The organism is Pseudovibrio sp. M1P-2-3 (genome assembly GCF_031501865.1).
GTDB classification, from domain to species: domain Bacteria; phylum Pseudomonadota; class Alphaproteobacteria; order Rhizobiales; family Stappiaceae; genus Pseudovibrio; species Pseudovibrio corallicola.
This window is the reverse complement of the sequence record NZ_JARRCW010000001.1, coordinates 943,145-1,000,815: the sequence shown is the minus strand read 5'-3', so window position 1 is coordinate 1,000,815 and position 57,671 is coordinate 943,145. Positions and strand designations below refer to the sequence as shown.

The 57,671-nt window shown below is 48.2% G+C and carries 43 protein-coding genes, 1 tRNA gene and 1 pseudogene (2 of these 45 running past the window's edge); 19 read left to right on the top strand and 26 right to left on the bottom strand.

From position 1 onward, the window contains the following. Both P6574_RS04560 and P6574_RS04555 read left to right on the top strand, forming a co-directional pair. On the top strand, positions 1-3,468 hold the 3' end of the coding sequence (locus P6574_RS04560; RefSeq protein ID WP_310619202.1) for an apolipoprotein A-IV repeat region-like domain-containing protein. It extends 4,497 nt beyond the left edge of the window; the window shows 3,468 of its 7,965 coding nt (coding positions 4,498-7,965); its start codon lies beyond the left edge, outside the window; the stop codon is at positions 3,466-3,468. Between the two features lie 190 nt (positions 3,469-3,658). Further along, the gene (locus tag P6574_RS04555; RefSeq protein WP_310619201.1) at positions 3,659-4,411 is read left to right on the top strand and encodes a transporter substrate-binding domain-containing protein; all 753 of its coding nucleotides are present in this window, start codon (positions 3,659-3,661) and stop codon (positions 4,409-4,411) included. Positions 4,412-4,468: 57 nt separating this feature from the next. Here P6574_RS04555 and P6574_RS04550 read toward each other — a convergent pair whose 3' ends face one another. The 6 genes from P6574_RS04550 to P6574_RS04525 all read right to left on the bottom strand — a co-directional run bounded on the left by P6574_RS04550 (position 4,469) and on the right by P6574_RS04525 (position 10,458). Next, entirely contained in the window at positions 4,469-5,170 is a 702-nt protein-coding gene (locus P6574_RS04550) for a glutathione S-transferase family protein (protein WP_310619200.1), read from the bottom strand. A gap of 59 nt (positions 5,171-5,229) precedes the next feature. Then, positions 5,230-5,808: an RNA polymerase sigma factor SigZ gene (sigZ, locus tag P6574_RS04545; RefSeq protein ID WP_310619199.1), complete on the bottom strand. Its 579-nt coding sequence runs from the start codon at positions 5,806-5,808 to the stop codon at positions 5,230-5,232. 110 nt (positions 5,809-5,918) lie between these two features. Further along, on the bottom strand, positions 5,919-6,509 hold the full coding sequence (locus P6574_RS04540) for an ABC-type transport auxiliary lipoprotein family protein (RefSeq protein WP_310619198.1): 591 nt from the start codon (positions 6,507-6,509) through the stop codon (positions 5,919-5,921). A 77-nt stretch (positions 6,510-6,586) separates the two neighbouring features. Then, positions 6,587-8,527 (bottom strand): MlaD family protein, encoded by a 1,941-nt coding sequence (locus P6574_RS04535; RefSeq protein ID WP_310619197.1) that lies wholly within the window; start codon positions 8,525-8,527, stop codon positions 6,587-6,589. A gap of 12 nt (positions 8,528-8,539) precedes the next feature. After that, positions 8,540-9,307, bottom strand: coding sequence for an ABC transporter ATP-binding protein (locus tag P6574_RS04530; RefSeq protein ID WP_310619196.1), 768 nt, complete (start codon positions 9,305-9,307; stop codon positions 8,540-8,542). Between the two features lie 2 nt (positions 9,308-9,309). After that, on the bottom strand, positions 9,310-10,458 hold the full coding sequence (locus P6574_RS04525; RefSeq protein ID WP_310619195.1) for an ABC transporter permease: 1,149 nt from the start codon (positions 10,456-10,458) through the stop codon (positions 9,310-9,312). A gap of 112 nt (positions 10,459-10,570) precedes the next feature. On the opposite strand from P6574_RS04525, the gene dgcN reads away from it, so the two are divergent. Both dgcN and dgcA read left to right on the top strand, forming a co-directional pair. After that, positions 10,571-11,584 (top strand): N-acetyltransferase DgcN, encoded by a 1,014-nt coding sequence (gene dgcN / locus P6574_RS04520; protein WP_310619194.1) that lies wholly within the window; start codon positions 10,571-10,573, stop codon positions 11,582-11,584. Next, the gene (gene dgcA, locus P6574_RS04515; RefSeq protein WP_310619193.1) at positions 11,581-12,564 is read left to right on the top strand and encodes an N-acetyl-D-Glu racemase DgcA; all 984 of its coding nucleotides are present in this window, start codon (positions 11,581-11,583) and stop codon (positions 12,562-12,564) included. Before dgcN ends, dgcA begins: the two co-directional genes overlap by 4 nt. A 25-nt stretch (positions 12,565-12,589) precedes the next feature. Here the strand turns inward: dgcA and P6574_RS04510 are convergent, their stop codons facing one another. The 6 genes from P6574_RS04510 to thiD form a co-directional block, all read right to left on the bottom strand. Next, complete coding sequence (locus P6574_RS04510; RefSeq protein ID WP_310619192.1) at positions 12,590-13,771, bottom strand: MFS transporter; 1,182 nt, start codon at positions 13,769-13,771, stop codon at positions 12,590-12,592. Between the two features lie 100 nt (positions 13,772-13,871). Next, the gene (locus P6574_RS04505) at positions 13,872-14,873 is read right to left on the bottom strand and encodes a threonine ammonia-lyase (RefSeq protein ID WP_310619191.1); all 1,002 of its coding nucleotides are present in this window, start codon (positions 14,871-14,873) and stop codon (positions 13,872-13,874) included. Between the two features lie 87 nt (positions 14,874-14,960). Beyond that, positions 14,961-16,001, bottom strand: coding sequence for a glycosyltransferase family 4 protein (locus P6574_RS04500; RefSeq protein ID WP_310619190.1), 1,041 nt, complete (start codon positions 15,999-16,001; stop codon positions 14,961-14,963). Further along, entirely contained in the window at positions 15,998-16,786 is a 789-nt protein-coding gene (locus P6574_RS04495) for a UDP-2,3-diacylglucosamine diphosphatase (RefSeq protein WP_310619189.1), read from the bottom strand. Before P6574_RS04495 ends, P6574_RS04500 begins: the two co-directional genes overlap by 4 nt. Before the next feature lie 270 nt (positions 16,787-17,056). Further along, a complete protein-coding gene (locus P6574_RS04490; RefSeq protein WP_310619188.1) occupies positions 17,057-18,418 on the bottom strand; it encodes an OmpP1/FadL family transporter in 1,362 nt (453 codons plus the stop codon). A 239-nt stretch (positions 18,419-18,657) separates the two neighbouring features. Further along, complete coding sequence (thiD, locus tag P6574_RS04485) at positions 18,658-19,461, bottom strand: bifunctional hydroxymethylpyrimidine kinase/phosphomethylpyrimidine kinase (protein WP_310619187.1); 804 nt, start codon at positions 19,459-19,461, stop codon at positions 18,658-18,660. A 225-nt stretch (positions 19,462-19,686) separates the two neighbouring features. Here thiD and P6574_RS04480 point away from each other — a divergent pair, with 225 nt between their 5' ends. After that, positions 19,687-19,923, top strand: a complete 237-nt coding sequence (locus tag P6574_RS04480; protein WP_310619186.1) for an Lrp/AsnC ligand binding domain-containing protein — start codon at positions 19,687-19,689, stop codon at positions 19,921-19,923. A 29-nt stretch (positions 19,924-19,952) separates the two neighbouring features. Here the strand turns inward: P6574_RS04480 and P6574_RS04475 are convergent, their stop codons facing one another. The 4 genes from P6574_RS04475 to ade form a co-directional block, all read right to left on the bottom strand. Beyond that, positions 19,953-20,978: a DMT family transporter gene (locus tag P6574_RS04475; RefSeq protein WP_310619185.1), complete on the bottom strand. Its 1,026-nt coding sequence runs from the start codon at positions 20,976-20,978 to the stop codon at positions 19,953-19,955. A 224-nt stretch (positions 20,979-21,202) separates the two neighbouring features. Continuing rightward, a complete protein-coding gene (locus P6574_RS04470; protein WP_310619184.1) occupies positions 21,203-23,506 on the bottom strand; it encodes a xanthine dehydrogenase family protein molybdopterin-binding subunit in 2,304 nt (767 codons plus the stop codon). 170 nt (positions 23,507-23,676) lie between these two features. Beyond that, complete coding sequence (locus P6574_RS04465) at positions 23,677-25,353, bottom strand: long-chain-fatty-acid--CoA ligase (RefSeq protein WP_310619183.1); 1,677 nt, start codon at positions 25,351-25,353, stop codon at positions 23,677-23,679. Positions 25,354-25,570: 217 nt separating this feature from the next. After that, positions 25,571-27,283 carry an adenine deaminase gene (gene ade / locus P6574_RS04460; RefSeq protein ID WP_310622103.1) on the bottom strand — a complete coding sequence of 571 codons (1,713 nt, stop codon included), beginning with the start codon at positions 27,281-27,283 and terminating at the stop codon, positions 25,571-25,573. A 375-nt stretch (positions 27,284-27,658) separates the two neighbouring features. Here ade and zwf point away from each other — a divergent pair, with 375 nt between their 5' ends. The 6 genes from zwf to P6574_RS04430 all read left to right on the top strand — a co-directional run bounded on the left by zwf (position 27,659) and on the right by P6574_RS04430 (position 33,452). Beyond that, complete coding sequence (gene zwf / locus P6574_RS04455) at positions 27,659-29,125, top strand: glucose-6-phosphate dehydrogenase (RefSeq protein WP_310619182.1); 1,467 nt, start codon at positions 27,659-27,661, stop codon at positions 29,123-29,125. A 108-nt stretch (positions 29,126-29,233) separates the two neighbouring features. Beyond that, positions 29,234-29,875: a bifunctional 4-hydroxy-2-oxoglutarate aldolase/2-dehydro-3-deoxy-phosphogluconate aldolase gene (eda, locus tag P6574_RS04450; RefSeq protein WP_310619181.1), complete on the top strand. Its 642-nt coding sequence runs from the start codon at positions 29,234-29,236 to the stop codon at positions 29,873-29,875. Between the two features lie 139 nt (positions 29,876-30,014). Then, positions 30,015-31,655, top strand: coding sequence for a glucose-6-phosphate isomerase (pgi, locus tag P6574_RS04445; RefSeq protein ID WP_310619180.1), 1,641 nt, complete (start codon positions 30,015-30,017; stop codon positions 31,653-31,655). Positions 31,656-31,755: 100 nt separating this feature from the next. After that, positions 31,756-32,025: a glycine zipper domain-containing protein gene (locus tag P6574_RS04440; RefSeq protein WP_310619179.1), complete on the top strand. Its 270-nt coding sequence runs from the start codon at positions 31,756-31,758 to the stop codon at positions 32,023-32,025. A gap of 191 nt (positions 32,026-32,216) precedes the next feature. After that, positions 32,217-32,792 (top strand): OsmC family protein, encoded by a 576-nt coding sequence (locus P6574_RS04435; RefSeq protein WP_310619178.1) that lies wholly within the window; start codon positions 32,217-32,219, stop codon positions 32,790-32,792. 96 nt (positions 32,793-32,888) lie between these two features. Continuing rightward, on the top strand, positions 32,889-33,452 hold the full coding sequence (locus P6574_RS04430; RefSeq protein ID WP_310619177.1) for an OsmC family protein: 564 nt from the start codon (positions 32,889-32,891) through the stop codon (positions 33,450-33,452). Positions 33,453-33,497: 45 nt separating this feature from the next. Here P6574_RS04430 and P6574_RS04425 read toward each other — a convergent pair whose 3' ends face one another. After that, positions 33,498-34,160 carry a transglycosylase domain-containing protein gene (locus P6574_RS04425; RefSeq protein ID WP_310619176.1) on the bottom strand — a complete coding sequence of 221 codons (663 nt, stop codon included), beginning with the start codon at positions 34,158-34,160 and terminating at the stop codon, positions 33,498-33,500. A gap of 495 nt (positions 34,161-34,655) precedes the next feature. Here P6574_RS04425 and P6574_RS04420 point away from each other — a divergent pair, with 495 nt between their 5' ends. The 4 genes from P6574_RS04420 to P6574_RS04405 all read left to right on the top strand — a co-directional run bounded on the left by P6574_RS04420 (position 34,656) and on the right by P6574_RS04405 (position 39,521). Next, positions 34,656-35,933, top strand: coding sequence for an aromatic amino acid transport family protein (locus tag P6574_RS04420; RefSeq protein ID WP_310619175.1), 1,278 nt, complete (start codon positions 34,656-34,658; stop codon positions 35,931-35,933). Between the two features lie 296 nt (positions 35,934-36,229). After that, on the top strand, positions 36,230-37,678 hold the full coding sequence (locus P6574_RS04415) for a coniferyl aldehyde dehydrogenase (protein WP_310619174.1): 1,449 nt from the start codon (positions 36,230-36,232) through the stop codon (positions 37,676-37,678). A gap of 250 nt (positions 37,679-37,928) precedes the next feature. Beyond that, positions 37,929-38,288 (top strand): hypothetical protein, encoded by a 360-nt coding sequence (locus P6574_RS04410; protein WP_310619173.1) that lies wholly within the window; start codon positions 37,929-37,931, stop codon positions 38,286-38,288. Further along, positions 38,289-39,521: an HlyD family secretion protein gene (locus P6574_RS04405; protein ID WP_310619172.1), complete on the top strand. Its 1,233-nt coding sequence runs from the start codon at positions 38,289-38,291 to the stop codon at positions 39,519-39,521. 9 nt (positions 39,522-39,530) lie between these two features. Here the strand turns inward: P6574_RS04405 and P6574_RS04400 are convergent. Together P6574_RS04400 and P6574_RS04395 are read right to left on the bottom strand one after the other, a co-directional pair. Next, positions 39,531-40,283, bottom strand: a pseudogene (locus P6574_RS04400) (IS5 family transposase). Between the two features lie 874 nt (positions 40,284-41,157). After that, positions 41,158-41,247 (bottom strand) — tRNA-Ser (locus tag P6574_RS04395). A gap of 701 nt (positions 41,248-41,948) precedes the next feature. Between P6574_RS04395 and P6574_RS04390 the strand changes: the two genes are divergently transcribed. Genes P6574_RS04390 through P6574_RS04380 form a run of 3 tightly spaced genes read left to right on the top strand, consistent with a single transcriptional unit; the run spans position 41,949 to position 44,800 of the window. After that, positions 41,949-43,334, top strand: a complete 1,386-nt coding sequence (locus P6574_RS04390; RefSeq protein WP_310619171.1) for a lipopolysaccharide biosynthesis protein — start codon at positions 41,949-41,951, stop codon at positions 43,332-43,334. Between the two features lie 12 nt (positions 43,335-43,346). Further along, positions 43,347-44,117 (top strand): ABC transporter permease, encoded by a 771-nt coding sequence (locus tag P6574_RS04385; protein ID WP_310619170.1) that lies wholly within the window; start codon positions 43,347-43,349, stop codon positions 44,115-44,117. Then, the gene (locus P6574_RS04380) at positions 44,114-44,800 is read left to right on the top strand and encodes an ABC transporter ATP-binding protein (RefSeq protein WP_310619169.1); all 687 of its coding nucleotides are present in this window, start codon (positions 44,114-44,116) and stop codon (positions 44,798-44,800) included. Before P6574_RS04385 ends, P6574_RS04380 begins: the two co-directional genes overlap by 4 nt. A 246-nt stretch (positions 44,801-45,046) precedes the next feature. Here the strand turns inward: P6574_RS04380 and P6574_RS04375 are convergent, their stop codons facing one another. From P6574_RS04375 to P6574_RS04360, 4 genes are all read right to left on the bottom strand, one after another. After that, positions 45,047-46,363, bottom strand: a complete 1,317-nt coding sequence (locus tag P6574_RS04375; RefSeq protein ID WP_310619168.1) for an HlyD family type I secretion periplasmic adaptor subunit — start codon at positions 46,361-46,363, stop codon at positions 45,047-45,049. Next, positions 46,363-48,072 (bottom strand): type I secretion system permease/ATPase, encoded by a 1,710-nt coding sequence (locus P6574_RS04370; protein WP_310619167.1) that lies wholly within the window; start codon positions 48,070-48,072, stop codon positions 46,363-46,365. The genes P6574_RS04375 and P6574_RS04370 overlap by 1 nt, the downstream gene beginning before the upstream one ends. 100 nt (positions 48,073-48,172) lie before the next feature. After that, positions 48,173-52,774 (bottom strand): ExeM/NucH family extracellular endonuclease, encoded by a 4,602-nt coding sequence (locus P6574_RS04365; protein WP_310619166.1) that lies wholly within the window; start codon positions 52,772-52,774, stop codon positions 48,173-48,175. A gap of 487 nt (positions 52,775-53,261) precedes the next feature. Then, entirely contained in the window at positions 53,262-54,188 is a 927-nt protein-coding gene (locus P6574_RS04360) for a CehA/McbA family metallohydrolase (protein WP_310619165.1), read from the bottom strand. Positions 54,189-54,250: 62 nt separating this feature from the next. Here P6574_RS04360 and P6574_RS04355 point away from each other — a divergent pair, with 62 nt between their 5' ends. Further along, positions 54,251-54,799 (top strand): tetratricopeptide repeat protein, encoded by a 549-nt coding sequence (locus tag P6574_RS04355; protein WP_310619164.1) that lies wholly within the window; start codon positions 54,251-54,253, stop codon positions 54,797-54,799. A 10-nt stretch (positions 54,800-54,809) separates the two neighbouring features. Here the strand turns inward: P6574_RS04355 and P6574_RS04350 are convergent, their stop codons facing one another. The 3 genes in view from P6574_RS04350 to P6574_RS04340 are tightly spaced (each overlapping or abutting the next) and all read right to left on the bottom strand, a layout consistent with a single transcriptional unit that may run on beyond the window. Further along, the gene (locus tag P6574_RS04350; RefSeq protein ID WP_310619163.1) at positions 54,810-55,505 is read right to left on the bottom strand and encodes a hypothetical protein; all 696 of its coding nucleotides are present in this window, start codon (positions 55,503-55,505) and stop codon (positions 54,810-54,812) included. Next, positions 55,505-56,341 (bottom strand): ABC transporter permease, encoded by an 837-nt coding sequence (locus P6574_RS04345; protein ID WP_310619162.1) that lies wholly within the window; start codon positions 56,339-56,341, stop codon positions 55,505-55,507. Before P6574_RS04345 ends, P6574_RS04350 begins: the two co-directional genes overlap by 1 nt. Further along, positions 56,338-57,671 carry the 3' portion of an ABC transporter permease gene (locus tag P6574_RS04340; protein ID WP_310619161.1) on the bottom strand. Its footprint extends 94 nt past the window's final position, so the window shows 1,334 of its 1,428 coding nt (coding positions 95-1,428); its start codon lies beyond the right edge, outside the window — the gene reads right to left on this strand; its stop codon occupies positions 56,338-56,340. The genes P6574_RS04345 and P6574_RS04340 overlap by 4 nt, the downstream gene beginning before the upstream one ends.

Genomic DNA, 57,671 nt, shown 5'->3' with positions numbered 1-57,671 from the left:
TCTTTCGATACGCGCATCGAACAGCTCGATCACACTCTGGCCGATCGTACGACCACATTCGAGACAGCCTTTGACGGCCGTGCCACGGCCCTGACAGAAACCATTGAAAGCAAAACCGGAGCTCTATCCGCAGCTGTCGAGGACGGTACAAACCTTCTTGCGACAACTTTGGAAGAAAAGTCTCAATCCATCTCCAAAATTCTCGAGGACAGAACGGACATAATTGCCGTAAACCTCACAGAACGCGTGGAGGAAGTTGGAGAAAGACTGACTGGCCGCGCAGAGAAGATCGGCGACGTTCTTGTGGAACGCAGTGAGGCAATTGAGAAGACAATTGCCGGTAGTCTTTCCAGCTTTGACGAGACCGTTGGCGAGAAAGTGGATGCTGCCGCGACTGTCATTACTGACCGCGCCGACCACCTTGCAACCTCCATTTCCACCGGAACCGAGCGCATTGACCAGGCCCTGGATGCCCGCGCCCGCCAGATCAGTGAAACCCTCGTTGCCCGTACTCGCGAAATCGCGAAAGCCTTCAACGAGGGGCAAAGCGAAATGGCTGAAGCTCTCGATGGCCGCCTTGGCGAAGCCGGTAATGTGTTGGTCAAACAGTCCAAAGAGCTTACAGACGCCCTGTCGGAGCGTGTCGCGGAAATTAATGTGTCGTTGGGCGCTAGAGTGTTCGAAGTTGCAGAAACTCTGGATACCCGCGCTGTCACACTTGAAAACCTTCTCAATGAACGTCTTGAGGCCATTTCCTCTAAACTGACCGGTGAAGGCGAAAAAGCAACACAGGCCCTCGTAGGTGCCATGTCCGATGCGACAGCAACTCTGGGCGATGAAAGCCTGCGTATTCGCGAACTGATTATTGACGTTGTTGGACAGGCTGCCTCTCGCCTTGCGGAAGAGCGCATGCGTACCGAGGAAACTGTAACAGACGGTATGGCGCAGCTGACAGGAGCCTTGACGAAAGAAGGTGAGCGTCTGCAGGAGATTGTTACGAGCTCCGTATCTGAGGCCCGCGAGAGTTTGCAAGGTGAAGGTACTGAAGCTGCGAAAGCTGTCACTGAAGCGCTGTCTTCAATTCGCGGCAGTTTGACGGAAGAAAGCGAAAGCGTACGTGAAATGGTTCTGGGCACAGTTGCTCAGGCTGCGCAAACATTGGCCGTTGAAAGCGAAAATGCCCGCACCCTGTATGCGGCAACACTTGCGGAAATGTCCGGTCAGCTCACAGGTGAAAGCAATAAGGTTCGCGAAGATCTCAACAATACTGTTGCTGAAATCTCCGGAAAGCTGACAGCCGAAAGCTCCCGCGCCAAACGCGTTCTTGCTGACTCCGTAGAGGATGTACGCAACCTTCTGGCAGGCGAGACCGACGATGTTCGCAACCGCGTTTCTGCTGTTATCGAGGAAGCTGCAGGTATGCTATCAGAGCGGGGCCGCGCGGTTGCCGATGAGCTGCTACAAAAGGCTGATAACCTTAATGAAGCCTTCGGAGCACGTTCTGCAGAACTTTCCAATATCATCGGAAGCGATGGCACAGAGCTTATCAATGCTATCGAAATGCGGGCAAATGATCTGACAGGTCGCGTGAACGAAGTTCAAAATGCGATCCTTCAGGCTGTGACCGTAAAGGGAACAGAAGTTGCGGAAGCCTTTGCTCGCAATGGTCTGGAAGCCACCCGCTCCATTATCGAAGCTGGAACACGCATAACGGATGCTATTGACGAGCGCAGCAGTAGTGCGTCCTCCCAGATCGAAGGTTCTCTCGCACGTATTGAAAGCGACCTGACCGGCCTACTTGAAGTGATTACCCTCAAAGGTCAGGAGGCTGCTGAAGTCTTTACCCAGCAAGGAAGCGAAGCCAGCCGTAATCTGGCCATGACGATTGATAGTATTGGAAATACCATTGAGGACCGCTCCAGTCTGGCGGTCACCGTACTACACGGCACCAAAGAGCGGATGGAGAAAGATATCTCCGAAGTTCTCATGCGCCTGAATACAGCCAATGGAACACTGCGCGATGTGCTTTCCACGTCCAATGAAAATCTGAGTGAGGTTGAAACCAACCTTTCTGCTCGTGCTGTTGAGTTCAAAGGGGCTATTGAAAGAGCCGTTTCTGAAACAGCTGCTGCCAGCAACGCAATTGAGAGTCAGGTTGGGGTCCTCAAGGACACAACCAGCAACATCCTTGCAGATGCGGCCCATATTACAAACCGCATGGACGACCAGAGCCGCATGCTAGTGGGGGCTGTCCAGTCGCTTGAAGACGCCAATAACTCTGTGGATACCCGTCTTGGTGAACGGCGCATGGCAATCGAACTGATTGCCGATACTCTCATCAAGAAGACAGAGTCTGTTGAAACTCTCATGTCCAACTACACAGTTACTCTGGGCGATACGCTTGAAGTTGCCGATGACAAGGCCCGCGAAGTTTCCGCGATGCTCAAGGCTGCGGCTGAGGCTGCAACCAAATCTGTCACCGAGCAGTTTGAGAGCATGCGGATGACTGCCGGAATGGAAGGACAGAAGGCTCGCGACGCTGTACGTATGGCTCAAGATGACATCATGAGCGAAATGCAGCGCACTGTAACGGAGGCCACAAACCGCTTTACTGAGGCCACCACACGCATGCGTGAGGTAGCCCGTGATGTGCACCAAGAGCTTGAAGCAACACGCACAGAGTTGAGCGCAGGACTGTTGGCCCTGCCGGAAGAGGCAGAACAGTCCTCTGCAGCTCTTCGCAAAGTTGTCAATGAACAAGTGAAGGCACTGGGTGAGCTGTCCAATATTGTTGCAAAACAATCTGCAAGTCTGGACGTTTCAACTGCCAGCAACACTGGTACTCTGGCTCAGCCGACACCGGTTCCGGCACCTGCGGCGCCGCAAAGTGCGGCGACACCTTACCGCCGCCCTACTCAAAGCGAGCCGACACCGCCTTTGTCGAGCGTATCAGATGTTCGCCCAAGCCGGACAGCGGCACGGCCACAGCCGGAACCACGCCGTCAACCTGCACCCGCGCAAAGCCGTGGCTGGGTGAGTGATCTTCTCAAGCGGGCATCCGACGATGATGGGCAATCCCAAAACGACGACCGTGCTCCGCTGAACCAGCAAAGAACTCCTCAGCATATGGTGGAGTCTCTCAACTCATTGAGCATGGATATCGCCCGAGCAGTGGATCATGAGACCTTTGTTGATCTTTGGGAGCGCTACAAACGCGGTGAACGAGACGTATTTACACGTCGCCTGTATACGCTACAGGGCCAGCAAACATTTGATGAAATCCATCAAAAATATAAGCGTGACCCAGAGTTCCGCTCAGCTGTCGAACGTTACATTCTGGACTTTGAGCAGCTTCTATCACAAGTGTCCCGTAATGGTTCAGACCAGTCACTGGGACAAACCTACCTCACATCCGATACCGGCAAAGTTTACACCATGCTTGCCCACGCCAGTGGCCGTTTCGAATAGGTAGTCTGAAGTATATCATAGCTTTAAGGAGGCGAGGTTCTGAAGGACCTCGCCCTTTTTATGATGTTTGCAGGACTGTATTTGAACGGCACTGCTATTCCCAATATGCCCCTGTCCTAATCCCAGTTACCCAATTGTAAGTTTATTTCAGTAAACTCTCAGAGTGAACAGCCTCTGTGAGAGGGACACTATGGCAACGCGCAGCGCACGAAAAAATGAGCCCACACTAACAACCTCCCGTATTCTCCTGATTGTACTTGCCTTTGTTTTTAGCTGCCTTCAGGCACAGGCTTCAAAAATACTGTTCGTTGGAACAACGGGCGATTACGCACCTTTGACTTGGTATGACGAAAAAAACGAGCGGTTCACAGGGTCATCCATTGACCTCGTCCAAAGCTTTGCCAAGGACGAAAACTATAAACTCAAATTTGTAAAAACCACATGGCCGGACTTGTCTTCAGATCTGGCCAAGGGCCGTTTTCAAATGGCAGTGGGCGGCATTACCACAACTAAGCGGCGTGCGAAATTGTTTCTGTTTTCAGCACCAATTGCCACTTTTGGAAAGACAGCCTTGATGCGCTGTTCCGACCAATCCCGCTTTCTGGATTTCACCGATATTGATCAAGAAGATGTTCGCATTGTCGAAAATCGTGGGGGGACCAATGAGATCTTTGCACGCACACATATCAAGAACGCCACCCTAATTGTTGTAGCCAACAACTCCCTCCCCTTTACCTACCTGACAAATAAAAAAGCTGATGTCATGTTTACAGATTCAATTGAAGTGGATTATGTGACCCGCATAAATCCTAGTCTGTGTGGCCTGCGCTCCCGGAAGCTTTTCACCCATTCAGAAAAGGCCTTCATGTTTCGCAAGGATGAGGCAGAGTTGCTGCAGCAATTCAACACTTGGCTTCAAAAACACAACAAGGTTGCCAAGTGAATTTGAAAAATTCAAGCTGTGATACTCACAGCCTGAACTCATTCACTCATTGGTTCCCTAGCAACAGGTCCCTTCACTACATGTATCAACTGTAGAAGGCGTGCAGCATTTTCCTTTTCCCAAGTAAGTTTCATCACTCAGATAAAAGCTGGTGAAAGCCTCTTCAAAGTCTTCAGAAACAGACCTTTCTGCCAGACCCTTAGCAAGAACCGACCCTTGCCACTCCTTAACCTTTGGCAGGCCTTCCAGCATATCATAGCCCCTATGGCGTTCGATAATGTCCGCCCTGTGAAGCATCGGCAACCAAGCAATATCCACATTCCCCAGTGTTTTACCTGAGAAATACCTGTCATTGCCCAGATGTTTTTCAACCTTTAAGAATGCACTCCTTAACTTCTCGCTGCGTTCTTCCAAAACGTCCTTGGTGGGGCTGCGCATTGTGGAACATTGCACGAGATAGTTCTTGGAAGCCAGATACCCCCATGCCCGATTGATTGCTTTTTGCTCCCTAGAAATACCTGAGTAAAGAGGCTCGGAAATCTCATCAATGTATTCAACAATTGCCTCGGACTCGAAAAGAGCAGTCCCATCTTCCGTAACCAGAACAGGGACTTGTCCATTGGGAGAGATCTCCAGAAACCACTGAGGTTTGTCCTTCAAGCTGATATATTCAACCGTGTACTCAAGGCCCTTTGCCTCCAGCAGAGCTGTCACCCGTTGCACAAACGGGCAAATCTTGAAACTAATTATCTTGATCATTTTCTGTCCTTTCCATGTTTCACCCTGTTAGACGAACGGCTTGAGAAAAGGACGACAAACTAACAATTTTTGCATGAGTCATGTTTGGCTTCAAAGTCAGTAACCATGCCTCTGGCATCCAACGAGAAGTGGCAACACTCCTCAAAAACCAGCCTTAATTGTTCGCGGGCTTTTTGTACGCGTGATTTGAGTGTCGAATACGCAATTCCTTGCTGTCGAGCGTATTCCTTTTGAGAATGGCCCTCCAGTTCAATTGCTCTCAAAAGAACAGCCTTATCCTCTGGAAGAGCCGAAATAAAAGGAGCAACACATCTGGAAAGTTCTTGATCTACCGTGATCTCATCTTCTGCAAACCATAAATCCTCCGCCACAAGTGGGTTTTCACGTCCCTTTTTGCGGTAGAAATCAATGATTGTATTGTTGGTGATCTGGAACAACCAAGCCTTGATAGATGAATTTTCCCTTATGGATGGCAAAGAGCGGTATGACTTGAGCATTATGTCCTGAAGCAAGTCTTCGGCATCTGCTTTATTGGAGACCTTAGTATGCAAAAACGCTGCAAGGCGAGCGTGATACTCGCCCCATATGGCATCGAGGGATAGCGGTAACTCACCACCATTTTTACATTTGTCTTGCATGTGAGCGACCTTTTTCCAGCCAGCGGGGATGTGAACCGTCTAACCTATTAGATAGGCCAAGCAGCCAAATTGACAACTCACCGCAGTAAAAGAAAAAACTCTGGTAGTCCCTATAGGGTCTGTAGAACCCAAGCCGTGATTTCCCGCATAACCGCATCGGCTGCCACTGTCATGGCATCAACAGCTTCATCTACATTGGTGTTTTTTGTGGGAATATCACTAGTGAACAAATGGCTCTTAACGGATCTTCCATCCCTGTCGTCCACCAGGCGGGCAGCGATTTCAATATGTGCACGTGTCTGACCATCTATGTAAAGCTCGAAAGCACGGATGGTGGTCTGTAGTTGATAATCTATCAAAAGCCCCTGACCGGGCTGGGAAACAGCTCGAAACTTCCCGCTATTTTCCAGTGTCTCAATGAGTTTGGCCTGAAACACATTGGGTAGCGTATCCGTCCACGACACCTTTGGATAATAGGAATATATCCTACCTAATTCAGCAACGGCAATGGAGCTTCCCGCAAGGGCCTGTATCGCTTTGGGTTGGGGAACCAGCAGCTGCACATTTTTCGCAGGGCTAGACACAGCTAAAGAGGACGGAGCTGAAAGGTCATAGAACGCAGTTGGGGCGGAGGCACCGCAAGACCCCACTCCCAGTGCAAGTAGCACTAAAGCACCGTGTATTTTTAATTTTTGCAGCAAGTGCACCGTCCACATGACTCAATTTGAGATTGGCCCCTTTACTCAGTAGGAGCCTTTTAAAGAAAAATCAAAGAGAATCAGCGCCTCTGTGCACCATTAAAGACAGGTGTGTCAGATCCGCCGAAGATAACCCGGTTTGGGCTCCTGTCGAAGTTTGCAACAGCTCGTTGGATTTCAACAAGAGTTCGACTAAGTTGCTGCATGGCCGCAGTGAAATCCGAACTGCCTTGTTGGCTGAACTTCAACAGGTTCTCCGACATGGGCTCTGCACGTTTTGCAAAGGCGTCTGCTGTAATGCGGATAGCCTTGGCCGCCGCGGTTGCCTCACTAATCAACCCCTGACCGCTCTCCCCTTCTGTAAAGGAATCCACTTTATCCAAAATACCGTTGACGCGAACAGAAGCTGCATTCAAATTCTTGGCAATGGCTTTGCCTTGCGTAATAATTTCATCCACATTCGCGGTCTGAGCATTCAGATTTGCACTCATCTGATTGAAGTTCCCTGCAGCTTTTGCTGCATCATCCAGCCCTTTGCCTATTTCTGGCGCCTTACCGGCGATTGTGGTAGCAACTTTTTCCGCTGCACCTACCACATTGGCAACCTTCTGGGGGTCTATCGCATTTATCAGCTGTTCGGCGCTATCTAAAAAGTCCGAGGCATCTTGCATGGTCACCTGAAGGTCGGCGGATGCGGCATTCAAACTTGTGCTGATTTGTGTGGCATTTGAGATGAATAAATCAATATCCTGATTTCTGCTCGCCACTGTTTGCGAAACACTGTTGATATTTTTGGCAGCAGAAGCCGCTGCATCAATCCCATCTGAAATTGCCTGCCCCTTATCGGCGAAGGTTTGAGACAGGTCGTCTACATTTGTCACGATTGTGGAGACTTTGGCAGGGTCAACTGACGCAATAACTTTATTGAGGTTATCCGTACCCGTTTTTATGCCTTCAGACGCACTGAGCACATTTCCTACAATTGTGTTGATCGCCTCTTTATTATTCACCAGCTCTTGCGAGATTGTATCCGCATTCTTGGTAACATTGGCAGCGGAGGCCAGCATCTGGCTTATATCCTGCTTGCGCTCGCTCAATACACCCGCAACGTCTGCCGCCCCTTTGACGGTCTTACTTATATCTTCGGGGTTCAATGCACCGACGACACGGTCTACTTCACTCAAGCTGGAGTTTAACCCCTTCGAAAAGGTAATTAAATTATCTGCGGTTTCTTGAGCCGCTGCAACAATTTGCGGTGCCTCTTCTGCTGCCTTTGCAAGCTCAGCGGTGAGCGTATCAACATTGTCCACGATCTGGCCCAACTTATTGGCTGGCACCTGTGCAAGCAGTTGTTCGCCACGCTGAACCAGAGCCCCAATACGGCCAGAAAGCCCCGTGATCGCTTTTGCCGTTTGAGAAATTCCCGACATAAATTGTGACAGCCCTTCAGAGTTATTGGCAAGAGCCTCTGAGAACTTCTCTACGTTGCTAATGGTTTCTTCAATTTTTGGCGCTGAAGCTGTTACAACCTTCTCGATGGCCGTCAAAGTCGTATCTGTTTTTTGTAAAATCTCCTTGGCGCCCTCAAGCAGATCCTCAAACTGGGAGCGGCTGGCATAAATAACCGGTCTGCTTTTTGAGCCCGCCGTAAATAAGGGAGGAGAATTTGCCGATCCACCATGCAAATCCACATAGGCGACGCCAGTCAGCCCAGTAAATCCGAGGGAAGCTTTGGTATCTCGTCTCAGGGGCGTATGGGCATCAACCCGAACAGTCGCAACAACCAGCTTCGGATTTTGGGGGTCAAAGGTTAAATCGGAAACCTCTCCAACTTTGATCCCATTGAACAGGACTTGCCCACCTTTTGGCAGACCGGTGACAGCTCCTGGAAAAACAATCGTAATGTCTTTGCGGCTGGTCCGTTCCGTACCGGTTAAAAGCCAGAATACAAAAACAAACGCCACGGCAACAACTGCAAGAACGAATGCCCCAATAGCAATATTATTTGCACGGGTTTCCATGCTCTTTTCTCCTCACGCCCGCCGTAGTGCCCGCGTGCCTTTAAAGTACGCCTGTACCCAAGGGTGTTCACAGCGCAACATATCATCAATCGTACCGGCCACCAGAACCCGCTTTTCTGCAAGAACAGCAATCCTGTCACACACGGTATGCAAGCTATCCAGATCATGGGTCACCATATAGACCGTGAGCCCCAACGTTTCCTTGAGCTGGGCGATTAAAGCGTCAAACTCCGCCGCCCCTATCGGATCAAGACCTGATGTTGGTTCGTCCAGAAATACAATTTCCGGGTCTAGGGACAAAGCTCTGGCAAGGGACGCTCTTTTAATCATGCCGCCTGACAGTTCCGAGGGATATTTGTCCGCAGAATCTCTCGGCAAGCCAACCATTTCGATTTTTAAAAGGGCAAGTTCATCCATAAAACCTTGCGAAAGATGCAAATGTTCACGCATGGGAACCTGTATATTCTGTTTGACTGTAAGCGATGAAAACAACGCGCCTTGCTGGAACAACACACCCCAACGACGCTCAATCAGCGCTCGTTGCCGATCGCTGATTTTTCCAAGGTCTTCGCCAAATACCTCAATTGTTCCCCCTTGCTTCTGGTTCAAGCCAAGGATGGTGCGCATCAAGACAGACTTTCCCTGCCCCGAACCTCCAACAAACCCAAGAATTTCACCTCGAAAGACTTGAAGATTTAATTTATCGAGAACAATTTTATTTCCAAACCCGACGGTAACATCTTTAGCCTGCAGGATAATGTCCTGTGGTACTTTGTTCATCCTCACACTCCCACGGAAGCGAAGAAGATCGCAAACGCCCCATCGACCACAATCACGAGGAAGATTGCCTTTACCACGGACAAGGTGGTGTGGATGCCCAGCGATTCCGAGGAGCCATCAGTTTTCATGCCTTCTATGCACGCAATCAGGCCGATGATGAGAGCCATAAAGGGGGCTTTGACCAACCCGACCATCAGAGTTTCTGGAGTTATGGCAATTTGCAACTGTGTCATATAGGAGGTTGGTGTGATGCCCAAATACCACCAGCATACCAGCCCAGCCCCGATAAGAGCGGCAATATTTGCAAGAAAAACCAGTATGGGCAGTCCAACCATTAATGCCAAAAGACGGGGTAAAACCAAGACTTCTGTCACTCTTAGCCCCATGGTTCGCAATGCGTCGATTTCTTCTCGCATTTTCATGGAGCCTAGTTCTGCTGTAAAAGCCGAACCGGAGCGGCCTGCCACCATAATAGCGGTCAAGATCACCCCAATTTCTCGTAGGACCAGAATACCGCTCAAGTCTACGACAAAGATATCCGCCCCAAACTGTTTGAGGTAAAACCCACCCTGCTGGGCTATAATGCCGCCAATCAAAAAGCTCATCAGCATGATAATCGGGACAGCCCCAATGCAGCAGCGCTGGAACTGCACCGCTATGGAGACTGGCCTGATGCGGCTTGGTTTGGCAAGAACTGCGACAAGAACAGTTGCAAGTCCCCCAAGAATAGAAATAAGGCTTACAAAATCCAGTGCAGCACTGCGGGTTCGTTGCCCCAGTATTTCCAGCATATCAACGAAACCCAGACGCTTTTTCGGCTGGATAAAGATCTGGCCTTCCGCTTTGCTGATGGCCTTCATCAATTCAAGGTATTTGGGATTTGCCCCCGAGATCTCGACAGTGCAGCCCCGCTCTTTACCCAAATGCACCAACCGGTTGAACAGCCATGCTCCCGAGGTATCAATCAAAGAGACTTTGGACAGATCTAAGACCAGATCCTTTCCAGGGTCCAAGGCTGTGAACCTGTTGACCAGAGCCTCGCAAACTTCTCCCCATGCAACCACCCAACCGCCGGATAGTGCAATCACATTTTTTTCTGCCTGCTGCATGAGTGTGGCATCTGGTCGATCTGGCAGGACGTGAACATCCATCTTTCGAATCCTATGCCCCTTGTACCCTCGAAGTTATCTACCCTATAACGTGTCAAGTACCGTAAGGTCCAGTGAAGCCGCTCCTCCCTCCGTTAATTCTGGGGATTTGAATATGCAAATTAAACCGCCTTTCCTTCTTTTTCTTGGTGATGCCCAAGACAACCTCGCCATAAAAACTGCTCAAGGAGTGGTGCAATGGCGCCCCCACTGGTGTGTGGGGCAGCTGCGCTTAACGGGATGTAAAGCTGATACGGGGTTCCCGGATATCACTCTTAGGGAGGCAGTAAGCAAAGAGGCAAAAACCCTCGTGATAGGCTGCGTGAATGCAGGGGGATTTTTGCCTGATCACTGGATTGAAACGGTGGTCGAAGCTCTGGATGCAGGCCTCAATGTCGCCAGTGGTCTACACGTTAAACTAGAAGAAACTCCAAGAATTGAGGAGGCAGCCAAACGCAATAACCGGCAACTCTTCAATTTACGCCACTGTGAACGCACTTTTGAAACGGGAAAGGGAGAAAAGCGTAGGGGAAGACGTCTTCTGACTGTCGGGACCGATTGTTCAACCGGAAAAAAGTTCACAGCTCTTGCTCTTGAAGCCGCCTTGCGCGAGCGTGGGCATGATGCGGACTTTGTTGCAACCGGACAAACGGGAATTCTTATTGCCGGACAGGGCTTGGCGCTGGATGCAGTTGTATCCGACTTTTTATCGGGTGCAGCGGAGTGGCTGACACCGGATGCCTGCTCCAATCACTGGTATATTGTTGAGGGACAAGGTTCTCTTTATCACCCCTCGTTCGCAGGCGTTAGCCTTGGCCTTCTCCATGGCACCCAGCCCGATGCGTTTATCGTATGTCATGAACCGACACGGCGTACCATGCGCGGGGTATCCACCCCAGTACCCACTGTTCGGCAAATTATTGATGCAACACTCCTTCATGGGAAGCTTACAAACCCTTTGATCAAGTGTATTGGCATTTCTGTTAATACTGAAAATTTAGAGGAAGAGAGTGCACAGGATTACCTGCTCAGCCTCCACCATGAATTATCTCTGCCAATCACAGATCCCCTGCGCTACGGCGTAGAGCCTTTTATTGATATTTTGACCAAGGAATTTGGACCAACATGACCTTGAAATTAAACGTTAAACCACGAGAATTTCATATAGCTGGCGGGTTCGCTATAGCGCGCGGCCGCCGTACCCATGCGCATGTGGTAGAAGTTACCCTCTCCGAGGGCCCTTACAGAGGCTACGGGGAATGCATTCCCTATCCCCGCTATGGAGAAAGTGTTGAGGGAGTTTGCGCTTCAATCCAGAATATGGCCTCCAAACTCTCCAGTGGCCTTGGTCGTTTGTCGTTGCAAGAGCTAATGCCGGCTGGTGCCGCACGCTTTGCACTGGACGCTGCATTGTGGGACCTTCAAGCCAAGCAAAGCGGCACCAGCGTCGCCTCGCTTCTCGGTCTTGATCCCCTTAAGCCTGTTGTAACTGCTTTTACCATTTCGGTTGGCTCTCCTCAGAAAATGGGCGAGGATGCGGCTAAAGCTGCCCACCGGCCATTGCTTAAAGTTAAACTGGCCGGAGATGATGATGGCGAGCGCATAAAAGCTGTTCGCAGCGCTGCCCCCAAAAGCAACTTGATCGTGGACGCCAATGAGGCTTGGTGCGAACAAACCCTTCATGAAAACATGCGGGCCTGTCAGGAGGCCGGAGTTGGCCTTATAGAGCAGCCTCTTCCGGCTGGAGAGGACCATATTCTGGCGAACATAGAACATTTGGTGCCAATTTGTGCCGATGAAAGCCTGCATACATCCGCTGATTTACCCATGCTCAAAAGCCGGTACTCTGCAGTAAACATCAAACTGGATAAAACCGGAGGTCTTACCGAAGCACTCAAGCTGATGGCCGATGCAAAATCTATGGGCTTTACTACCATGGTGGGCTGTATGCTGGGCTCCTCTCTGGCTATGGCCCCTGCATTTATGCTTGCACAGAAAGCTGATTATGTGGACCTTGATGGCCCTTTACTACTGAGCGAAGACAGAGCCAATGGCTTCCACTTTGAAGGAAGCCTGATGCATCCCCCTTCCCCGCATCTGTGGGGGTAAGTGAGGTGCATCATGCTTCAAGTTGCTAGAAAGCTGATTTCAAGCGGCTAATTTTGGACCACATTGAAAAGAGCACCAGCAAACCAGCACAGGCGACAACAGTCATTGCATAAAATGCATAGGCTGGGTTGATTTCATAAAGCCAGCCGGCCAGAAGACCTGAGCCCCCCAAAACGATGCCGATATACATTCCCGCAAGGCCCTGAACACTTCCGAGGGTTTTAGAGGGAACTTTGTCAGCAAGAAATGCCATTAGACCAATATGGACCATGCCAAAACTTGCACCGTGAAGCGCCTGAAGGGCAAACGCATGGGGAATCTCGAGAGCTTGAGGAAACACCACCCATCGAACCATAGCTGCAAGGCCACCAATAAGAATGAGCGGCAGGGAGCCAAGACGGGAAACTAAAGCAGCTCCCAACAAAAACACAACAATTTCGGAGATTACTCCAAATGACCACAGGAGACCCACAACGTCGTCAGCCACACCGTGCTCGATCCAGTAAAGGCTGCCAAAACTGTAAAGAGCTGCCATACTTCCCAAAATAAGCCCTGCTGCCAGAAGGATACTATGGAGACCAAAGCTCTTGAATTCCTCTGTCTTCCAAGGGCTTATCTTTTTCTCTCCTCCGTTTTCGGAGGGCATGCCAGGACTTAGGAGCGCAACCGCTGCCATAGCGATAAAGCCAATTGCCGTGAAAAACTGAAGTCCCTTGGCCGAGAAAACACCAAGATACCACCCTCCAAACGTGGTGGCTCCGATAAAAGCAGCAGATCCCCAAGAGCGTGTAAAGCCATAGTTGATCCCCTGATGCTTGACCGCCTCATATGCATAGGCATCGGATAAAGGCTGAAGCGGCGCAATAGCAACGGAGAGAAGGAGGACTACCGCGAGAATTGACCAGTACCCCTCCAAGAACAGTAGGGAAAGAAAAGCCACCGCGCATGTTAAACCATAGATCGCCATGGAATGTCTGCGCCGACCAGCCCGGTCAGAGAGAGCTGTAGCTACAGGCGTTGCCACCACTTTTACTATATTTGGAATGGCAACAAACAGCGCTATTTGTACCGGTGTAAAGGACGCTTGCTCCAGAAAAACCGGAAAAAAGGGAAGAAATAGCCCGAAGCCGAAAAAGTAACTTGCAAAGATTAGGCTAACACCGACGGTTAACCATCGGCTTGAACCGGAAGACGCCGCTGAGGCCATACCCAAAATTCCTGTTAATTTTTAAAACCCAAAGGAGCAGTAAAACCTGCTCCCCCTTACCACGGATAACCTAGAGAGCAAGCGGAAAAGCAAATCGCACCTAAGAGAAATTCTCGAGCGCTCGTGCCATCACACTTCCCTCCACATTACCCCCCGATATAGTCAGGGCTACCGTTCGTCCATTCAAATCCAAGCGCCCTGCCAAAATCGCCGCCAGTGCCACTGCACCTCCCGGCTCGACAACCAGTTTTAGTTCATTAAAGGCAAAGGCAATGGCCGCCAAAGCCTCATCATCACTCACAACTAAGCCCTTGGTAACCTGTGAACGCAGGACAGAAAAAGCAATTTCCCCCGGAGTTGGCGTGAGAACTGCATCACATATGGAACCGGAAAGGTGTGCGTTGGAAACACGTTTTTGGGCCAAAACGGAGCGGGCAACATCATCAAACCCGACAGGTTCACAGGTGTAAAACTCACAGGCAGGCAAGAGCTCTTTAAAAGCAATGGCAATTCCACTGGAAAGCCCACCACCGCCTGTGCACACGATGACAGCATCCGGTTTATATCCCATTGCTTCTGCCTGTTGGGCAATCTCAAGTCCCACAGTCCCCTGCCCCGCGATTACTTCGGGGTCCTCATAGGGGTGGACAAGTGTTGCACCCGTTTCTTCCCTGAGGTCGAGTAACAGGGCATCTCTGTCTGCACCTGCCCTGTCATAGAGGATGACTTGCGCACCAAATGACTTTGTACGCTGAACTTTTATGGCTGGCGCGTCGGAGGGCATAATAATTTTCGCATTGATGCCCAGCAGTTTTGCGGCGGCTGCAACACCTTGCGCATGGTTTCCTGAAGAGCAGGCGATAACTCCCTTAGCACGCTGTTGCTCCGGTATTTGTAAAAGCCGGTTAAACGCTCCGCGAAACTTGAAGCTGCCCGTTCTTTGTAGACTTTCCGGCTTGATGAGGACTGTCCCCCCAACCCTGTCATTCAAAACCGGAAAGCTCAGCAGCGGGGTTTTTACAGCATGGCTTTCAATGCGTTTTGCCGCTGCCTTTATTTGTTTGAAACCAGGAGCGCGAGTACGAGCAAGGGAATGTGACATGGACTCTCTTGAGAGTTGAAAGGGTTGTCGAAAAACAATTGTATACCCTATGATCCTCAAAAAAGAAGGTCAATATATTCCAAGTATCTAGACGCTCCCGTTTACCCTAATGGTATGTTCCAACTTGCCTTTTACTGTAACATTTTTCCAAAATCGATGGGCGCTGGCTTCCCAAGAAAACGTTTGAGCAAACTTCCGACAATAGTCACCATCCAACTTCAGGGCTGCGATTGCGGCCTCCTCCAGATTCTGCGAGAGAATACCCGCCTGATTTCCTCCCAAAATATCTTTGGGACCCATAACGGGATATGCGGCGACTGGAGTTCCACAGGCCAAGGCTTCCAAAATCACGTTTCCAAATGTATCGGTTTTGCTCGGGAAAACAAAAACACTTGCCCCCGCATAATGCTCCACCAACGCCCATCCAGTAAGGGGACCTTTAAAAACTACCGCAGGGTATGCAGATTGAAGCTGTTGCAGCCGCGGACCACCACCCACGACCACTTTTGTTCCTGGCAGATCAAGCTCAAGAAATGTCTCAATATTTTTTTCAACGGCCACACGGCCAACATAAAGAAATATGGGGCCTTTCAAGCCATCATACACATTGCTGGAACACGGCTTAAATTGCTCGCCATCAACCCCACGAGACCAGCGGACCAGGTTGTGAAACCCTCTTTCCCTCAGATCATCTTCCAAAGACTTGGTCGCGACCATACACGCTGAAGCAGCATTGTGAAAATTCCGCAGCCATGCATATGACCACTGCAACGGAACTGGTGCTCGCGCACGTACATACTCTGGAAAGCGCGTATGGTAACTGGTCGTGAAACTCAATTCCATCTTTAAGGCGGCCTGTCTGGCAAACCAGCCCAGAGGCCCCTCGGTAGCAATATGAAGATAATCGCAGTTGAAGTTTTCAACACTCCTGCGCACAGATGCCGGGGCCGCGAGGCTGAGCCTTATTTCGGGATAAGAAGGCATTGGCAAGTGCGTAAAGTTCTGGGGCGTCAGAAACTCGGTACGCTTGCCCATTTTACGTAGTTCAAGCCCCAGCCTTTCCAGACTATGAACAACGCCGTTTACCTGAGGTTTCCAAGCGTCTGTTACGATGAGAACGGAGCTCATGCGGCCACCTGCGAAGTATCAGAACTCCTTAGGGACGGCTCTGGTTGGAGCCGCCGTTCTCCCCACTCAATAAGCTCCAAAGTGCCGTCATGGTGTTCGACGACAGCACTGCAGCTTTCCACCCAGTCTCCAGTATTCACATAGTGCAAGCCCAAGTGATGATGGCTAGCGGCATGGTGAATGTGCCCGCAAATAACGCCATCCACTTGCTGTTCTGCGGCCGCATGAACCAGAGCTTCTTCAAAATTTCCGATAAAGTTTACGGCGTTCTTAACTTTCATCTTGGCCCAAGCGGACAAGGACCAATAGGAAAAACCCAGTTTCCTGCGGCAGAAATTAACAACAAGGTTTACCTTGAGTGCACTCCGGTAGGACCAATCTCCAAGTAGGGCAAGCCACTTTGCATGGCGTACAACCACATCAAATTGATCACCGTGAATGACAAGGTATCGCTTGCCATCCACGGTTTCATGAAGTGCTTGATCAACAATCTCGATGCCCCCAAAATCATTACCCAAGAAGTCACGCATGAATTCATCGTGATTCCCGGGTACATATACAACCCTCGTCCCTTTTCGGGCTTTTCTCAGGAGTTTTTGTACCACATCATTATGCAACTGGGGCCAGTACCAAGAACGGCGCAGCCGCCAGCCATCCACAATATCTCCCAGAAGGTAAATGGTCTCGGCTTCCGTTTCCCTGAGAAGCTCAAGGACCATAGAAGCCTGACACCCTCTGGTGCCAAGATGGATATCCGAGAGAAACAGAGTTTTATAATGACCCATTGAAGTTTCATTAATCACCGCAATAGCTCCAAATAAGAAATGTCAGCCTGATAACAGCCGATTCCCACGAACTATTTGTGACTGTTTTCAAACGGGAAAATCATCAAACTATTCTATAGATAATAATAGCTAGCAATAATATTAATCTAATACTTCATCAAAAATAGTAAATATAAAATCACACAATACTAATCATATTCAACAACAACAATAGTTACTGCAAGCATATTTTAAATAAAATAACATTTCACGCATATCAAAACAAAAATATTAATACTTTATTCGAATAGAACCTGAGATAATGTCAGCGGCTCCATCAACATTACCTTCAAACCAAACGCCTTCGTATTGGAAGCTATCGGGGTTTATATTTATTTTATCATCACCAACTGCAAAGAGGTGAGAGTAGCCAATATCCGCAGACAGCCAATCTTTGTAGTTGTAACTTAAGCCTGCGCTAAGCCACACCCGATCGGTATCCGGTAACCGAGGGCTACGGTTTGCATCATCTATGGGCGACCACTCATAACCAACTCCAGCTCTGAATGTGAATTGTCCATTATAGTCGTACTCCCCGCCAATGGAGAGATAGTACCCATCATTATAGAAAAAGGAGAGTTCGGTCTCCTCTTCTCCCGTAACACGATTGTAGACCTTAAACGAACTAAAACGGCTCCAGTTTGTCCATTCGAAGGTCCCCATGATACGGGCATTTTCTAAGAAGTCGTATTGGAAGGACGCATTGATTTGCTCAGGAAGAGTAAGAGTTGATGTAATTGGCGTTCTCTCTGCAGGCACTTCCATACCAAAAAAACTAAAAGCCGGTTTTTTCAAATGCCCTTTTAATTCATGCCGAATAGGAGAACGGTAGCCTACGCCAATCTGTAGGTTCTCCATTGGATTGATGAGAACCCCTATAGTACCTCCAAACCCCAAATTATGATCTTCGCCTTCAAGCTCCGCAGTCCCCGCGTCTGCCCTAATTCCCTCAAGACCGACAAATCTTTCCAGTACTCCTTCTCCACCTGGCGGGAATGCGCTTTTTAGGCGAACTTGAAAATACTGGACCTGTAGCCCGACACCAACCGAAAGGTAATCTGTTATAGCTGTACCAATCATAGGTGTTGCGTTCACAGACAAGACTCGTGAAGAACGTGCATAAATCTGCCCAGCCCATTCTGAATTAGGTTTTGTGGCAAGCCCAAAGGGCGCAGTGACAGAAAGCCCTAGGAAAATCCGATCATTGACCTGATAGGTCCCATAGGACGAGCCAAGCCAGGCATTTTCTCCAACATCTCCAGCAGAACCCGCTGCCGCTCCTGGTATATTATTAAGTGGCACAAAGCCGTTTTCTGGAGTGTCATATGCCGCATAGTCTGTATCAATATCCGCCCTTGGGAAGACGCCCGTATTCACACTCTCCCCTTGCATACCCTCTCTGCCCACAATTGTTGCAGGATTCCAGAACATTGAGGAAAGGCTTTCGCTTTGCACGCCGTAACCAGCGAATGAAAGGCCCTGATAGAAAGCGGACTGTTCGCGAAGAGCAAAGGCTCCGCCTTGAGCCTGCTGGCTGCCAACTACAAGCAGTAGCCCACTTATGCCAAAAAGAATATTAGATGTTTTAAGCATTATGAACTTCTCCCAAACAGTCAGGCGTACATAAGACCATTTGAGAAAGAATAGCACTTGATGATTTATTTACATAATAATAAAAATACTAGATATTTATCATAAGTACTTAAAACATTAAGTATAAATTACAAATACACGTACAATTATAATTTTAATACGTACCATTTGGGAGGTCATGGACCTCCCCGTAATTGAGTGAAGACGCCTTTGAAACGACATCCAGTAAAATCTCTGAACTACTTCCAGACTTTATAAAAGTGATGGACGGGGCCGTGACCACTCCCTATATGCAGAGTATCCGCCGCTCGGATAGCCCCCGAGATGTAGTCTTTAGCTTCTTGCAAGGCAGTTTCAACTCCTAGCCCCTTAGCCAGGCCCGACGCAATAGCCGAGGATAAAGTGCAACCAGTTCCGTGAGTGTTTTCAGTAGAATATCTGGTGTCTCGTAGCCAGAGTTCTGTACCTTGTTGATCCAGATATAAATCATCTGATTTTTGGTCCAGCCCATGCCCCCCTTTTAACAGGACACTCTTCACTCCCAAGTCTAGAAGGGCCTTGGCCTGATCTTTAAACTCTTGCGCATTTCGGGCAATAGGACGGTCAAGCAATAGCGCCGCCTCTGCCATATTGGGCGTAATGATTAAAGCAAGTGGGAAGAGTTTTTTCTTCAATCCATCCATCGCATCGGAATGCAATAACAAATCACCAGAGCTGGCGACCATGACAGGGTCTAGCACAATGGGAGCTTGATTATACTGCTGCAGGCCCTTCGAAACAGCTTCAATTGCCTCACAAGTAGAGACCATTCCGATTTTGACAGCATTGACAGCAAGGTCCGTAAACACGGCTTTTATTTGCGCAAAAATAAAATCTGCCGGCACCTCATGAATAGCGGAGACTCCTTTGGTATTTTGCGCAGTTAGAGCACAAAAAACCGTCGCACCATAAACCCCCAGTGCTGAAAAGGTTTTCAGGTCCGCCTGAACTCCCGCAGCCCCTCCAGAATCAGATCCGGCAATTGTTACAGCAATCGGGGTCATAAGCTCGTCTCCTATCTTGTAAGTCCATGACTTATAATATTATATTTTATTCCATTCAACGAAGATTCACGTTCTCAAACCCATCTCTCTGCCTGTTTTCATGACTACCCAGATCAAGAGGAGCGCGGAGAACTTAAAAAACTGCTCTTTGGGATTGATGCTTGTTTACGATCACAATTCAGGCCACACTGCCTTCAAACCACGACAGTATTCAAAGGGTTAGCAATGACACCATTTTATGTGATGATAAAATGCCAACTGGGCAAGACCTATCAGGTCGCAAACGCCATAGCAGATGCGGAAATTGCCTCTGAAACCTACTCCATTTCCGGAGAAATGGACCTTATGGTCAAGATCTATCTGGAAGAGGGGCAAGATATTGGCCACTTTGTATCCAAGCAACTCCATTGCATTGATGGTATTCAAGATACACGTACCATCATCACCTTCAAAGCATTCTAGAGTAAAAGGCAGGCAAAAAACTGTCTGCCCTATGCCTTGGAAGGTGTTGAGGCCCGCCGCGCTCTGGTTCTGTCATATCCCAGCTGATGTTCTCGCAAGATGACAAAAATTCCTGCTGCGATGACAATCAATGAGCCGACAATCACCTCCGGTGTGGGAACCTCTGCAAAAAGAACAAATCCAAAGCAAATCGCCCAGACCATATTCATATAATCAAACGGCGCAATGGTGGACGCATCCGCGTACCTGTAGCTATGAGTCAACAGAATCTGACCAAGCCCGCCAAAAACTCCAACAGCGACCAGACACAGACCATCAAACAGGTCGGGAACACCCCATGCAAACTCGGGATAGACCAATCCCAGTGGATAGGTGAACGCAGCCAGAACCGTCGACGTGACTGTAAACCAGAGTACGATTGTCGCAGTTCGCTCTGTTTCACTCAGTTTACGCACTGCTATCATGGCAAAGGCGGCCAGAAGCGCGCCTAAAAAACTAAAGAGCACCCCCCAGTTGGCCAAGTTCCCCCCCTGTCCTTCTCCAAGGTGCGGTATAACCGTAATCAAAACACCCACGAACCCTACGGAAACAGCAGACCAGCGGTATATGCGTACACTCTCCTTCAAGAGTAATGCCGCCAAGATTACCACTATCAAGGGCCCAGCAAATCCAATCGCGGTTGCATCCGGGAGAGGCAGAAGTTTCAAACCAATAAAGCCGCAGGCCATAGCGCTTACGCCGACCATTGCTCTGCTCATATGTACCATGGGGCGGGAGGTTTTCCACCCATACCCAAAAGAACCTTCCATTCCCATCATAATTAAAATCGGAAACAGCCCAAAAAAGTTACGCGCAAAGACCACTTCAGTAATGGGGACATCTTGAGAGACCCATTTAAGAGCGGAGACCATACCAAAAAAGGCAAGCGTTGAGGCTATTTTCAAGAAAATACCCAACAGCGGCTTTGCATCTGCTCCAGTTGCAGTGGGGATTGCGCCTTCGGGCATTTTGGCGGAAGGGACTTTACGTTCAGCCGCAGAGCCGGGCAACTTCATTAGAATTCCTGACGTTACATTCTTCCAGATACCGCCAAATCAAGCAGTTCCCATGGGGATCAAGCAGCAAGAGAAGAGACAAAGAACTTACCACTCTTGAAGCGAGTGAGAACTCTACTCTAAATCGATTTACTCCCTAAAAAACAACCACAAATTAAGTTGTGCACTGATGAATATGTAAGCAGATCCCTTTGAGCCTGTTTTTAGCAACACTAAAATATCTGCTAGATTCGTGCTGCCTGAATGGCGCCCCATACCCGTGACGGCGTTGCCGGCATATCTATATGTCCAACACCTGCATGTTTTCTCAGGGCATACTGTAAAGCATTCATTACAGCGGGGGCCGCCCCGACAGTGCCTGCCTCTCCTGCCCCCTTCACACCTAGAGGGTTGTTTTTGCTCGGAGTATTACACGTATTATGAGAGAAGAACGGCAGATCATCCGCTCTGGGAACATGATAGTCCAGTAGGGAGGCAGTTAAGAGCTGCCCCTCATCATCATAAATCACATGTTCATAAAGAGCTTGACCGATCGCCTGAGCCACTCCCCCGTGAATCTGTCCTTGCAGGAGACGCGGGTTTACCGTTACCCCCACATCATCAACCACAGTGTACCGCTCAATCTTTGTAACACCGGTTTCAGGGTCAACTTCCAACTCGCAAATGTGTGTCCCGTTGGGGTAGGTACACTGTTTTTGTACAGCTTCTCCAAAAGCCTCTATCTTCTCTGCGCTTGTTTGTGCCAGAGCAGCCAGCGACATGTAGCGATCCGTACCCACAACACGTAATGTTCCATCCACCAGCTCAAGATCTTCAACATCAACCTCTAAACGATCGCCCCCAATTTCCTTGAGCTTTCTCACCAGAGCAACAGAGGCTTCTTTAACCGACGTCAGGCCAATGGGAATGGAGCGGGACCCCTCTGTTCCCCCACCATTTTTGATGAGCTTAGTATCCCCCTGAACCATTTTAATTTTATCCAAAGACAGTCCCAGATACTCGGCAATAAGCTGGCCATAGGCAGTATGGTGCCCCTGCCCGTTTGATTGGGTTCCTATAAAGAGAGTTACCCCCCCATTTTCATCTAGTTTTATAGTGGCCTCCTCCCTTCCTGGAAACGAGCAGGCTTCAATATAGCAAGACATGCCGATACCGCGCAGTTTCCCACGCTTCAAACTTTGCTCTTCACGCATCAAATACCCGGCAAAATCGCTGTGGCGTAAAGCTTTATCTAGGGTCTTTGCAAAATCACCCGTATCATAGGTGTGCCCCACCTGTGTCGTATAAGGCATGCCATCTGGCTTGATAAAGTTGAGCTTGCGGAACTCTATCGGGTTCATGCCGATTTCCAGCGCAGCTTTCGCAACCAATCGCTCTATCAAATATGCAGCCTCCGGACGCCCTGCCCCACGATAAGCATCCAATGGCGTCGTATTGGTATAAACACCTGTTACTTCGGCCCACACCGCCGGAATATCATAGAGGCCTGATACCATGCTCAAGCAACTACTGGGAACAAATGGCGCATATTGATTTTGGTAGGCCCCGACGTTTGCAAGAAGATGAACGTCTAGACCATGAATTTTACCTGAAGCATCAAGCGCTAGGCGGGCAGTGACCACATTGTCACGTCCTTGGGTATCGGCAAGGAAATGTTCTGTCCTGTCCCCTGTCCACCTAACAGGAACTCCCAGTTTCTTGGCCGCGATCAAAACAAGGGGATATTCGCGATAACAAGAAATCTTCGTCCCAAATCCACCCCCAACATCTGGAGTAATCACACGCAACTGGTCAGAGGGTATTTTTAAAATTCCTTTTGCAATCGTATCGCGTAACTGGTGCCCCCCTTGTGAGCAGGTGGTTAATGTATACGTCCCATCTTCTTCACTAAACTCTCCAATACAGGCACGGGTCTCCACAAAATTAGAAACAACCCTGTTGTTAATCAGCTCAATGGAGACGATACGATCAGACTTTGAAAAAACTTCTTCCACCTTCTCCCGATCACCTTTGGAAAGTTTAAAGGCGCTATTCGAGCCCATCTCCGGATGCAAAACAGGGGCGTTATTTTCCAGAGCAATCTGACACTCAACCACAGCCCGCTTAGGTTCAAAGTGCACTTCAAGGCTCTCTGCGGCATCCTTCGCATTTTCTAGTGTTTCAGCCACAATAAAAGCAAAAGCATCTCCAACATAACGCAGTGTTTTACTGCATAAAATTTCATAGTTGCTGCCTTTTATGGTGCTGCCATCTACTTGCTTGAGAAACCCAAAGAAAGGTAATCGGTTATGTCCTTTGAGGTCGTGAGCTGTCAGAACAAGCTTTACTCCCTTTCTCGCCTTGACTTGCGAGAGGTTTGAAATTGAAAAATCAGCATGTGCGAAGGGAGAGCGCACCATGTAACCAGTAAGCGCGCCCCTCTTGCGAACATCATCTGTGAAACACCCTTGCCCAGTTAAAAAAACAGGGTCTTCAACACGCAAAGAAGAGGCACCAATTCCAAATTTCATCACAGGTTCATTGGTCATGGGGTTAATCCTCTAGCAGAAACTCAACCGTACCTATTGAAGTCAGATGGAGGTTAACACACATGAAACACTCCAAGACTCACTTGGACTATATCACAATACAAAACGGCCCCACTCAACTAAGAGCAGGGCCGTTAAATCATATTGAAGTGAATAATAACTGGTTGCAGTTACTCTGCAGCAACTCCAGCTTCCGCCGCTTTCTGCTTGGCAGCTTCTTCTTCCACCAGTTCCTTCTTGGAGAGTTTACCCACCATAGTTTTTGGTAGCTCGTCCCGGAACTCAATCATCTTCGGCATTTCGATTTTCGAGATCTGCTCTTTGAGGAACGTCAACAGCTCGGCTTCGGAGACTGTTTGCCCTTCCTTGAGCTTAACGAAAGCTTTTGGAGCCTGTCCGCGGTACTTGTCAGGAACAGCAATAACGATTGTTTCTTCAACCGCATCATGGAGATACAGCGCCTCTTCGATAACGCGAGGATACACGTTGTAGCCAGAGCAAATAATCAGGTCTTTAATACGGTCAACCAGATAGACGAAACCGTTTTCGTCCATATAGCCCACATCACCTGTGTGAAGCACCTTACCGTTTTCGAGTGTCTGCTCGGTTGCATCCTTACGGTTCCAGTAACCTTTCATCACCTGCGGGCCAGTGACACAAAGTTCACCTTTTTCACCCTTAGACACCTCTTTGGAAAGATCATCCAGATCACGGAAAGAAAGGGTCGTACCAGAAACCGGATAGCCGATAGAGCCTTCTGGGCTTGGGCTGTCAAGCGGTGTTACGCACACGACTGGAGACGTTTCAGAAAGGCCATAGCCTTCAAACAGGCTACATCCGGTAAGTTTTTCGAACTCTTCCTTAACTTCCACAGGAAGCGGAGCACCACCGGATGCACAGATCTTCAGGGAAGACAGGTCATACTTTTCGATATCAGGCTGGTTATTAATTGCAGTATAGATCGTTGGAACACCTGCAAAAATCGTAGCCTTCTTACGCTGGATTGTATCCAGAACGTCCTTAAGCTCAAAACGAGGTACAAGGATCATCTCGGAGCCGAACATAATCGAGATGTTCTGCAAAATAGTCATTGCGAACACGTGGAAGAAAGGAAGTACGCAAACTGCCTTTTCCTGACCATAAACAACATTCGTAAAGAGCTCTTTGGTCTGCTCCATATTGGCCGAAAGGTTCGCATGGGTCAGCATGGCACCTTTTGGCACACCTGTTGTACCGCCAGTGTACTGGATAACCGCGAGATCTTCTTCCGGATTAATCTGCGGGCGAGTGTAGCGTGTGCCATTGGAGATCAGATCCCCAAACTTCACATGTGCAGAACTGTTTGGAATGGAAGAACGCTCTTTGCCCTTAAGCAATGTGAACAGGAGCTTTTTTGGCTGAGGCAGAATGTCGGCCATGCGGCAAACAACAATCTTTTTCAGCGCGCCTTCCTTACGGACAGTCTCCATCTTGTCGAACATCATTTTCAGGTCAAGCGTGACCATGATGTCAATGCCCGAATCCCGCGCTTGGAACGAAAGCTCACGCTCCACATAAAGCGGGTTGAAGTTCACAACTGTACCGCCCAGATGCAAAATGGCGAAGTAGAAAACAGGGTAGTAAGGGCAGTTTGGCAGGCAAAGTCCAACTTTGGTGTCCTTGCGCACGCCTTGCTTTTCGAGGCCGGCAGCCACTTTGTCCACCAGTTCGCCCATCTCTTTATAGGTATACCCTTTACCCATAAAGTCCATTGCTGGACGGCTTGAGTAGTTCTTCAGGGCTTCATCAAGATATTCACCAATCGGGCGAGCTTTAAAGCTACTATTCCACTCTTCTACGCTGGTCAATGCACCATCCCCCCTTATAATTGTGTTCTACGGCCAGACAGGTTCAGGCTGAATAACCCGAATGGGACAGCTCCCACTGTCACTCCCTCACCTTGCACAACCGGAATTCATAAATAGATCTGCCGTTCAGTTTGCGTTATACTGAACAAAAGGTCAACTTCTCCCAAAAGGCTAGTTCGTTGAAGAACTCGCTGGGACTTTGATGTTTGACGTCCTATTAGGGGATAAGTGAGAATGCGTCCACATCAAAAACCCCAAAATCTGTAATTTTTAAATGCGGAATAACCGGAAGCGGCAAGAACGCGACCTGTAAAAACGGCTCTGGCAGACAACAACCAAGACCTTTCGCAGCAGCTCGAAGTTTCTCCAGTTCTTCGCGTACGTGTTCAAAAGGCTGCAAACTCATAAGTCCGGCAAGCGGCAAAGCCAGTTCTGCAAGAACCTTGTCTTTGGAGGCAACTGCAAAGCCACCTTTTATCTGACGTAACCGGTTTACGGCTGTTGCCATGGAGACTTCACAGGCCCCGACGACACAAATGTTGTGGCTATCATGACCAACGGAAGAGGCAATAGCCCCCTCTTGCAAACCAAACCCTGTCACAAATCCGGTTGCAATGTTCCCGTTTTTACCGTGACGCTCAACTACAGCGACTTTGACAACATCCTGTCCAAGATCAATCAAAGCCTCGTTGCCTTTGGTAGGCAGAACTCTTTTTTCGTGGGAGGTCAAAATCAGCCCAGCCTTAACCCCAAGTACTGAATGCGGTTCTGTTCGGGCTGCAACAGTAAAGTTGCCCGCAAAGACTTCAGGGGCATGACATGTGTCCGTCAAACCCGTCGGTTTCACGGCATTTCTTTGAGCAAATAGTTGGGGCGTAACCACTTTTCCGCCGCTGATGACATCACTCACGGAGCACTTCTCAAGGTCGTCAAGCAAAGCAATATCGGCCCTCCAACCCGGCGCGAGGTGCCCGCGATCACGTAGACCGAAAGCCATTGCCGCAGACCAACTTGCTGCCCGATACACGTCTTTTGGCTTACACCCATGTGCAATCAGTCGGCGGATCATGGAGTCAATATGGCCCTCCTCCGCAATATCCAGCGGGTTTCTATCATCGGTACAAAGGCACAGAAAGCTTGAATAATCAGAGGTTAGAACGGGCGCCAAAGCGTCCAGATCCTTGGAGACAGACCCCTCTCGAATTAATATATTCATGCCCTTGGAGAGCTTTTCCAAAGCTTCCCGAGCGCTGGTCGCTTCATGGTCGGTTCGAATGCCCGCAGCCAAATAGCCATTAAGGTCCACCCCGCCCAAAAGTGGAGCGTGTCCATCAATATGCCCGCCCTGAAAAGCATCCAGCTTGGATATGACGGAAGGATCACGTGCCAGAACGCCCGGAAAGTTCATAAACTCAGCAAGGCCAATAACTTTTTCGTGATCTTTGAAAGGAAGCAGGTCTTCCAGTTCCAAGCGGGCACCCGATGTTTCGAATGAGGTGGCAGGAACACAAGAGGACAGGTTGATACGCAAATCCATTATTGTATTTGCCGCGGAATCAAGAAAGTACTGTATCCCTTTTATCCCTGCGACATTTGCAATCTCATGGGGGTCACAGATTGCAGTTGTAACCCCGTGAGGAAGCACGCATCGGTCAAATTCTAAGGGCGTGACAAGCGAGGATTCCACATGCAGATGCGTATCAATAAAGCCCGGAACCGCGATTTTACCGGAACAATCCAGCTCAATATGACCATCATAACTAGCATGGGTCCCAACGATCCGGTCTTCAACAATTGCCAGATCACACGTTGTCTGGCTGCCATCCATGACACTGAACAAACCCACATTCTTTAAAACGATATCAGCTGGAATTTCCCCTTTTCCCGCAGCAATTGCCGTTTCAAGAAATTCTTTGGATGAGCGCTTCATGGCCATACTCCGTCCCCTAAAATTGAAAGAGAGTGCCTTCTAACACTCTGACCGATGCCTTTAAGAAGCCCTCTAGCCATTTCCACCGGTAGTGTTCATCTTGCCTCAACCACACTTGCATTACAATCCACCGTGGCAACTGAATAAGTACAAGCACTAGGATTACCTAAGGTACTGCAATGGTTTTAATTTGTGCTTTCAAGAGGCTGAGAGGAAACCAGTTCCTGCCTCTTGCAATTTCGCAAATCTCAGCGCAAAAGGTAGCCCGGTCAGGTATAAGTATTTATATGCTTGCTCGTTAAGTTCGAGCCGAGGATATCGCTGGGGCTTCTTGCCAAGCGCCAAAGTAAAACGAAAAGACTTCAAGGAATTGCAATGCCACTTCGCTCGACACCTGTATTACCCTTTGACCTTGTGGTATTTGGCGGGACGGGAGATCTGGCCCATCGTAAACTTCTGCCAGCTCTCTATCACCGCGAGGAAGCGGGACAAATTCCCGCAGATGCGCGTATCATTTCTGTCTCCCGTCGCTCCTTAAGCGATGAACAATATATTGACTGGGCGCGGGAATCTTTATTGGGTCACCTTAAATCGATTAAGGAAGAGGTGATGGAGCGTTTTTTAAAACGGTTCCATTATGTTTCTCTAAATGCAGTTGAGGGTACAGGATGGGATGCCTTAGGTGAAGCCTTGTCTGGCCGCGAAGATGTTATCCGCGCCTTTTACCTGTCCGTTTCTCCCGACCTTTTTGGCCCAATTTGCTCAGCCATTGGTAAACATGGGCTCATTACGGAAAAAACGCGGGTTACCATTGAGAAGCCGATTGGAAAAGATGGGAAGTCTGCCAGTGAAGTGAACGAGACAATCGGCTCCGTATTCAAAGAGGAGCAGATTTTCAGGATCGACCATTACCTAGGCAAAGAAACGGTCCAAAACCTTATGGCTTTGCGGTTTGCCAATGTCCTATTCGAGCCGTTGTGGAACTCCAACAACATTGACCATGTCCAAATTACGGTGGCTGAAACTTTGGGAGTTGAGAGCCGCGCCGGTTATTATGATACGGCTGGCGCCCTGCGTGACATGGTTCAAAACCATTTGCTTCAACTTTTATGTCTTGTGGCGATGGAGCCGCCAGAATCGTCTGGAGCAAACAGTGTCCGTGACGAAAAACTCAAAGTGCTGAACTCACTCAAAGCATTGGATGCGCAATCCATTTCCCGCAACATGATAAGAGGGCAATATCGCGCGGGGGCATCGGCTGGCGGCGCTGTCTCAAGTTATCTGGACGAACTGGGGGAAGACCGTTCCCAAACAGAAACCTTTGTTGCGGCAAAGGTGGAGATTGCCAACTGGCGATGGGCAGGCGTGCCATTTTACCTGAGAACAGGAAAGCGCCTTGCAAGCCGTATTTCTGAAATTGTCATCCAGTTCAGGGAAATTCCACATTCCATTTTTAATGCTGATGCGGGCGTTATCAAAGCCAATCAGCTTATTATTCGCCTGCAGCCGGATGAAGGTGTAAAAATGCATGTCATGATCAAGGATCCAGGTTCTGGAGGCATGCGTCTACGTCAGGTTCCACTGGACATGTCCTTTGCTGAGACTTTTGAGGTCCGTAGCCCTGATGCTTATGAGCGTCTGCTCATGGATATGATCCGCGGCGATCAGACCCTGTTTATGCGAAGAGATGAAGTGGAGGCAGCTTGGAAGTGGATTGATCCAATCTTAAAAAACTGGGCGAAGGATCCAGAGCCACCGAAAAGCTATACATCCGGCACATGGGGCCCTTCTGCTTCCATCGCATTGATCGAGCGTGACGGACGCACCTGGCACGAAGAGTAAGCTGGACCTTTAGCGGGGACGATCATAGTATCGTCTCCAAACTTAGTTGATCAGCAAGGCGATCATCACCATTCATTTTCTTTGAACAAAGTACTTTCAAAAGTTTATATGTCTCAAAATATTGAACTTCTCGATACCATATTAATGAAAGCGCCGGTTATTCCGGTTCTTACCCTTACTAATAGCTCTAATGCGGTAAAAGTCGCAAAGGCCTTGGCGAAAGGTGGACTGACTTCAATCGAGATTACACTACGCACAGACTGTGCCCTTGATTGTATTAGGAAAATTTCCAGTGAAGTGCCAGAAGTTACCGTGGGAGCTGGAACTATTCTATCCGCCAGACAATATGAGGCCGCAGTTAACGCTGGAGCTCATTTTGCTGTGTCTCCCGGTTCAACTGAAACACTCTTCAACGCTGCAAAGTCTTTCCAGCAGTGCCCACTACTTCCCGGAGTTTCAACGCCGACAGAAACGATGCAAGCAGCAGAGAAGGGTTATGAGAGGCTCAAATTCTTTCCGGCCTTAGCCTCCGGGGGGCCGTCTCTTTTGAAAGCGCTAGCTGCCCCCTTCCCGTCTCTACGGTTTTGTCCAACAGGTGGAATCACTTTAGCCAATGCGAAAGACTTCCTAGCCCTTTCCAACGTTTTGTGTGTTGGCGGAACGTGGATTTCCGAGACAGGAGCGGTTGATGCCCAAAACTGGCTGAAAATTGAAGCCCATGCCCGAAAGGCTGCGGCGCTCTCCCCTTAAAATTATCGCACAAAACGTGCTTTGATCCGTAAATAATCAAATATATCCAACCCTGTAAAATCTGCTAGGCTCCCCAATGGGAAGAGCCGCCACCACGCACAAGCACTTTACCTTTCTAATAATAATCAGGAGAGTTTGAATGTCCCATCATTCCACCGCACCTTGGAAAACGCTGGAAGAACATGCACGGAACGCTCAGGCGACTGAACTTAAATCCCTATTCGCTGCTGACAGGCACCGCTTCCAAAAGTTCTCACGCTCTCTAGACGACTTGCTGCTCGATTTTTCCAAAACTGCCGTTACCAGCGAAACTCTCTCGCTCCTTCAGGGTTTGGCTGAAGCATGCTCCCTTGAAGAAAAGCGTACCGCCATGTTTGAGGGTGACAAAATCAACACCACGGAGAACCGTGCAGTTTTACATACGGCCTTACGTAATCGCTCCGAAAAAGCCGTGATGATGGACGGCGAAGACGTTATGCCCAAGGTGCGTGAGACACTTGAGCACCTTGGGCAGTTCAGCAATGCGGTTCGCTCCGGCAAAGTTTGTGGAGTAAGCGGAAAGACCTTCACAGATGTCATCAACATCGGCATTGGCGGCTCTGACCTAGGTCCGGCCATGACAACACAGGCGTTAGCCCCCTATCATGATGGCCCCAAAGTCCATTTTGTCTCCAATGTAGACGGTGCTCACATTTCAGATACACTGAAGCACCTTGATCCAGAAACCACCTTGGTGATTGTCGCTAGCAAAACCTTCAGCACAATTGAGACCATGACCAACGCTCAAACAGCTCGCAGCTGGATAGTTGAAGCGCTTGGAGAAAATGCTATCCCGCACCATTTTTGTGCCGTCTCAACTGCACTTGATAGGGTTTCCAAATTTGGGATCAGTCCTGAGCGTGTCTTCGGATTCTGGGATTGGGTCGGAGGCCGTTATTCCATCTGGTCTGCAATTGGCCTGCCACTGATGATTGCCATTGGAGCAGATAGTTTCATGGAATTTCTGGATGGTGCTTTTGTGATGGATGAACATTTCCGCACAGCTCCGATCCAAGATAACCTCCCTGTACTCATGGGGCTGATCGGCGTTTGGAACAGAAGCTTTCTGGGGCTTGGTTCTCGGGCAATTCTCCCCTATGATCAACGGCTCTCCCGCTTCCCGGCCTATCTGCAGCAGCTGGATATGGAATCCAATGGCAAACAGGTCACCAAAGAGGGAAAACCCGTTCAAACGGCCACGGGCCCAGTCGTTTGGGGAGAGCCGGGTACTAACGGACAACATGCCTTTTACCAGCTCATCCACCAAGGCACCTCAGTAATTCCCTGCGAGTTCCTCGTAGGAGCCCAAAGCCATGAACCGGAGCTCCAAAACCACCAGAACCTTCTATTAGCGAACTGCCTTGCTCAGAGTGAAGCCCTTCTCAAGGGACGGAGCCTTAGTGAAGTTGAAGTAAAAATGCGCGAAAGCGGCGCAAGTGAGGAACAGATCTCTAACCTTGCTTTGCAAAAGACCTTTCCGGGTAATCGCCCTTCAACCACACTTATCTATAGAAAACTAGACCCGTTCACACTAGGCCGGATCATTGCCCTTTATGAACACCGCGTGTTTGTGGAAGGCGTGATCTGGAACATTAACTCCTTTGATCAATGGGGCGTGGAACTTGGAAAAGAATTGGCAACCCTGCTTCTGCCTCTCGTAGAAGGTAAAGAAACCACCGCAGATAAGGACAGCTCGACCCTCGGTCTTGTCTCTTATGTGCAAGGCCTGAAGGCCTCCTGATAGTTTCTCCGTTGCTTCTTCTTACCCTGCGCCCTTTAGACACACCTTCTTGATCCGGGAGTTGATTGGCAAAGGGCGGCAGGACAAGGAGAAGCAACTAATGACAAAACTGTTACTGGCAAGCGCAGCCCTTCTACTCATTGCTGGATGCAACACCTCAAGCCAACAGGATAGAACATTGGTAGGTGCAGGCCTTGGCGCAGCAACCGGAGCGGCAATCGGGGCAGCTGCTGGTGGAGATGCAGGTTCAGCTGTTGCAGGTGCTGCCATTGGCGGCGTCGCAGGCGGCGTTATTGGCCATGTAACAACTCCTAAAAACTGCACAGCCTATGACCAATATGGACGCCCCTATGCAGTAGCCTGCCCATAAAGTAACCCGCTTGCAAGCAACTTGTGAGGTTGTCACTTCAAAACTTGCTCAGGTGACATGATATTAATGTCACCCGCAAATATCACCAAAGTTCTGTCCCAGTCTGCAGATAGAAATCTAAAACCATGTGATCTTTGAGTATTCAAAGATATCTCCCCACCAGAATACCCCCCTGACAAGGAGAGACTACAATGTCTGAAGCAACGCAAAACGACTTGGTCAAAAAAGTTGAAGACCTGCCTCCTCTCAAAACAATAGAAATTGAAGCTCCTAAGAAGACTGAGGATGGTTTTAATTTTGAAGTAAATCTTGTGGCTCATAAGGAAAAAGGGACAGGCTTTTTCAAAAGTGCAATCGCAAAGCCTGAAGGGTCCGGATATGGCGCTTTTGAAATCAAGTGTGATGAAGGAACATTGATTGGCGGAACAGACCTCGCGCCGGCTCCTTTGTCTTACCTAGGCTCCGGCGTTGCCTTTTGTTTTCTAAGTCACGTCTATATGTATGAGCAATCCAGAAAGCTGGATATTACATCCGTAAAAGTCGAACAAAAAATGCGCTTTATGCTCGCAAGTAACCTAACAGACTCTCATGATGAAGACGTAGGGCACGGGCGTTGCTATGGAATAGACTTCAATGTGATTGTGGAGTCCCCTGAACCAAAAGAAGAAATTGAGAAGATGATAGAGGTGTGCACCACCGGATGCATTGGCTTGCAAACTGTTATTAATGCAACTCCTCCCAGCTTTAAGCTCATTCATAACCCATAGGAACTCCTGTCCAACACCTGTCAAAAATACTTTGAGCACCCCTCCTGCAATCTTGCGCCTCCTTTGAGGCAACACACCCCATGAAAGGACAGGAAAATGCCACTGGAGCTGGTTAAAAAAGTGGACTCCCTACACCCCTTACTGAGGATGGAGTTAGGTAAGTCAAACCAATCAGAAACAGGATTTGCATTTGATATAAACCTCACTGGGGGAAAGCAGCCCGGCGCTGGATTTTTCAAGTCCGTGAGCGTAATGCCAAATATACTTGGATATGGAGCCTTTGAAGTTTCCAGCGATGAAGGTATTCGTTTCGGTGGAACTGATAAGGCACCCGCTCCTCTTGATTACTTGGCATGTGGCGTAGCATTTTGCTTCCTCAGTCATATTACTTACTATCAGAATATGAAGAAGCTCGACCTGACTTCTGTGAAAGTGGAGCAGAAGCTGCATTTCTCAGTGGCCGAAAACTTGATCAACGAAAAGTGTACATCTACTGAGAAGGGAAAGTGCGAGCGCATTGACCTTTATGTCATTGTAGAGTCTCCAGAACCTGCAGAAGAAATCGTCAAAATGATCGAGACATGTAAAGCTGCATGTTTGGCCCTCCAAGCCATTATGGAGCCTGTGCCCGCACACGTGGAACTCGTTCACAATCCATAAGTTTGAGTAGGGAAGCGCAAATCACTAGCAAAGATACAAACGGCACTAATCCTTGACGCAATTTTCCAGCCCGACATCACGCGGAGCAAAAGGTTTGCATTCCCCTGACACAAGCCGCCGAATACGCTGAGCCCGCTCATCCAGCATTCCATTCCGATTTTGCAGGGAAAAGGAGGAGGGAGAGGAGATCACCGCAACCAATTTGTAAAACTCTTCTTGAGCAAGAGATTTTGGCACCTTTCCATAAAAGACCAATGTAGCGCGATGAAATCCATGCACCTCTCCCACTGGCCCCTCTCCCATTGAAACTGTCCCGAGGAAAAGCGTCAGTATCTCTTTCTTGGACAAAACTGTTTCCAGACCTAGTGCATATCCGGTGTGATAAATTCTGGCTAATCCTGCATCCAATGAAAGCACGTGTAGGTGTTTGGCAACCCTTTGGGTGATCGTCGACATACCACCTGCCAAACTCACGGGGTTAACACCTGCATGGGTAAAATAGTCGGGATCAATCACCTCAACAAGAGAGTGTAGCTGCTGAGGTATTAGGCTTTCAGCGCCATGCCCTTGTTCCTGCCACTGCTTGGCGAGCTGTACCCATTGGGGCGCTTGTCGCCGGGCTTCAAACCATCCTGTGGCTCCATATGCAAATGCACCCACAAGCAACATGACCATGACACTCACCAAACCTAGCGCCAACCACTTCAATCCATCCTCCCCTGCCAATAACAGTCACAAGCAACGAGCCTAGGCTTTTAAACTAGCTGCAGTGTCCATACAGGAAGTAAACATCCCTAGGCTTTCAAAGAACTCTACAAGTACATGCCTGTTTTTTCGGTATTTTAGATTTTCGCGACAACTCATTTAGAAACTGCGCGGTTTTAAGGCTGTACTTTGCTCTGATCCCCAAAGAAAAGTGTGTGTCAATCTGTCTCAAAATCACTATCTACGTTGCAAATATATTCACCTACTTACCTTCGCGAGTGAATGAAAGGTTATCCTATGTTATTGCAATATATAAAATAATAGGCATAGCTGATACACCGTGACTGCATACCACTCTTATGAGACCTCCCCTTCCCTAGAGCTACAGCGAGTATTGTATGTAAATATTCTTATAGATGCATCGAAGATCACTCGATATACCGCTCCGGCACGCTGCAAATAACTCTAAGTTAAGTTGAGTTTTCGGGAGAAGTATCAGTGACAATTGAAAGTAGTGTCCTAGTGGATAACACGAGGATTAAAGAGAACAATTTTAATAAACAAGATTTATCGTGGTCTCTTTCAATGTTTGGTACGGCAGTTGGAGCTGGCATTTTGTTTTTGCCAATCCGAGCCGGTCTAGAGGGTTTTTGGCCACTTGTTCTGATTGCGGCCTTGGTTGGCCCAATGACGTATTTTTCCCACAGAGCGCTTTCCCGCTTCGTATTGTCCTCCTCCAAAGAAGGAGCCGACATTACTGATGTGGTTGAAGAGCATTTCGGCAAAGCCGCTGGCCTGCTTATTACATTCTTCTATTTCTTTGCGATCTACCCGATCGTTCTGATCTACGGAAATGCTATTACCAATACAATTGACAGCTTCCTTGTGAACCAGTTGGGAATGGTCCCGCTTCCACGCTGGCTGCTCTCAGGAGTTCTTGTGGCCATGATGATGAGTGTCATGGTTTTTGGTCGCCGCTTCATGCTGACAGTAACGGAGCTGATGGTCTATCCGCTCGTTCTCATCTTGTTCGGCATGTCTTTATACATGATTCCGAGCTGGTCTTTTGCAGCGATGAGCCTTGATAGGATCCCCCCAATGGGTGATTTGCTCATGTTGGTGTTCCTGACTATCCCGATGCTTGTATTTTCTTTCAATCACAGCCCAGCTGTCTCTTCTATGGCGCTTGCCCAACGCGAGTCCTATGGAGAAGGAGCAGCCGACAAATCTGATGCAATTTTGAAACGCGCATCCGTTATGCTGCTTGGCTTTGTGATGTTGTTCGTCTTCAGCTGTGTTCTTGCGCTCACCCCTGAACAGCTGATGGAAGCGAAAGCGCAGAACCTCCCTATCCTTAGCTATTTGGCAAACCAGTTTGAATCGCCTCTTATTTCGGTTCTGGGTCCGATTGTGGCGTTTCTGGCAATTTTCTCATCCTTCTTTGGGCATTACCTCGGTGCAAAAGAGGGGCTTGCTGGCATTGTTAAGAAAACTTCTCCTGCAGTGGTTTCCAACATGGGAGAGAAAAAGTTCAACATCCTCCTCATTGCCTTCTTCTTCTTCTCAGTTTGGGGCATCGCTATATTGAACCCTTCAGTCCTGGGGATGATTGAATCTCTCGGAGCCCCTTTCATTGCAGCCATCCTATTCTTGATGCCTATCTATGCAATCAAGAAAGTCCCCTCAATGAAAAAGTATGATGGGGCTCTTTCCAACATCTTCATTGCTGTCATGGGAATTGTGGCCATCAGCTCCATCGTCCACGGCCTGCTCTAAAGTTCAGGTCCACAAGCCTTCTGCATAAAGCCTCGCATCTGCGGGGCTTTTTCACCTCTTCGTAAGGCAAGAATTACTGCTGGTGCCCTTACGCCCGTCTCCCTCCACATTATCTCAGGTGTAGGCTTGAAAAATTGAACTTATTTTCTAAGTAAAGAAGTAGTCAAACTTACACTACTCATAGGCTACAGCAAACTTACATCTGCAATTAGTGTTTTACCTTTCAAGAAAATAGTCTATCAATATTTAATAACGAAATCTGGTTTATTTCACTTAGAGGAGAGGTGGGAAGAACTATGAACAAACAAACAGCTTATAAAGACGAGGCACAATCCGTCTCCAGTTTTTCCCTAGAGCCAATTTTTCAACGGCAGAGAAGTGAATTTTCACGCGCGCCCTACGCAAGCTTTGAAGAGCGCAAGGAACGCTTGCAAAAGCTCCGCAAAGTGATGCTCAAAAACAAGGGTGCCCTTATCAAAGCACTCGATGAGGATTTTGGCGGAAGATCCGCAATAGAGACGCAGGTCGCCGAATTTGTTCCTGTACTGGAAACATTTAACTACACACTGAAAAAGCTGCGCAAGTGGATGGCTCCCAGTAAAAGGCATGTAAGCCTTATTCTGCAGCCTGCCTCAGCCAAGGTCATGTACCAGCCTTTGGGTGTTGTTGGTATTGTGGTTCCATTCAATTACCCGCTCATGCTGTCATTGAGCCCTCTGATTACAGCGCTTGCCGCAGGCAATCATGTAATGCTGAAGATGTCCGAGTTCACTCCGGCCACCTCTGCATTATTTGCTGATATGATAGCCAAGGAATTTCCGCCTGAACTCATCACAGTGGTTCAAGGCGGGCCAGAGATAGCCTCTGAGTTTTCCAAGCTGCCTTTTGATCACCTAGTCTTCACGGGCTCTACTCCTGTTGGCCGACATGTCATGCGGGCAGCAGCTGATAACCTAACACCGGTCACACTTGAGCTCGGGGGAAAGTCTCCCACTATTATTGATAGTGATGCGGACCTGAAGCTGGCGGCTGAAAGGATTTGCTTCTCAAAAACAATGAATGCAGGCCAAACCTGTATTTCTCCCGATTATGTTCTGGTCACCAATGACCGGAGGGATGCGTTCATTCAGGAATACAAAAGCGCATTTCAGTCTATGTATCCGACTATTGAGAATAATGAGAACTATACGGCAATCATTAATGAGCGTCACCATACCCGAATTACAAGCCTGATTGACGACGCCCACGCAAAAGGGGCGAACATTATCCGTGCTGATGACGGGAAGTTTGCAGGGGATGGGACCCGCCGCATAGCACCTCATTTGATTGTGGATGCAACGGATGACATGGAAGTGATGCAAGAAGAGATTTTTGGCCCTCTTCTACCGATTATAGGCGTAGATTCGCTTGATGAAGCAATCCAATTTGTAAAGGATCGCCCTCGCCCGCTTTCTCTCTATTACTTCGGGCTGGACAAACAAAAGCAGCAACAGGTTCTGGAGCAAACCCACTCTGGCGGCGTCTCCATCAACGAGTGCCTCCTTCACATTGCCGTTGATGACATGCCTTTTGGAGGAATTGGTCCTTCTGGAATGGGGCATTATCACGGACCGGAAGGCTTCCTTACCTTTTCAAAAGCAAAGTCCGTCCTGACCAAAGGCCGCTTCAACTCAGCAAGGTTGATGCAACCGCCCTACACAGGCTGGCTCAAGCAATCCATCTTGAAATACCTGCGCATCACCTAACGCAGGTATAGGTCCGATAAAAAGCTCAGACACGAAAAATGGTACAACAAACTGGCCAGACTCGTGTTTGAGCTATATATTTAAAAAAGACTACCAATACCTACGCTGCATCCGTAAAACCCATAAAACATAGCCTTTACCAATTTCCTCTATACTGGCCACTTAACCAACGTTGCATCTGGAAGTTCCGACTTTCCAAAATCAAGCGGGTGTAGTGCTGGCCAGCCAATGAAGTTGGAGGGACGTATCAATGGATGCGGCTATTCGCCATGAACTTGCAGCAGAGCATCTTCCTGTTTTTATCAGCGCCCCGCAGCAGGGCGATTGGCTGTTCACAACAAGCATTATCTTCCTCATCGTTATCCTCCTTCTTTTAGGGGTTTTCTATTTTTCACTTCACTCTTTGCCCGAACGAATGGCCCACAAACATGGCGAAAGGCAAATGCAGCTTGTAGCTGTGATGGCCCTAACAGCTCTATTCACGCATAATAATTACCTCTGGATTGCAGCACTACTTCTTGCAGCTATCCGTCTTCCCGATTTTGAAACGCCTCTTAGAGTGATAGCCCGCACTCTTTCCAAGTTGACGCGCAATGGTGGAGAAAAATAGATGCTTGAGCTCCTCGCTTGCTCCCTTTTTACCGTTCTGCCCGACTACCTCATCAGACGTTTCTGGCAAGGCAGGCGACTTGGCCGGGAGATAACCGTTTTCACAGTGTGGTATGAATTACGATGGGGCATAACAGCGTGTATGCTTCTAACGATAGCCCTCATTACGCTGGTCTTCTTTTATCATCCGTCAACAAGCAACGTGACGTCCTATTTTCGTACCATCACGATCCTTCCCGAAACCAGTGGGCGTGTCGATAAAGTCTATGTAGAAAATCATGATGAAGTGAAAGCAGGAGAGCTCCTCTTTTCTCTGGACGCCACCGAAGAGGCTGCAAAGGTAAATAGTGCAAAAAGGAAAATTGATGAAATTGATGCACAATTAAAGTTGGCACAGGCGAGGTTGAAGAATGCAGAAGCCGTTATCGTTCAGGCACAAAGTTCTCTTGACCAGTCAAACAACGAGCTGGAAAGAACATTGGAGTTGCAAAGTAGAAACTCCAATGTGGTTACAGAAAGAGAAATTGATACCAGACGCAACCAAGCCTCTTCAAGGCAGGGGCAACTGGATGCAGCGCTTGCTGATAAGGAGGCTATTCTGACCGAGATTGAGGCCACCTTGCCCGCTGAAAAGGCCAGTGCTCAAGCCGCTCTTGGTGAGGCTGAGGCCGAATACGCCAAGAAATTTATTTATGCAGGTGTGGATGGCACAATCAGTCAGTTTGTCTTACACCCCGGAGACATTGTCAGCCCCATCCTGCGCGCAGCTGGTATCTTAATTCCAAAGGGCTCTGGTAAAAGCCGGTTTCAAGCTGGATTTCAACAAATCACAGCGCCAGTTCTCAAAGTTGGCATGATTTCTGAAATTACCTGTGCATCCAAACCCTTCGTAATTATTCCGATGGTCATTACGGATATCCAAGAGGTCATAGCTTCAGGACAATTTAGACCAACAGATCAGCTAGTTGACACTCAGGACATACAAAAGGCCGGTACTTTTCTAGCCGTATTGGAGCCTCTTTATCAGGGGCAAACACTGGATATTCCTCCCGGAAGTAAATGTGTCGCCAATGCCTATACCAATAACCATGAGCTGCTTGCCTCCGGAACCGTCGGCTTCTGGGGAACACTCTACTATCACATGGTGGATACAGTCGGCCTCCTTCACGCATTCATACTGCGATTGCAAGCCCTTCTTTTTCCTGTCAAAATACTTGTATTTTCAGGGCACTAGGGTCCAGACTCATAACCAGTAACAGATGGCCGCGACTAGACTGAGCGCGGAAAGAAAATTTCTTTGCGCTTCGATCATATCTGTTTGCGATCCTGCTGAAATCCTTGATCCTACAAAACATCCGTTCAATGGCATTGCGATCCTTGTAAAGGGTTGGTGAAACGCAGTTTTTCCATTTTAGATTGGCTTTTGGCGGGATGTTGGGTACAGCGCCTTGTTCTTCGATTTGCGTGCGTAAAGCATCACTGTCATAAGCTTTGTCAGCGTGTAGCATACGGCACTCGGGCAGTTTTTCCAGCAACAGCTTTGCCGCAGAGCAGTCAGCCACTTGGCCGCCTGTCAGTAGAAACATGAGGGGACGGCATGCTGCATCCGTTAAAGCATGGATCTTTGTTGTCCGACCATCGCGTGAGCGGCCTATGGCCTGACTTTTCTCCCCCCCTTACCGCCTGAAGAACAGCGGTGTGCTTTCACTGCTGTACTATCGATCATCACATGGGCGGGAGGTCCGTCTGCCGCTGCTCAAGTCGTAAACAGTGTTTCCTACTCGCCCTTCTCAGCCTAACGAACAAACCTGTTATAGAGCGTCTTTCTGGCGCCATAAATTTCAAGAGCATCAACCCAACGACATCCGGATTTGAGAACATGAAAAATACCACTGATAACGCGGCGGTCATCCACCCGAGCTTTGACCCGTGTGTTGGTAGGAAGGTACGGTTTTATTTGATCAAACTGGTCTTGTGAAAGCCGAAATGGGAACACGACATTATTCTCTCCTATTGGAGAGCTTGAATCATAACTTAGTTTAAATGACAAATACTTTGATGGGTCTGAAGCCTAGTGTGTTCGATAAGATTCAGCACAAAGGAACCACGTCCCATGTACTTCCGTTTGACTAACGTATACAAAAACCTGCGTTCTTGCATCGAGAGCATCCCCGGCGTTTTAAGAATAACGTTAGGAAACTCTTCATCAAAATACGCAACCTCTCGATGGACGGCTACGCCGACCTTTTTGTACTCAATCTATTGTATACATTCGTCCCTCAAACTGCCTATTTTAACTAAAAATACCTAATTGTTTAAGGATATTAGGGACTTCGTAAACACCCAGATTTTGATACTATGGTTAAGAAAGGAGGCTTCATTTAGCTTCTGTCAAATAAGCCCTGAATGTCAATCTCGACACATTTCCATGAAAAAATATCCAGTTATATTTAGGGAAAACTAGCAGAACTGCCCCTATCTACATCCCCCTTGGTTTCCATCGTAAATTCGTGTGTTGGTCCGGTCCAAAACTTAGTATCTTTTTGATTTCGAAAAGGCCTGCTCCCTCGGCAACAAACCCGGATTGTAGCAGAGCAAACCCGAGGGAAAGATGGGGTATGATCGTACGTAATTGAGTTACTGCCAGTAGCCCTACTTGTCGGTGCAACTGTCACTTTAAGCGACGCATATGTGATATGCTCATTGGTAGGCACGGGGAAACATTTGTGACATGTTCAGTTCAAAGAAATTCTGAGACTATTTAAAGGTGACCGGTTTCGTCAATTTTTGCACTTGTTTTGTTCCTGAATTTTAATCCCAGAATAGACTTAGGATAACTTGAAAAAAAATAACAAAAACAAGGAAATAAGTGGCGGAGAGACAGGGATTCGAACCCTGGAGACGCTTCCACGCCCGCCGGTTTTCAAGACCGGTGCATTCAACCACTCTGCCATCTCTCCGCAAAAGTGATGGCGTCTTTTTGGTGGAATGAGGGGGTAAAGTCAAGCGCTTCTCTTTTAAATCTCCAGATGAAAACTAGGTTTCCACAAATACTCATTATTTTTGATAATTGGAGTAAGCTAAGTATCTATGTTTTTTGAGGTTCTGAAGCAAATGAGGTGACTTTTTCGACGGGCATGCTCCACCAGCAAACTCCATCTAATGATGGGGGATTACTATCCCTTCAATTTATTTCTATTCAGAACAAATATTTTTCCCACTTTCACAACGCACAAATTATTGCATTCGTGTCCCCCAAGAAGCTAGCAAGCCTCTGTATGAGGATTACGCTTCCCCACACTCGGAGAAATTGTCACTGGCATACGTCCAAATTGCAGCAACTACAATCATCAGCACCACAGCAAATTAATCTTAGGTTAAACATTTACATTACCGCACATAATACCTAGTGACTTTTTTATAATAATTACTCTCATATATACATACAAACTCAAAAACTATACTAATTAAGCAACATCACCCCTTGCTTAAATACTTATCTAAGCAATGCGGTGCTTAATGGGAATGCTGAAAACATACTCTCTTATCGGGATAAGAGTTCAAGCACCGGACCCATAGACCTCAACGACCAACAACTAGCTAGCCCATAATGTGACCAACTGTGTCCAAAAGAACTAGGTCAAGCTGGAGATAAGATATAGTGAGCAAACCTTCAGTTAAGCGGAAATCTAGGCGTCAACGGCGTGACCAGACCGACACTCAAGCCCCTCCTCAGACCACCAAAGGCACCACGCTCGAAGCCGATCACAAAGGCGACATGGAAACTCCAGCTCCGATAAACTCTAATGTTTCCGTTGTGCAACTTCAACCAACTCAGCCAAGCGTACCAGTTGAGAGCACTGGGCCACTCACTAGAGCCTCTCAATTTGCGGCTCTTCGCCCCCAACAAAAGCGCAGACTACTACTCGCTCTTTCATTCCTCGTATTTGTCTTGATTCCTGGTCTTTTGTCAGCGGGGTATTTTTTAGTTCTTGCAAGTGACCGGTATTCCTCGACAGTTGGCTTTGCTGTGCGGGGTATGGATGGTAGTGCTGGTGGGGGAGATTTTCTGGGGGCTCTCACTGGACTAACAAATATCGGAACAACAACAACAGATTCTTACATATTGCTAAACTACCTAACCAGCAGAGAGGTGGTTGAACGGCTTATTCACGACATTTCAATCACGGAAAAATTCAGCAGGCCAGAGATTGATTTCTTATATAGGGTAAACCCCGACGAAACCATTGAAAAACTGGTCGACTACTGGAGCTGGATGGTCTCCACGTCCTACGATAACACATCAAGCATAATCGAAGTGGAAGTTCAGGCATTTAATCCTAAAGACGCGAAGAATATCGCAGAGCTCATCCTCCAATACAGCTCCAATCTGGTAAATAAGCTCTCAAAGGATGCCCGCAAAGATGCGGTTCAATTCGCAAAGGAAGAACTGTCCCGCGCTGAACTGCGCCTAAGAATTATTCGTGAGCGTATGCTGAAATTCCGAGTTACGAAGAATTCGTTGGACCCCACCAGAAATGCCGAAGTTCAAATGAACCTTGTCGCGGAACTGGAAAGAGAACTCATTTCATTAAGGTCCCGCATATCTACCCTGCGCGGGACTATTGATGAAAACTCCCCAAGCATGCGTCAATTACGCCGGCAGGAGGCCGCCCTGCTTGAGCAAATAACTTTAAAGAGAACAAGTTTACCAGAGGAAACCGAGAGCACTCGGGGACTATTTTTAAATGAAAGCTCTGACGATTCCAAAAAACTTCCAAACCTTCTTGCCAACTATGAAGAGCTCATAATTGAACAGCAGTTCGCACAAGGAGCCTATACAGCAGCACTATCAGGTCTTGAACAATCTCGTATTGAAGCCGACAGACAACAAAGATATCTAGCCGTGTTTCAAGCTCCAAGCCCCGCTCAAGAAGCAGAGTACCCTAGAAGAGTCGTGAACACCCTCCTGATCTTTATAACCTTGCTAGCTGTTTGGACCCTCGGCGTGCTCATTGTCTATTCCATTCGAGACCATCTGAGGTAACAGGGCCAATATATGACTGAACTTTTAACAATACAGTTTCGCGTTATAGGTGCCCTTGTTCTAAGGGAGGCCCGCTCATCATTTGGCAATACAAAGCTAGGGTACCTTTGGACTATACTCAGCCCAGCATTTGGGGTCTTTCTTCTCGTTATGATATTTTCAGCGGTTGGACGTTCACCTTCTATCGGAACCAGCTTCGCACTGTTCTTTGCCACTGGCATAATGCCTTTTCAAGCCTTCGTGAAAATCAATTCGAACCTTATGACAGCCATCAAGTCCAGTAGGGGGCTTTTGACTTACCCAATGGTTAAGGAAACTGATATCGTCTTTTCCAAGTACTTGTTTTATTACCTGACTTTCGTTTTAGTCATGTTGATGTTTTTCAACATGCTGATTGCAGTAGATATGGCATTTCCTCCCCAAAGACTCGAAACCGTTCTCATGGCCTTCACATCCGTCACTCTCCTTGCGTTAGGGGCAGGGATGACAAATGCCGTAATTTTCAAACTCTGGTCTTCATGGCAGCCTATTGAAGCCATCCTTAGCAGGCCACTCTTTTTCATTTCAGGCATTTTGTATATACCCAGCGAATTTCCCAGTAATATCGTCTACTTTCTTTCCTGGAATCCTATTCTCCATGGAATTGAGTGGTTTCGTGAAGGTTACTACGGTTACTATACTAGTTCAGTTCTGGACAAATCTTACCTTCTTGGCGTTGCTCTAACTCTTCTTCTAATCGGCTTTACTGGTGAACGTGTCTACAGGAAAGTACCAATCAGATGATCAGGCTGAGAAACATAAGTAAGGCCTTTCGATTACAGGGGGTACGAAAAGTAATATTAGATAATGTATCTATGGATTTCCCAGTAGGTAGTAATGTTGGAATCTTGGGCCATAACGGGGCAGGAAAGTCCACATTCATGAAAATGCTTGCAGGTGCGATCTTACCTGATGCTGGCTACATACAACGGGAATCTACAGTCTCCTGGCCTCTTGGATTCGGGGGGGGGTTTTCTGGAACGATGACTGGAGTAGAAAATATTCGCTTTGTCTCAAGAATATACGGTCAAGATACGGAATACATGATTAAATTTGTCAGCGAGTTCTCGGAGCTTGGTGAGTCACTCCACCTCCCAATTAATACCTATTCGAGCGGGATGAAGGCACGACTGTCTTTCGGTGTAAGCATGGCAATCGATTTTGACTACTACTTGATCGATGAGGTCACCGCAGTTGGCGACAAACGTTTCAAAAGAAAGTGTGACGAAGTTTTCAAAAACAAACTCGCGCACTCAAATATCATCATGGTCTCTCACTCGGAGAGGACAATTAAGAAATATTGCGATCAAGCCTGCGTTCTGCACGACGGGGATATTTTTTTGTTTGAGAGTGTTAAGCAAGCGCTGGAGCTTCATAACGAATTACAGTCTGTAAACCCCTTCGCGAAGAAGAGTACCAGGCAGTAACAAAGTAAACAAGACCCCCTAAAGATAACGGCACCACGTGTCATCTAAGTCAAATCTACCAACTTCGTTGATGGGAGAGTTTCTCGTCAAATGATGATTATAACAACACTCAGATTCGAAATACCTGCCTCCCTTTATCTAAGAACTCGCATTCACTTTTCAAAAGAACGCTCAAAGACACGCTCTGCTAAACCAATGTTAATCAAGCAGAGCATGTTTACCAAGCCAACCAATATTGCAGGGCTATTATCGCTCTCGCATAGAAAGAGCAATCTGGTCCCTCAGTGGTTTTACGATGTAGGATATAACACTACGTCGCTGTGTTTGCGCAAAGGTGTCAACGGGCATGCCTGGGACAAGTTTTTTGTTCCCCAGCTTCGCAAGTTCACTTTCAGGGATAGCAAAACGTCCAGTGTAATAAGATATACCAGTCGTTTCATCCTTTGTTAGATCGGGAGAAATTGTAACCAATTGCCCCTTTAGCTCGGGCGTCGTCTTTTGATCAAAACTTGTCAGGCGCATTGTGGCCTGTTGCCCGATGGATAACTGATCCCGGTCAACAGGGCGAATTTGTACTTCAGCCACAAGTTTGTCTTCATTAGGTACAATAAGCATAAGGGTGTCGCCCGGTGCGATAACCCCTCCTATTGTATGGACAGCCATTCGATGGACTGTTCCGGTGCGCGGTGCGCGGATCTGAACTCGCGCCAATTCATCTTTAGCTGTCACCATCTGCTCTTCCAGCTTCACAATTTCCGAGCGAGTTTGCTGAAGGAGTTCAAGGACGCTGGCGAGAAAATCATCATGCAGCTGAAGTTTTTGGAGCTTGCGTTCGGAAATAGATTGGCGAGCTTTTGCAATGGAGGCAATCAGCTCCCCGCGCTTTCCTTGCAGCTCACTTTGATCACGCTTCAGTTCCGTAACACGTGTTTTACGAACAAGCTTCTTGGAATATAGGTCCTTCAATTCCTGAAGCTCGTCATCCACGATATCCAGTTCAGACTGAACTGCACTATGTTGCGCTTCCAAACCAATTATCTGCTGCTCGAACTGGCGAACCTGCTCGTCCAGCTGCTTTTTCTGCCCACCCAAACTTTTACGGCGAGCAGACATAAGTTGCAACTCCCCTTGCAAAACTGCGTCCATCTCCTGTTCAGGAAGCTCAATCATGGAAGCAAGTGTGAAGTCCGGGTGCTCCGCAGTATCCCGTTCGGCGATGAGGCGTGCATGCAGAGCATTCTGTTCCGCTAGCTGCTGATTAAGAATTGCGATATTTGCTTGAGTGACCGTGGAATCCAGACGCGCTACCACGTCGCCAGCTTCAACGCTATCACCGTCTTTGACCATGATTTCAGAAAGGATCCCCCCTTCCTGATGCTGAACCTGCTTTGAGTTTGTCTCCACCACAATGTTGCCTTGCGCGACAACGGCCCCGTTTATTTCTGTGAAGACTGCCCAACCGCCTATCCCCAAAAGAAGGGCAGCAGCAGTCAAGGCGCCAAACTGAAAATGCTTGCGAATGCTACCGTTAATTTTATGTTCTGGTTTTACTTGATTATTCATTACGCAATCTCACGACGAGGGACTGGGGAGAGGACTTGTTTCATGACTTCATCTTTGTCACCAAAGGCAGCCTGCTTCCCGTCTTTCATGCAAAGCACTTTGTCAACTGATGACAAAGCACTTGGACGGTGAGCGATGATAACAGTGATACAACCTTGTTGTCTTAAAGAGCGAATAGCATTTGCAAGCGAAACCTCACCAGTATTATCGAGGTTGGAATTAGGCTCATCAAGAACCACAAGGAAAGGCTTCTTGTAGACTGCACGCGCAAGAGCTATGCGTTGCTTCTGTCCCCCAGACAAAGCATATCCTCCCGCTCCGATAACGGTATTATACCCCTCCGGAAGAGAAACAATAAAGTCATGCAAGTCTGCGGTTCGAGCTGCTTCGATAATATCATCCGAGGATGCCTCAGCTTCAAAACGAGAGATATTTTCAGCAACAGTGCCGTCAAAAAGTTGAATTTCCTGAGGCAAGTACCCAATAAAACGGCCAACTTGTCCCTCATTCCATTGATCAAGCTCGGCATCATCCAAGCGAACTGAGCCACGGAACGATGGCAACAAACCAACCAAAGATCTGGCAAGTGTAGACTTACCGCTTCCTGATGGCCCGATAACGCCAAGACCATCGCCAGCTTTCAAATCGAAGTTAATCCCTTGCAGGTAAGGTGTCTTTGACCCAACAGGTCCAGCAAACAGTCCCTCTACACGAAGCGACCTTGCCGGCAAAGGCAGTTCCATGACTTCCTTTTCTTCCAGAGCTGGAACGACTTCCTTAAGCCTTGCAAAGGATTGACGTGCTCCAAGAAATCCACGCCATTGTCCAACTGCCTGTTCAACTGGAGAAAGCGCACGCGACGTCAAAATAGATGCGGCGATCATGACACCTGGTGAAATTTCCTGCTGGATGGCAAGCCATGCACCAATTCCGAGGATGCCAGATTGCAGAAGAAAACGGATTGTTTTGATGGAGGTCGAAAACAAGCCAGACCAATCCGCAGCTCCACGCTGTGTGTTTAGGTAGCGCTCATTTTCTGCTGACCAACGCTGCGTTAAGGCTGGCATAATGCCCATTGCCTTTACAGCTTCCACATTGTGGCGACTTGTTTCCACTAAAGCTGTGCGGCGTGCAGTTGCACCAGCTGCTTGCCTCGTTGGTGCTCTTGTCAGCATTTCTGACAGGCCAATAAGCAAACAGATAATGATTGCACCACCTAAGGCAACAAAACCCAAAATACTGTGAAATAGGAAGACGATACCCAAGTAGATAGGCATCCAGGGAAGATCGAAAATTGCGGAAGGCCCTGGACCGGAAAGGAATTGTCTTACCCTGTCCAAATCCTGAACCGGACGAATAGAGCGTCCTTTTTCACCACCGCGCAGAGGTAAAAACGTGGAGGTTCGAAAAATATCTCCTGAAAGAGATGCATCCAGCTTTTGCCCCAGCCTTAATAAGATACGTCCCCGCAGCCCCTCCAGGAGGCCATAGAACATATAAAGTGTGGCGGCCAGAGTAGATATAACAACCAAGGTAGGAACGGAACCACTTGCCAAAACCCGGTCATAGACCTGAAGCATGAACAAAGGACCTGTTAACATTAATAAATTTATAATAAAACTTAAGTAACCAACACCCCAAAAGCTTGAAGTTAAGGACTTAAATGCGACGCTAACCTGCGAGCTATTTTCTGCTGATCGTGTTGTCAAGATTTTTCTCTATATTTATTGTATTTTTCTTCTCTAACTTTACCTTTCGAAAATGTAACCTAAAAAAAAAGGGGAGGCAAGCAACCTCCCCTTTTTATGATTAAGCAATTGGGCTAATACCACCCAAATCCAACCCGATTACAAGCGGATCATGGTCTGATGCACCATAAGGTCCATCATCGTAAAACCCTGCATCGGTGAAGCCACTGTCGTAACTCAACAGGTCAGGCTCGTCAGCATTTATGTGCCATTCAGTTACGCCAGTTACCTGATCAGCAAGACTGTCGGAGGCAAGTGCCTGATCCAAAGACCCTTGCTGGCCATCGAATACGAAGCTGTAAGCCTCATCCGAACCAACAAACTCGTCAATGATATCAACCATACCGGCATCATCTCTCAATGCATCCAACGGATCTTCCTGCGCATAAGAATTGAAGTCACCAATAACAAGGAAATCTTCATCAAGTCCGGCACCTGCATAGTCAGTCTCTATCCATGAACCAAGCTCAGAAGCTGCGTCCGTACGCACTTGGTTCCAGAAGCCCTGACCATCGTTTTGATCGAAGTTCGGATCAGCAAGAAGAGCTTCCAGATCAGCTGTTACCTGCGCAACATCTTCCGCTGGAATAGTACCCGCGTCCAGCTGGCTCTGGATATCCTCAGCCAGACTATCCAGACCGCTTGGCCCCTTTGATTTGTAGTGATTTACGCCAAGCGTAAAGACTTCACCGTTGTTATCTTCAAAGGTCGCCACTGTCGTTGGACGGTTGCGATCGTGATCACTCACATAATCCCTGCTGGCATACTCCTGTAACCGCTCAGCGATCGCATAGGTTTCAGCTGCACTTGGCTCTTCATAAACCAGAACATCAGAAGTAACGAGGGAGAGCTCGCTCTCTTTATAGATGATACCAGTGGTAATGACGTCGGTACCAACAGGAGCACCATCCGATGGGTTTACATAAGTGTACAACTCATCCGTACGGCCTTGCTCAATCAATTCCGCATTCAAAGCATCAACAAGGCTTTGAATCGCACTGTCATCACCAAATCCGTTGTTTTCAACTTCCTGCACGCCAAAAACATCCGCATCAATTGCAAGCATTGCATTGACAAGCTTTGCAGTCTGACGCTCCAGATCCGCTTCACTGCTTGCACCACGTTCTCCCAAAGAGGTGAAGTAGTTCAGAACGTTAAAACTGGATACTGTCAGGTTTCCACCTGTATCTTCTGGGGCATCAGTACGAGCGCCGGAATTAGTGCTCTCATCAATGGAAATCTGGTCATCTACATAGACCCGATATTCACCATAGGAGTAGGACATAACGCCTTCTACCGGAGCATCCAGCTCTGCGCCAAGGCGCAGTGTCGCCCCTTGAGAGAAGTCATCACCTGCATCCAGATAACCGTTACCGTTATCTCCCTGCTCTTCACTGACAGGAACGAAAGTGAACTCATCAGGGTTCTGGGTGCTATTTGCATCATCAATGATGATACGGTTGTTCTGGTTCTGCTCGATAAGCTCGGCAACTTCCTCAGCCTGATCTTGAGCATCATAGATCTGGGTCGGCATGGTTTGTGTACCAGCTGATACAGTAATTTCTCCATAACGGTCGAAGGAGAAGTTCTCGATAACTGTCAGCGCTTCACCATTATTGGTATCAAGGCTGATACGCATGCCCTCATACTTCTCTAGCGTTTCTGAGTTGGCAAATGGCAGAGTGACTTGTGCTTGAGACGGCAAGTTATTTCCGGAGCTCAATACAGTGAGGTTGGTGATGTTTGAAAGCTGGGTCTGGCCAAAGTTTTCACCGACAGTTCCTCCCAGTTCCACATGATCTCCAACAGCAATAGTTGGTGCAGAACCCGTGTAGACAAACACACCTTCAGATGTCTGGTCATTTCCATCTGAATCGCTGTCTTCTTCTTGCAAGAAGAAGCCATCTTCCGCCACATAAGTAACAATTGCACTCACGTTAACAGCTGCGCCAACCATTGGGCTCTCATCACCGCTCCCCTGAATTTCAGAGATTGCCGTGATGGAATAATCATCATTGATGACTGTTGTTGTCGCAGAACCGGAAGAAATAGTGCCACCGACAGGGTTAGTAAGCGAGACTGTCAGACCTTCATCAAATTCCGTGACGATGTCGCCCGACAGTTCCAGTGAAATGGTTTGAGAAGTTTCACCCGCTTCGAAGGACACAGAGCCAGTTGGCAGCACGCCGCCGAAGTCTTCTGCGTCCACATCCCCTTCAACGTAGAACTCAACGGAACCTGCTTCAGAAGCATCACCACTGCGCATAACTGTGAACTCAACAGTAGTTGTACCGCTATCACCTTCTCGAATGGTTGCTTCATTTGCAGCCACTGAGAACGTTGGCTCAACAGGTCCAGTGTCACCTGTACGATCGCCTTCAAGCTGCAAGTTTTGGAAGGCAAATGCTTCTGAACCACCATCAGCTGTAGACTGGAATGAAACTGTCAGTTCCGATCCTGTTCCTGCGATATCCGCCAGCAATGTTTGCAACTCGTTGCTTAAAGTAACGCCGCTTCCTGTTTCAACCAAAGGATCGTCAAGCGATACCCGCGTTCCCCCCGCAAGGGTGTATGTCTGGCTTTCATCTTCAGAAGCCTCAAACGCAAACAGCTCTTGAGAAGCTCCGCCATCAATGGAGTAGGTAAAGACAAAGCTGTCATCGGCTTCGAAATCACCCATTGCACCAGCGTCCAAAGACAGAGCAATGTTGCTGTATCCGGAAATATCGAAGGTCCAGCTGGCAGTTACCGGGCCGGAGTTATCGCCATTGATTGTGTCAACTGCACCGAAGAAACTATCCGTATTCGTGCCAGCGTCAATAATGCCAGCAGTATCACTTGGATAAGTAGAAGAGCTTTCATCGACCAATGAAAACGGAACATCGTCCCCAACCTGCATGATACCGAATGCATCTCCTCCACTGGAGAAATCAGGCGCATCATTGGTGTAGCTCACGAGATTTCGGCTTTCCGAATTCAGCAGATCATAGGCAAATACCTCACGCTGGATTGGTTCACCTTCAATTTTCAGGTTCTGCAGAGCCAGAGCTTCGGAGCCACCATCAGCTTGCGCTTCCACAATGATTGTCAGCTCCGAGCCGACACCTTCAATGTCACCAAGCAGGGTCTGCAATTCATTTGAAAGGACTGTGCCTGTTGATGTTTCCACCAGAGGGTCGTTGAGAGTGACTTCAGAGCCGTTCGCAAGCGTATAGGTCTGGCTTCCACTCTCATCAGCAGAGAATGTAAACAGAACCTGCTCTTCACCACCATCTAGCGAATAACGAACTTCAAAAGAATCCGTCGCCTCAAAATCGCCCATTGCACCAGCATCAAGAGCGACACTCAAATTCATGTAGCCGGAGACATCGAAGGTCCATGATGCTTGAACAGGCTCTGAGTTATCAGCGTTTTGAGTGTCGACAATACCGAAGAATTCATCGGCATTTGTTCCAGCATCAATTATGCCTGCAGTATCACTGGTATTGGAGGAATTACTCTCATCAAGCAGCGCGAAAGGAATGCTATCGCCTACCTTCATTTTAGCAAATGCATCACCGGCCGATCCAAAGTCTGGCGCAGTATTCGAATAATTCAGCAAACCTTCACTGGAGGAACCAACCATATCGTAGGCGATTGTTTCGCGAACAACGTCGGCCACAGTTACAGTAATCGATTGCACATCTGTTGCGCCATTGCTGTCTGTCACGGTAATATCCAGACTATAAGTATTATCGCCATCACTATCAGCCGGTGCTTCAAAATCTGCCGGAGTGATAAAAGAAAGTTCGCCTGTTTCGGCATTAATCTGGAAGAGGGCGCTATCTTCCCCACCCGAAATTGAGTAGGTCAGCGCATCACCATCAATATCAATGGCAGACGCCGTTGCAATGCTTGTCTCACCTTCATTTACTTCTACGGAGGTTGGAAGAGACAAAACCGGAGCGTCATTTGTGCCCGTCACAACAACAGTAACGGTTGCCTCGGTTTCACTTCCCTGCCCGTCTGTCACAAGGTAGGTAAATGTATCTTCGAAGGTTTCACCTGCGGCCAAATGATCAAACACGCTTCCAGCATCGTAAGAAATGCTCTCACCATTCAAGGAGACTGTGGCACCTGCTGCGCTGTTTGAGACGCTGGTGATTGTGAGTTCATCCCCATCAAGCTCCAGATCATTTGCCAGTAGCTCGGACGCGGTGAGGGACAAACCGCTATCTTCATCAATCGCAACAGTATCTTCCGTTGCAATCACTTCATTGTTTGTACCATCTAGATACAAAGTGTAATCATCACCCTCAAAATACAGGGATTCAACGTTTGTCAGGGTATCAATCTGGCTCGCATCAAGCGCTGCAACAGATGTGAAGCGTGCAAAGCCAAATCTAAAGCTTGCTACGCTGTAGTCCCGAACAGACCCGGAATACCATGCAGTATCAAAGCCGAAACCACCGTCAATGATGTCGTTCCCATCTCCTCCAGAGATTGTATCGTCACCAAAACCAGCAAAGACCGTGTCATCGCCGGCACCTGCCTCTATCCAGTCATTACCTAGACTGGAGAGAATTTTGTCTGCACCGTCTGTACCTTGCAGTGCATCATCCCCCCAAGTGCCGAAAATATAGTTCTTTGAGAACCAGCCATTCTTACGGAAGTGGTAGGTCATATTACGGAACCCCTGCAACTAATGCTCTAAATATCCCCCACCCGGGATACCTAGAATTTTAAGCTTTATTTAACCAGTAAAAATACGATCAGCTTAAATAAGCCTTCGTATAGCAAAGCACACTACTCATCTATTACTATAAATTAACAGCAATATTACACTTTATTAACCATATATTATGGGGTGAAAATGCCGATGATTTAGCTAAGTTATTGAAATAAAATTCATTAAGGTAAAAATTTTTCAATCACAACCAAAACTCAAAAGCGGTGTTTTTTACCCACCTTTTCAATCTATTGTGATAATTGTAATTTTTTACGTATCTATGATTGTAGTGAATATTAATACTTTCGTATCAAAGTGCAGAATCACACTTACGCAAGTAGAAAGGGAATGAATACAATCTTCCTTTCCAGAAAGAGATTCATTCCCTTTTCCAAGCCTCAACAGCCCTAAGTAGGCTAGACTACAAAGTAGGTTTTAATTACTACGTCCTCCAAATCGGATTAGACCAAGCCCGTTTCCCAGCTCTGTCAACAATTGTAATACGCAGCCAATCTGAACTCTTAAAATACTCCAATGGAAGCGAGGTCTTTGTTATGGCTTCTCCGTGGATAGCTGTAGCTTTAATGCCCCTGCCCTGCACAAGAACAGAAGATACGGCACTACACTCAACTTCAACTAGATCCCTGTTCCAACGAATGCTATGCAACTCTGGTCCCTGCGAAGAATAATAGTGACCGGCTTTCAGCGCTGCCAACAAAGCCTCCGGGCTATTTTCTGAGGCCTTGACCATAACCCAGCCACCAAAATGATCTGGCCCTTTGAAGTGGGCATCATCAGTTGCACACAGCGTCAGCTTTTTCCCCTCATCCAAAAGGTGTTCAAGCGTATGAAACCCAAACCCGCGATCCGCACCTGTAAAACAGTCGTGGTTGTAGGCCTCCACTGCATGAGCCGCTTTTAAACTACGTGCATCATTCATGGTCAGGCCAGACCATTCCGGATGGGCTAAAACGACAAAGGCTCCCGCATCCCGCGCTCGTTGAGCGATATCCGACCCGTTTTCCTGATCAGGTACGGGGTAAAAGTCTGGGGAGTTAGGGGGAGCAAAATCCTCAGGCAAACCAACTGCCAATATGTGCCAGAGAGACCCATTTTCCATTGCCCCAGAGTGCAATTCCGCACCTAAAATAGTTGTAAACCCCTCCCGTCTAAAAGGGCGTGTATCAACAATTGGGTAGTCATAGCAGCCCACAAAGTGATCCGTTACAGCAATAAAGTCATAGCCTTCTGCATGATAGCGCCGGCAAACTTCTTCTGGTGTCAGTGTACCATCCGACCTGTTTGAGTGCGTATGCAGGTTTCCACGGTAAAACCGTCCCTCTTTCTCAAAAGTTCCTTCCGTTTTCATTGCCTAATCCCCCTTTCTGAGACTGCCTTGCAAGAATCGCAGGTTTTTCCTATCTTGTTTAAATGATTGATCTTTCCCAGTTACCCTTTTTAATTTCTGCCGGACGATGGCAAGAAGCCGAAACGCTTTTGAAAAAAGCCTCCCGAAGAAAAGAGTGTCCTGCAGAATTGCACTACAACCTTGGAAAGGTTTACGAGCAACTTGGAAAGACAGAGAAAATTGGCCCATGCTTTTTGCAGGCCGTCCAAAAACTGCCGGATTATTCAATTGCATGGTTTGAACTGGGCCGCTGGCAAGTTGCCCAAAATCAATTGGACAGGGCACTCGCTTCTTTTCAAAAAGTGGTAGCCTTAAGCCCTGCAGATCAGGATGCCTGGAGAAATGTGGGCCGTCTTGGCTTGAGGTTGGGCCTGTGGGCTGTCGCCAAAGACGCTTGGGAGAAGCTTTCGGGAGAGGAAGCAGATCAGGCCCTTTACAGGATTGCAGCAGAAACAGGGGATGAAACCGCCCCTGCACTTCTATCCACATTGCTGGAAGCACCATCAGCACGGCCTCGGATTTTGAAGGAAATGGTCCGAACGGCCAAGGGCAGAATACCGCTAAGGCTTTAAGCACACCGGCCTACCTGCGATACTTTTTACGGTAGACACCCGTATCTGTTTGCAATTCGCGCTGCACCCTCGCACTTTCCTCAACCCAATCCTCCGACATATTTTCTACAAGGAGTTCCGGCTGCTCCTGCGCCGGCACTGCAACAATCTGCGCAATGGGTGTTCCCTTGACAATTGTTCCCTCAAAGCCCTTTTGTAAAATGGCTGGAAAATGAACATACCCATGCTTGAAGCGATCACTATCCACCAGCCCGCTTAAGGTCTGAAACGGTAAATCACTCCTGTTCATAGGATGGGTAAATAGAAGCTGCCAGCCTTCTGGAGCTTCCAAACTCCAGAAGTTCATGAACTTAAGCAGCAATTCATCAGATTGCCCTAAAGGAGCGCCCTCTGCCTGCTCGGGTACATGAACGCCGATGGGTGCTCGGCTGATGGGACTATCTGAAATTATCGGCGGGTTCCAGTCCCAAAAAACCTCTCCACCTTCAAAGTGAAGGTCCGTTGGCAACAAAATGCAAACGCCCAGCGTCAAAGCATCTATGAGCGGAGGGCAGTGTTTAAGTGTCCTCACGGTTTCCCCGCCAAGAGTGGGGGAAACTGTTTTACCCGGCATGGAACGAAACCACTCCGGCAGCATTTGCGCTGCCGGAACGGGAGCCGGTAAAACCTTCCTAAGAGCTGGATGACAACGCGCAACAACCTTCATTATTCACCCTTCTTCGCTTCCTTCTTCACTAGGAACGTGTAGAGGAAGGCAAAGCTGACGGTCAAAAAGATGATAATCGTACCTACCGCATTAATCACGGGCGGATGACCATTGGGGTTACGCGCCATAGCGCCAACCTCGGTTGCAAACGTACAGGCCCCGCCTTTGGCAAACATGGTTGTATTGTAATTTTCCATGGAAGCCATGAATGCAATCACTGCTGCAGATGCCAAAGCCGGCACCAGATAGGGTAGCGTTATCCTGAAGAAAACCCGAAACGGTGAAGCACCAAGATCAAGAGCTGCCTCTTCCAGCTCTACAGGTTGCCTTTGCAGGCGCGCCATGATGATGAGGAGCGGGTATCCGGCAACAAACGTGATTTGTGCCATCACAATAGTGAATGTACCGGCATCAACACCAACCCGCCCCCAAAAAACAAGAGCCGACAACCCGAGAACAATTCCTGGTGCAAGCATAGGAGAGAGAAGAACCCACCACAAAATTCCGTTTACCCTACTTTGCCAACGGGTGAGCAAAACAGCGCCCGATAAACCAAGCAGGAGAGACGCGGGCACGACGAAGGCCGATATCCAAAGGGAGTTCTGGAAGCAGCTGATAAAGCGATCCCGATCCAGAGCCCGCAGGACATTGTCGGCACGCATCGCTTCTGGTGACATCCAGAAAAACTCGTACCACTTGGTCGTAAATCCTTGCCAATCGGTAACTGAAGGCGGGGATGTATTGTTGAAGCTGGCAACCACCATCAACAGGAGCGGTGCAAACATGAAGGCAATAAAGGCCCAAGTATAGGCGGAGAGAACTCGGGATGAAGTCATTGAGCCCTCGCAAAGTCTTTTAAGCGCGTACGCATTAGCCACATAAACAAAGCAACAAGAGCAAAACACAATACCGTATAGGTAACCGAATAGGCGGCCCCGATATTGGAGTTCTCTGCTTCAAAAAATTTATTATAGATGGTTTGGCTGAACCATTCCGACTGCAGCCCGCGTGAAATTATTCGCGGCACAGAGAACGCCCCAGCTGCCAACATAAAGGTGGCAATACAGCCCACAGCTATGCCCGGTTTCGAGTGGGGAATAATCACACGCCAATGAACGCGAACGGATGATGCGCCCAAATCCTTGGCCGCCTCCACCTGATTTTTGTCCAGCGTAGACATAACATTATAGATGGGGAACACCATGAACAGAACATAGGTGTACACGATAACGAGAAAAACCGTTAAAGCGGAGCGTTTGAAGTGCACGACTTCCCCGCGTGCCAGATCCGTAATCCCCACCCAATCCAGCATGGTATTAAGCAATCCATAGCTGTCGATGATGGAGGTCCACGCGTAAATGCGCATCAACTCGACAATAGCGTATGGTATAATTAACCCCAGAAACAGCCAGAGCGCCTTATCTGCCGAGCTGGCCAGTGCAAGGTTGTAGGCGACTGGATAACAAACTACCAAAGCAAGAGCTGTCGCTAAAATTGCGAAGGTAAGTGTGCGCACTACAACAATCAGGCCCAGTCTCTCATATACTTGCCCATCTTTTTCCATGCGTAGCCCAACAGCGCCATAGAGCATCTTTGAGAGCTTGCCATCCTCTTCCAACTTTTGTTCACTGGAAAGAGGAATGAGTGTTGGCCGCATAAGAGAGCTGAAATTCCCCCAGCTCACATTTAGCTGCGTGCGTTCCCTTTCAAGCAGCTCTTTATGTAAGGTAGAGGCGATTTCATTAATGGCGTGTGCCACTTTGATCCGGTCCTGAGCACTGCCATTTTCAGGAACTTTCATCGTAGGTACATTGTAAAGCTCATCCAGCCAAATGCGCTCTCCCGATGAGCGTACCATCTGACGGTGCGTATCGGCCCTGTCACATTGGATAATGTAGGGTACTTGAGGAAGGTGACTTCCCCCTCCCCCCATTGAAGGAATAGCCATTCCAGAGGCAGATGGAGAGCTCATGCTGGGAACTGCGAGGGACGGAGTACCGGAAAACGAAGGAATACCTGCGCCCACTTTACCCGTTCTATTTTCAGCCCGTGCGTATGTCAGAAGAACATTAGCACAGGTATCAGAATCTCTGGCAAGAGCTTCGGCAATCGAACTGTCCAGCTGCCGTTTAGGTTCTGTTATCGCCTTCTTGAGCATTGTCGCCT

What these genes read in the sequence shown, in the direction of transcription:
- P6574_RS04555 (WP_310619201.1), top strand. Translation starts at nt 3,659, where the DNA reads ATGGCAACGCGCAGCGCACGAAAAAATGAGCCCACACTAACAACCTCC.
- P6574_RS04550 (WP_310619200.1), bottom strand. Translation starts at nt 5,170, where the DNA reads ATGATCAAGATAATTAGTTTCAAGATTTGCCCGTTTGTGCAACGGGTG.
- sigZ (WP_310619199.1), bottom strand. Translation starts at nt 5,808, where the DNA reads ATGCAAGACAAATGTAAAAATGGTGGTGAGTTACCGCTATCCCTCGAT.
- P6574_RS04535 (WP_310619197.1), bottom strand. Translation starts at nt 8,527, where the DNA reads ATGGAAACCCGTGCAAATAATATTGCTATTGGGGCATTCGTTCTTGCA.
- P6574_RS04530 (WP_310619196.1), bottom strand. Translation starts at nt 9,307, where the DNA reads ATGAACAAAGTACCACAGGACATTATCCTGCAGGCTAAAGATGTTACC.
- P6574_RS04525 (WP_310619195.1), bottom strand. Translation starts at nt 10,458, where the DNA reads ATGGATGTTCACGTCCTGCCAGATCGACCAGATGCCACACTCATGCAG.
- dgcN (WP_310619194.1), top strand. Translation starts at nt 10,571, where the DNA reads ATGCAAATTAAACCGCCTTTCCTTCTTTTTCTTGGTGATGCCCAAGAC.
- dgcA (WP_310619193.1), top strand. Translation starts at nt 11,581, where the DNA reads ATGACCTTGAAATTAAACGTTAAACCACGAGAATTTCATATAGCTGGC.
- P6574_RS04510 (WP_310619192.1), bottom strand. Translation starts at nt 13,771, where the DNA reads ATGGCCTCAGCGGCGTCTTCCGGTTCAAGCCGATGGTTAACCGTCGGT.
- P6574_RS04505 (WP_310619191.1), bottom strand. Translation starts at nt 14,873, where the DNA reads ATGTCACATTCCCTTGCTCGTACTCGCGCTCCTGGTTTCAAACAAATA.
- P6574_RS04500 (WP_310619190.1), bottom strand. Translation starts at nt 16,001, where the DNA reads ATGAGCTCCGTTCTCATCGTAACAGACGCTTGGAAACCTCAGGTAAAC.
- P6574_RS04495 (WP_310619189.1), bottom strand. Translation starts at nt 16,786, where the DNA reads ATGGGTCATTATAAAACTCTGTTTCTCTCGGATATCCATCTTGGCACC.
- P6574_RS04490 (WP_310619188.1), bottom strand. Translation starts at nt 18,418, where the DNA reads ATGCTTAAAACATCTAATATTCTTTTTGGCATAAGTGGGCTACTGCTT.
- thiD (WP_310619187.1), bottom strand. Translation starts at nt 19,461, where the DNA reads ATGACCCCGATTGCTGTAACAATTGCCGGATCTGATTCTGGAGGGGCT.
- P6574_RS04480 (WP_310619186.1), top strand. Translation starts at nt 19,687, where the DNA reads ATGACACCATTTTATGTGATGATAAAATGCCAACTGGGCAAGACCTAT.
- P6574_RS04475 (WP_310619185.1), bottom strand. Translation starts at nt 20,978, where the DNA reads ATGAAGTTGCCCGGCTCTGCGGCTGAACGTAAAGTCCCTTCCGCCAAA.
- P6574_RS04470 (WP_310619184.1), bottom strand. Translation starts at nt 23,506, where the DNA reads ATGACCAATGAACCTGTGATGAAATTTGGAATTGGTGCCTCTTCTTTG.
- ade (WP_310622103.1), bottom strand. Translation starts at nt 27,283, where the DNA reads ATGAAGCGCTCATCCAAAGAATTTCTTGAAACGGCAATTGCTGCGGGA.
- zwf (WP_310619182.1), top strand. Translation starts at nt 27,659, where the DNA reads ATGCCACTTCGCTCGACACCTGTATTACCCTTTGACCTTGTGGTATTT.
- eda (WP_310619181.1), top strand. Translation starts at nt 29,234, where the DNA reads ATGTCTCAAAATATTGAACTTCTCGATACCATATTAATGAAAGCGCCG.
- pgi (WP_310619180.1), top strand. Translation starts at nt 30,015, where the DNA reads ATGTCCCATCATTCCACCGCACCTTGGAAAACGCTGGAAGAACATGCA.
- P6574_RS04440 (WP_310619179.1), top strand. Translation starts at nt 31,756, where the DNA reads ATGACAAAACTGTTACTGGCAAGCGCAGCCCTTCTACTCATTGCTGGA.
- P6574_RS04435 (WP_310619178.1), top strand. Translation starts at nt 32,217, where the DNA reads ATGTCTGAAGCAACGCAAAACGACTTGGTCAAAAAAGTTGAAGACCTG.
- P6574_RS04430 (WP_310619177.1), top strand. Translation starts at nt 32,889, where the DNA reads ATGCCACTGGAGCTGGTTAAAAAAGTGGACTCCCTACACCCCTTACTG.
- P6574_RS04415 (WP_310619174.1), top strand. Translation starts at nt 36,230, where the DNA reads ATGAACAAACAAACAGCTTATAAAGACGAGGCACAATCCGTCTCCAGT.
- P6574_RS04410 (WP_310619173.1), top strand. Translation starts at nt 37,929, where the DNA reads ATGGATGCGGCTATTCGCCATGAACTTGCAGCAGAGCATCTTCCTGTT.
- P6574_RS04405 (WP_310619172.1), top strand. Translation starts at nt 38,289, where the DNA reads ATGCTTGAGCTCCTCGCTTGCTCCCTTTTTACCGTTCTGCCCGACTAC.
- P6574_RS04385 (WP_310619170.1), top strand. Translation starts at nt 43,347, where the DNA reads ATGACTGAACTTTTAACAATACAGTTTCGCGTTATAGGTGCCCTTGTT.
- P6574_RS04380 (WP_310619169.1), top strand. Translation starts at nt 44,114, where the DNA reads ATGATCAGGCTGAGAAACATAAGTAAGGCCTTTCGATTACAGGGGGTA.
- P6574_RS04375 (WP_310619168.1), bottom strand. Translation starts at nt 46,363, where the DNA reads ATGAATAATCAAGTAAAACCAGAACATAAAATTAACGGTAGCATTCGC.
- P6574_RS04365 (WP_310619166.1), bottom strand. Translation starts at nt 52,774, where the DNA reads ATGACCTACCACTTCCGTAAGAATGGCTGGTTCTCAAAGAACTATATT.
- P6574_RS04360 (WP_310619165.1), bottom strand. Translation starts at nt 54,188, where the DNA reads ATGAAAACGGAAGGAACTTTTGAGAAAGAGGGACGGTTTTACCGTGGA.
- P6574_RS04355 (WP_310619164.1), top strand. Translation starts at nt 54,251, where the DNA reads ATGATTGATCTTTCCCAGTTACCCTTTTTAATTTCTGCCGGACGATGG.
- P6574_RS04350 (WP_310619163.1), bottom strand. Translation starts at nt 55,505, where the DNA reads ATGAAGGTTGTTGCGCGTTGTCATCCAGCTCTTAGGAAGGTTTTACCG.
- P6574_RS04345 (WP_310619162.1), bottom strand. Translation starts at nt 56,341, where the DNA reads ATGACTTCATCCCGAGTTCTCTCCGCCTATACTTGGGCCTTTATTGCC.